This is a genomic window from Aeromicrobium sp. CF3.5 (genome assembly GCF_051262695.1).
Classification (GTDB): Bacteria; Actinomycetota; Actinomycetes; order Propionibacteriales; family Nocardioidaceae; genus Aeromicrobium.
Genome location: NZ_JBIMEZ010000012.1, coordinates 1 through 55,720 on the forward strand (window position 1 = coordinate 1; position 55,720 = coordinate 55,720).

Sequence of the window (55,720 nt, forward strand, 5' to 3'; positions counted from 1 at the left end):
CCGGATCTACCACGTCGACTGCAAGGACGCCAAGAAGCAGACCGGCAACGGCCGCAACGGTCGGCTCGGCTCGCACCTGCCGTGGGCCGATCCGCGACGTGGCTGGGACTTCGTGTCGACCGGACGCGGTGACGTGCCGTGGGAGGCGTGCTTCCGCATGCTCAACACCATCGGCTACACCGGACCGATCTCGATCGAGTGGGAGGACGCCGGCATGGACCGGCTCCTCGGTGCCCCCGAGGCCCTCGAGTTCGTCAAGCGCAACCTGTTCGACGCCCCCACCGCAGCCTTCGACGCCGCCTTCAGCGCAACCACATAGCCCGTCGACGAGTCACGCAGACCCGTCGACGAGTCACGCAGACCCGTCGACGAGTCACGCAGACCTGTTGACGAGTCACTCGTTGTCAGTATCTGCTGTGAGCATGGGACACAAGGACACGCTGCACGGGTACATGCACCACGCGCACGACGCGCTGCGCTGGAAGCTCGAGGGGCTCGACGAGTACGACCTGCGCCGACCTCTTGTCGCCACCGGAACCAATCTGCTCGGCTTGGTCAAGCACACTGCGGCCACGACCGTCGGGTACTTCGGCAACGCGTTCGACCGTCCCTTCGACGAACCGCTGGACTGGCTGTTCGCCGAGGACGCGGAGGACAACCTCGACATGTTCGCCACAGAGGACGAGTCGTCGACCGACATCCTGACGTTCGATGACCGGTGCTGGCGCCACGTCGACGCGACCGTCGCGGGGCTGGACCTCGACTCCCCCGGCCGGGTGCCGTGGTGGCCGGGCGAGCGCGGCGACGTCACGCTGCACACGATCATGGTGCACATCACCGCCGAGCTGAACCGTCACTGCGGGCATGCCGACATCGTGCGCGAACTGATCGACGGCTCGGTGGGGATGCGGGCCGACAACTCCAACCTGCCGCCCGGCGACTGGCAGGCGGCCCACCGCGAGCGGCTGGAGACGATCGCGCGCGCCTCGCGGTCGCACTGAGGACGATCAGCAGACCGAGTCCTGCGACTTCGGCACCCCGAGCCCGAAGTACGGCCGCAGCTTCAGCCCCACCCAGGTGCCGGCCAGGGCCGCGACGGCCCAGATCCAGCCCGAGATGCTGCCCGTCGAGATGCCCCCGAGGTAGGCGCCGATGTTGCAGCCGTTCGCAAGCCGCGCCCCCACGCCGAGCAGGATGCCGCCGAGCAGCGCGGCGGTCGTCTCCCGAGCCCGGAAGCGGTGCTTGAGCGTGTAGACGCCGCCGAGGGTGGCGGCAAAGGCCGCGCCGATGATGACGCCGAGATTGGTCAGCGTCGTCTTGTCGGCCAGCAGGGACGCCGACAGCGAACTGGCCTGTCCCGGTTGCTGCCAGTACGTCCAGGTCTCCGGGTTCGCGCCGAGCAGCTGCAGGAACTTCGCACCCCACAGCCCGAAGGCCGAGGTGACTCCCCAGATCCCGCCCGAGACCCACAGCACCGCGGCTGCGAGGACACCGATCACCACGGCGCCGACGATCATCGGCCACGAACCACGCAGGACCCGCACCAGACCGTGGGCCGTCGGCGGACGCCCAGTGGGTGGCGGGTTGCGGCGCGCCTGGACCACCTTCGAGACGACGACGATGGCCACCAGCACGAGGAGCGTGACCAGCCAGGCGCCGCCGAACCCGACGTGGTCCTGCAGCAGCACCGGATCCCAGGCCGGCAGGTTGTCGACGAGGTCGTACTGCCAGGTGTAGAGCACCGAGCCGACGATGAAGCCGAACAGGGTCACCAGGATGCTGGTCTGGCCCGAACCCACGGCGAACAGGGTTCCCGAGGCGCAGGCCCCGCCCAGCTGCATGCCGAGGCCGAACAGGAACGAGCCCGCGAGCAGACCCACGCCCAGGGGGCCTGCAGCCGGTGCTGGTGTCGATCCGAACAGTCCAGAGCTGGTCGCCAGGATCAGGAGGCCGAGGGTCGCGGCGACCCCGAGCAGCAGCGCGTGGGCTCGCACACCGGCTCCGTTGCCCACCGCGACCAGCTGGCGCCAGCCCGAGGTGAAGCCGAAGCGTGAATGGAACAGCGCGAGGCCCAGGCCGAGCCCCAGCCCGAGCAGCACGGCCTGGCGTCCACCGTGCTCGATCCCGACCCAGACGACGAGTGCCGCCGCGACGACGGCTGCGGCCATGGTCGGGCCGCGCTGGATGGGCGGCGCCTCGCCCTGCTCAGGAGCCGGCGTGGAGGTCTTGGCCTGGGTCAGAAGTGTGCTCACCACTCGACGGTACGGAGTCGGTGAGCGCGGACGACGCGTCTCTCACATGCCGGACGCTGCGTGCAGGCGTCCGCCCGATCGGTGACGCGCGGATCGATCAGGCCGAGCCCTCATTGTTGCGGCGCCAGCGGATGCCGGCCTCGACGAAGTCGTCGATCTCGCCGTCGAGGACGGCCTGGGTGTTGCCGGACTCGTGCTCGGTGCGCAGGTCCTTGACCATCTGGTACGGATTCAGCACGTAGTTGCGCATCTGGTCACCCCAGGAAGCCTGCACGTCGCCGCGCAGCTCGTCGAGGTGCGCACGCTCCTCAGCCTTCTTGAGGGCCAACAGCTTGGCCTTGAGGATGACCATCGCCGATGCCTTGTTCTGCAGCTGGCTCTTCTCGTTCTGGCAGCTGACCACCGTGCCGGTGGGGATGTGGGTCAGGCGGACTGCGGAGTCGGTGGTGTTGACGCTCTGCCCGCCGGGGCCCGAGGAGCGGTAGACGTCGACGCGCACCTCTTCGTCGGGCAGATCGATCTGGTCGGTCTCCTCCAGCACCGGCACGACCTCGACCGCGGCGAACGACGTCTGGCGGCGGCCCTGGTTGTCGAACGGCGAGATACGCACGAGTCGGTGGGTGCCGGCCTCGACCGACAGGGTGCCGTAGGCGTAGGGGGCCTTGACGGCGAAGGTCGTGGACTTGATGCCTGCCTCCTCGGCGTACGACACGTCGTAGACCTCGGTCGGGTAGCCGTGCCGCTCAGCCCAGCGCACGTACATGCGCTGCAGCATCTCGGCGAAGTCGGCGGCGTCGACGCCTCCGGCACCCGAGCGGATGGAGACCAGCGCCTCGCGCTCGTCGTACTCCCCCGACAGCAGGGTGCGGACCTCGAGCGACTCGATCTCGGTGCGCAGACGGCTCAGCTCGGTCTCGGCCTCGGCGATGGAGTCGGCGTCGGCCTCCTCTTGGCTCAGCTCGACGAGGACCTCGAGGTCCTCGATGCGGGCCCGCAGGTTGGCCACCCGCTCGGTGTCGTGCTGCAGGGTGTTGAGCCGCCCTGTCACGCGCTGGGCGTTGGCCTGGTCGTTCCACAGGTCGGGCGCACTGACCTGTTCTTGCAGGTCAGCGATCTCAGAGCGCATCGAGTCGACGTCGAGCACCTTCTCGATCGAGGACAAGGTGCCGTCGAGCGCCTTGATCTGTTCTGCGAAGTCGGTAGCCACTCGCATGAGATTACAGGTGTTCCTCAGATGCTCTTGCGGCGGAACTCTGCCTGCTCGATGGGCTTGTCCGCACCGTGCGACTTCTCGCTGCCGTCATGCTCGACGCCTTCGTCGCTGGGGTGGTGCTTCTCCTGCTTCTTGGCCAGCGCTTCGCGCATCTTGGCCTTGAGGTCGTCGTTGTGCCCACCGTTGTTTGCCATGGTGCACTCCATCACGATCTGCACGAGCCCACAACAGGCTTATCGTCAGGTACATGGCCCAACGCAAACGACCCGACTTCGGACCCGAGGTCGTTGAGCGACTCGCGCACGCCAAGGCCCGGCGCGACGACGCGGTCAGCGCCGCCACCCACGTGTACGAGGACGCCCTGCTCGACGCCTTCGACGCAGGCATGACCTACCGCGAGATCAACGACACCGTCGCCGGCTCACACACCACGCTCACCCAGCAGATCAAGAACGCCCGCGCCCGACGATCTGCGGAGGATCCCCGGAGCGACTGATCCGTTTCACGGATCGGCGACCCGCAGGCTGCCGCTCGCCTCGGCAACGACCGTGGTGCTCGAGGGCAGACCGGGCGGCCGCAGGGCCAGCCGGACCGACCGTTCGAGGCGCACCACGATGCTGTCCTGCGTGGTGGTGACGCTGACGATTCGTGCGTCCGATCCGGCCACGTAGTCGGCCACGAGTCGGCGCGCCCGCGCCGGGTCGACCGTCACCTCTCCCCCGGTGTAGAACGCCTCGGTGTCCAGACCATCGGCCGCTGCGAGCGCCGCACCATCGGCGAGGTTGTCGAGCTCTCGGCGTTCCAGGAAGGCGCCCGAAGCGTTGATGACGACCGCCACGAGCAGCCCGAGCACGGCGAAGAAGCCGATCGTCATGACCGTGATGGTGCCGCGTTCGCGGCTCGTCATCGCTGAACCTTCATCGCTGGGCCCGGAAGGTTCCGTAGGGCTGGGTGTGGGTGCTGTCGACGGTGATGGCTCCGAGCTGGTCGCCCAGGACCTCGGGTGTCAGGGGAAGCCGTTGCGAGACCTGCACGAAGACCCGGACGGATGAGCCGGGCTGCAGGCACTGTGACGGAGAGGGCAGGCAGGTGACGCGGACGGTCGCGCCGTCGACACCCTGGTCCTGCATCGCGATCAGCGCGGCCGACTCAGCCCGCCGCTGGGCGGTGGGGACGTCAGGCGACTGCAAGAAGATGCGAGCCGCGGACTGGCTCGCCGTCGAGGTCCCGTAGGCAGCTCGTTGGGTGTCGAAGACGGCGATCAGCACGTAGACCAGCGGGACCATCAGCAGGATCGACAACCAGATGAACTCGATCGTGGCGGTACCGCGCTCGGGCCGGTTCACGGCTCGAGCTCACGGACGGCGTGCCCACGGACCGTGAGAGGGACCGAGGGGCCGAACAGTCCGAGAGCCGGCACCCGGGTGCGGACCACCACCTCGGTAGTCGCGATGCCGCCCGTGATCGCGTATCCGGCCGTGACATCGTCCGCATAGCCGTCGGCGAGTGAATCGGTGATGATCTGTCGGGTACGACGCACCCCGTCGTCGACCGAGGCACCCAGCGGAGCAGCGGCGCGCGCACCCTCCGACGCAGCAGCCGTGGCGGTGTTGCGGACGTGCAGCACCAGCGCGACCTGCGCGATACCCAGCACCAGCGGCACGAGCAGCACCATCACCATGACGAACTCAGGAACCGCAGCGCCACGGTCGCCACCGAAGGTCGCCCGGACGTCACCACGGCGAGGCACGACGAGCTACCCGCCGACGGCGGACAACGCCTGGGTCAGCATCGACTGCAGCTGCGGGCCCGCTGCTGCGGCCAGCAGGGCGACCAGGCCGGCCGACATCACGGTGATCATGACCCAGCCGGGCACGTCACCGCGTTCGTCGTGACGGTCGAGTCGTTGGATCCCCTTCATGTTTCCTTCTGCTGGGTCGAGCATGTTTCCCCCTGTTGGGTCGGGTTGGTCAGGCTGGATGAATCACGATCCGGAGGTCAGGTGCAAACCGACCAGTCCCGGGTAGAAGGCGAAGACGACCGTCACCGGGAGCACGAGGAAGACAACGGGGATCATCATCGCGACCTCCTTGCGCCCTCCGGTCTCCATGAGCTCGCGTCGAGCGGACTCGCGCACATCGGCCGCCTGCGCGTGCAGGACATCGACAAGAGGGGTGCCCCGGTCGAGAGCGACCGCCAGACCTTCGGCGAATCGCGAGATGCTGGTGACCGCAGTGCGCCGAGCGAGCTGGTCGAACGCCGCGGCCATCGAGGTGCCCGTGCGAATCTCTGCCATCACCCGGGTCAGCTCGTCGGACAGACTCCCGTGGCTGACCTGGAGCACACGCTCGAGTCCGGCCACCGGGCTCTCGCCCGCGGCGACGGCCAGCGCGAGCAGCTCGGCAACCACCGGAAACTCGGCCTCCATCTCCTTCTCGCGCCGGCGCACCCTGTCGGTGAGGCGGTTGTCGCACCACATGACCCCGGCGATGAAGCCGAATGCGCACGCGACCAGGAGGATCGGAGCGGGGGTGCGCTGGGAGACCCACAGCACGAGGGACGTCGCGATCGCAAGTCCGAGACCCGATACGCCCCATAGAGCTTGCCGGACTCTGAAGTCGTCGGGGCCGCGCGGGTCACCCAGCCGGTCGAGACGTGAGCGGACCGATGAGGAGCTGCCCACCCATTCGCCGACGGTCGCGCCTGCGCGCCGCACCGAGGGACCGAACACGGCCCCCACGACCCCGGCTGATCCTGCCGGGCCGTCGATGTAGGGGTGGACGTCGCGCACGTACGGCAGCACACGTTGATCGACCGATGGTCGACGGTTGCGCCACCAGCCCGAGGCCATCAACCAGAGGCCGGCTGACAGGCTGAACCCGATCAGTGCGCCGCTCATGCGAGGATCCGCTTCTCCGACGGCAACCGACCGATCGCGATCATCAGCCGATACGCCACCACACACGCGACCGCTCCACCGCCGAGCACGATCAGGCCGGTGGTCGTGGCGTATCGACGCACCACATCACTCTGGAAGCACATGAGCAGCAGCACGATCCACGGCGCTGCAACCGCAAGACGAGCTCCGGTGACGGTCCAGGACTGTCGCGCCTCGACCTCGCCGCGGGTGCGTTGGTCGTCGCGCAGGAAGCCAGCCAGGGAGCGCAGGACTCGCCCCAGATCTCCACCGCCGACGTCTCGGGCAATCCGTAAGGCCTCCACGACCCGGTCGCCGGTGGGATCGGCCAATCTGTCCTTGAGCAGGTCGAGCGCCTGGTGGAAACGGCCCGAGGACTGGTAGTCGCGCCCGAACTGGGAGAAGGGCTCGCGGAGCCCCTCGGGGCCGCGCTCGCCGAGCTGGATCAGCGCGTCGGGGAGCGACAACCCCGCCCGCACCGCGGACGTGAGGTGGTCCACCACATCGGGCCACAGCGCACCGTGCTCCCTGCGTCGGCGAGCTGCACGTCCTCGCAGAACTGCGATCGGAACGGAGCCCGCCATGAGACCGAACAGCACCCCGATGGCTGGCACCCCGGAGGCTGCCAGCAAGACCAAGGAGCCGAGAGCGAACGCAGCGGCGCACAGGAGGACCACCTGCCAGGCAGCGACTCCCGTGACTCCCGCTGATGCGAGCAGCTCGTCGATCCGATTGCGGCGCTGCCGCCGCGCTCGCGGACGAGGGCGCCAGCCCGGCTCGAGCCAGCGCCACGCGAGCAGCACACATCCCAGCCCGAACATCGCTCCGATCAGGGCGCCCATGCCGACACCCCCAGCAGACGATCCAGGTCGATGCCCGCTCGCTCGAACACGTCTCGCCGCGCGGGGATCCCGTGATCGCGCTGCAGAATGCCGCCTCGTCGGGTGAAGACCGGTTCGGACTCGATCATGGCGTTCTCGACGCGCCCCGTCACTGCCACGATCTCGCGGACACCTCGAGAGCCGTCGGGCCCCATGGCCGTGTGCACGACGAGGTCCACCGAGGACGCGACCGTGGGCACCACGAAGCGCGACCCGATGTTCTCGCCGGCCAGGAGCGGGAGCGTGCACATCTTGACCAGCGCCTGCCGCGCCGAGTTGGCATGGATGGACGCCATGCCCGGCAACCCGGCGTTCAACGCCAGCAGCAGGTCGAGGCACTCGGCTGCACGGACCTCGCCGACGATGATGCGTGACGGCCTCATCCGCAGGGCTTCCTTCATGAGCGTGCGCAGCCCGATCTCGCCGGTGCCCTCGAGGCCCGCCTGTCGGGTCTGCATCGCGACCCAGTCGGGATGCCCGCACTTGAGCTCGAAGACCTCCTCGACCGACACCAGCCGTTGCGTGCCCGGAATCGATGCCGCCAAGCAGTTCAGCAGGGTGGTCTTTCCCGCCTGCGTACCCCCGGAGACCACCACGTTGAGGCCAGCTCTCACCGAAGCATCGAGAAAGTCCGCCGGTCCACGATCAAGCGTGCCGAGCGTGACGAGATCGGCCAGCGAGTGCGCCTTCGCGATGAACTTGCGGATGTTGACGGCGGCGAATCCCCGCGTGATGCCGTCGAGCACGACGTGCAGACGATGACCTCCGGGCAGCATGGCGTCGACGAACGGCTGGCTGATGTCGAGACGACGCCCGCTGCTGGACAACATCCGCTCGACCAGCTCGCGCACGTGGTCGGCGGTGAGGACGACCGTGGTGAGCTCGTGGACCCCGTCGCGGGCGATGAAGACCCGATCAGGCTGGTTGATCCAGATCTCCTCGACGGTGTCGTCGTCGAGGAACTGCTGCAGCGGACCGAAACCCGACACGTCGGCCAGGATCTGACCGATGACCGCTTCTGCCTGCTCGACGGGTCGGACTGCTCCGGTGAGGCTGCGACGGTCGTGCTCGGCGATGACATCGACCGCGGCACGCCGGACCGCGTCGGTGTCGGTGCGCGGATCGATGCGGCGTTCGCGGACGAGATCGCGCACACGATCGGCCAGTGCCGGCGCCAGGTGCTCCATCGCGATTCCCCCGAATCGTTCGCTTTTGGCCATCCTGCCGGACCAAAGGCCCAGTGTGAAGGCCTCTCTGCTCGATCCTGTGGACGACTGCGCTCCATGAGCCCGTATGACGCAGGATCTGAGCATCGTCGCGGGTGAGCGATGCGACCCCGGTGCCCTGACCTCGACGGATCCCCGGAGTCGCCCAACAGCTCGGCCGAGCGGCTCACATACGTGACCGTCGTCGAGGCCGAGACGGTGCGGAGTTCCGCTGACAGTAGCGAATCAGTGCCCTAGGTTCAGTCTGAACTTTCCCATCGGAGTGACCATCATGAAGAAGCCATCCTGGCTCTGGCCAGCGCTCGGAGTCGGGACGGCTGTCGTCACGGTCGTTGCCTCCTACCTCATCGTGCGATTCGCACCCTCTCCCATCGAGTTCGCAACGCTGGTGCTGACCGTGCTGCTGGCAATTCTTGCGACGTTCGGCTACCTCGGAACCAAGCGAGGACACGCGGCCACGTTCGTGGCCCTCGCCCTCGTCCTGCCCTATCTGTTGATCGGTACCTTGGCGTACGCATCGCTGGAGCGAGGTGCATCAGAAGTCGAGTCAATCTTCGAGGACGACGATGCGTTCGCGCCCGACGACGAGTTCTTCGAGGACGACGACGAATTCCTCGGAGATGGGACGTACGGCTCAGACCCCGAGCTCGACGCACTGCAGGACGAGTGCATCGCGGGCGATGAGCAGGCGTGCACCGACCTGTTCTTGGAGTCTCCCAGTGGCAGTGAGTACGAGTCGACCGCGCAGGAGTACGGCGGAGACTTCTAAGTGGCAGTCAGTCGGGCATTGACACCGATCGACGACCGGCAGAGGGTGAGGCATGACCCGTGAGCTGAGGACCATCGTCGCCGATCTGCACTTCTCCGAATGCCCTCGCTGGCACGAGGACCGGCTGTGGTTCTCGGACTTCTACCTGCACCGCGTGCAGTCGTGCGCCGAGGACGGATCGGACCTGCGGGTCGAGGCCGAGGTGCCCCAGCAGCCGTCGGGTCTGGGCTGGTTGCCCGACGGGCGCCTGCTGATCGTGTCGCAGCACGACGCCCGCCTGCTGCGCCGCGAGCACGACGGCACGCTGGTCACCCACGCCGAACTGGCCGACCACGTGACCGGAGACCCCAACGACATGGTGGTCGACGACCAGGGCCGGGCCTACCTGGGCAACTTCGGCTTCGACCTGATGGGTGGCGCGGCCACGGCGACCGCAGCCCTGCTGCGTGTGGACCCCGACGGCAGTGTCACCCAGGTCGCCGACGGCCTGCACTTTCCCAACGGCAGCGTCATCACCCCCGACGGCACGACCCTGCTCGTCGACGAGACGTTCGGCAACCGGGTCTCGGCGTTCACGATCGCCGACGACGGGTCGCTGACCGACCATCGCATCTGGGCCGAGCTGGGGCCTCTGCCCACCACCACCGACGTCGGTGAGGTGATCGCGACAGCCGCCGCCGGCCCCGACGGCTGTGGACTCGACGCCGAGGGCATGCTGTGGATCGCCGACGCGGTCCACGGACGGGTCATCCGGGTGCGCGAGGGCGGCGAGATCGTCGACCAGATCGACACCCCCATGGGCGTGTACGCCTGCATGCTGGGCGGAGCTGACGGCCGCACCCTCTTCATGTGCTGCGCACCGGACTTCCTGGCCGACAACCGTCGCGCCGCGGCCGAGGCAGTCATCCTGACCACGTCGGTCGAGGTGCCGCACGCCGGTCGACCGTGACGCCACACCCGTCACTGTCGCCACACCGGCACCTCGCCGGGTGATGATGGTGACGTGAAACGTTCTGTGATCGCCCTGGCCGCGCTGGCCCTCCTCATCACTGGCTGCGGTCGCGGCGACGATGGCACCGACACCGCGCCGGAGCCCACCTTCTCGACTCCGTCCGCCACCGCCACCCCCTCAGCATCGGGATCACCGACGCCGACCCCGACGGAGGAGACCCCGGCCCCGGACGCTCCCCCGGTCGACTACAGCGCGGAGGGCGGCGCGCTCGTGACCGGTTCTGGAGACTCCAGCGCCCTCGCTGGTGCCCCCGCGGACTTCAGCACCTTCGTGACCGGCGAGCTGTCGCGCCTGCGCACCGAAGGGATCGACGGGTGCAGCAACGACCCCCAGATCCGCGTCGACACCGTGCAGGGCGCTGGCTGGGCCTCCGGCGGCGTGACGGCACCGGAGTGCGGCGGCTATGCCGTGCTGTGGGCCAAGACCAGCAACCGGTGGGCGCAGGTGTGGAGCGGGCAGGAGCTCGTCGACTGCGGAACCCTGAAGCGCTACGACTTCCCGGTCTCGGTGGTCGGCACCCAGTGCCTCGGTCCGGGCGGCACCGCGTCCGCGTACAGCAGCTAGGAGGCAGCGCGCGGTTCGAGTCGGGTGAAGCGTGCGTGGCGTCGCGGCACCTGGTCGGGGTCGACGCGTCGGGGTGGGACGACGTCGACGATGCCGTCGTGAGCGCGGGCGAGCGTCCAGCCGGTGCCGTCGTGGATGAGGTGGTGGTGGAAGAAGCAGAGCAGCACACCGTTGTCGAGAGTGGTGGGACCACCGTCGGACCAGGCGCGGAGGTGGTGCGCCTCGCAGTGCGAGGGCGGGCGGTCGCACCCGGCCCACACGCAGCCCTGGTCGTGCGCTGCCAGGGCGATGCGTTGGGGCCTGGAGTACAGGCGACCCGGGCTGGAGGTGCAGCTGATCTTGCCGTCGGGGTCGAGGTAGAGGGCCACGAGGTGGGCGTTGCAGGCCATCCGCTGCGCCTGGGCGGCCGACATGGTGCCACCGCTGGTGGTGGTCGCGGTTCCGGTGCCCGCCCGCATGACGTCGACATCGACGGTGACCGCGACGGTCGCGGCCAGTCCCCCGGCCTGCGGCAGAGCGCCCTGGGGCAGATGCTCGATCAGCTCGAGGAACGCGAGTCCGAGCCTCTGGTCGTGCGGCAGCGCCATGATGTCGTCGATGCCGAGTGCGTGCCGGTTGGCGGTGAACCGCTTGCGGCGCGGTGCGGCCAGCGCCTCGAGCGCGGCCAGCAGGTGGTCGGCCTGGGCGTCGGGGATCGTGAAGTCGCCCCGGGTGGTGCCGTTGCCACGGCGACGCATCGAGAACCGGGTCGCGTCCCAGGCACGCGCCTCTTCGGCGGCGAGCTTGTCACCGAGGATCTCGTCGGCACCGTCGGGATCGACGACCTCGACGATCCGGTTCGCCAGACGCTTGAGGTCGTCGAGAGCGAACTTCTGGGCGTAGGAGACCAGCTCGGCCGCGGCATCGTGGCGCTCCTGGTCGCCGAACCACTCGGGCAGCTGGTCGACGGCCTCGGCCATCACCTGGACCTGCTCGGCCGAGACCAGACCCATCGACCACGCCGTGCTGATCGGACCGTCCTGGCACAGTCGGGCCGTCTTGACGACCCGCGCGGCCGCGGGCCTGGACACCCGGGTCGTCGAGGCCAACCACGCCGTGGTGGAGGAAGCGCCGTCGGACCGGGGAAGCTGCCGCTCCTCGGCGGCCCGGACCAGACCCGCACGCATCGCCTCCAGCGCACACATCGCCGTCTGGACGTCGACCACCGTCGCGGTCACCTGCTCGTCGGTCAACGCCCACATCGGCGCCTGCGCCACACCCACCACGGCATCGACCGCAGCCTGAGCTGCGGCGACGAATGCTGGCGATGCGGCCATCGGATCCCCCTGGACCAGAACTAGAACGTATGTTCGAGTGTATCCCATCGCGTCACGTCGCGCAAGTCTTTTGCACTGCAACAACAGTGCATTTCGCTTATCACAAGCCACCGACACAGCACTCGAACGTACGATGAGCCGATGCGATCCGTCGGGCTTCCCCTCGTCTGGGGAGCCACTCCCGACGAGGCGCGGCGCCGATACCCCGCCGACGACGCCGTGACCGGCACACCCGTGCTGATGACTCGAGCGATCGATGTCGCCGCTCCGGTCGAGTCCACGTGGCGGTGGTTGTGCCAGCTGTCCGAGGCGCCGTACTCCTACGACTGGCTCGACAACCTCGGCCGACGCAGCCCCCGCACACTCACCCCAGGGGCCGAGACGATTGAGCTGGGCCAGGCCATGGCCACCGTGCTGCGCGTGACGTCGGTCGATTCCCCGCACCAGTGGACGGGCGTCACCACGCCCCGCGGCCAACGGCTCGCCGGCGGCTTCGCCATGACCTATGCCGCCGAGCCGGCCGGGTCGCACTCGCGGATCGTGGTGCGGATCGCCGCAGCGTCGTCCTCGCGACTGACCCGGTGGCGCGCCGAGGCCCTCGCCTGGGGCGACCTGGTGATGATCCGCAAGCAGCTGCGCACCCTCAAGCAGCTGGCCGAGTCGCACGCCTGAGCGACTACCGCGGGTCGACGAGTGCCTGGATGGCGGCACCGTACAGCTCGATGATCGATGCACGAGGTGCGCCGATGATTCCCTCCTCCTCGACGACCGCCCAGGCCTGGAACAGACCGCCCAGCTGGGCGGAGACGAGATGAGCGCGCAACATCGCATCATCCCCCTCCAGGACCGCAGCGAGTCGGTCGACGAAGACCCGACGCGACGCATCGCGTAGGCCCTCCCGCACGACCTCTCTGTCACTGGCGCGCACCATGGCTGCGAGGTGACTGCGGAAGTCGGCGCGCTCGGGATCCACCGAGTGTGCGACGAGTCGCTCGCCGAGCTCCTCGATCGGCCCATCGATCGGCGTCTCGCCGAAACCGTCCAGTCCGACGACCTCGAGGAACAGCGCCTCCTTGGAGCCGAAGTGGCGGATGACCATCGCCGGATCGACCCCGGCGGCGCTCGCGATGCGCCGCACCGTGGTGGACGCGTACCCCTCGGTCTCGAACAGGTGGACCGCCTGCTCGGCGATCAGATCCTTGGACGACATGCGGCCAGTATCGCGCACGCACCGTCACCGACATCACACGTCAACTAAGTTGACCCGCGAGGCATCCCCCGGCACAGTTGGTTGCACCGAACAACTGTGCCCTGCCCTGGAAGGACCCCATGACGACCACCACCGACAGCTCCACGACTCCTGTCCAGAACCCACCCACCGGCCGGTGGCTGCTGTTCGTCGGCCTGGGAGCACTGGTCGTGCCGCTGTCCCAGACCATCCTCGTCCCGGTCCTGGCGACCCTCCCGACGACGCTGGATCAATCCGTCGACACGGTGCAGTGGCTGCTCACCTCCACGCTGCTCGTCGCTGCCGTGGCCGTTCCGGTGATGGGCCGCCTGGGCGACATGTTCGGCAAGCGTCGTCTGCTCCTGGTCGCCGTCGCCGCTCTCGTGGTCGGCTGCGTGCTGACCGCGATGACCAGCAACATCGTGCTGCTGATCATCGGCCGCGCGATCCAGGGCGTCTCGGCCGGAGCGATCCCGCTCGGCATCAGCCTGCTCAGCTCGCTGCTCCCCCGCGAGCGCGCCGGCTCGGCCATCGCCACGGTCAGCGCGATGCTGGGCGTCGGAGGTGCACTCGGTGTGCCGCTGGCTGGCTACGTCTCGCAGGAGTACGACTTCCACGCCCTGTTCTGGCTGTCCGCGGCCATCGGCGTCATCGCCTTCGCCGGCATCGCTCTGGGCGTGCCCGAATCTCCCACCCGTTCAGGCGGCCGCGTCGACGTCCGGGGCGCCGCGCTGCTGACCGCCACCCTGCTCGCCCTGCTGCTGCCGTTGTCGCAGGGCAGCCGGTGGGGCTGGTCATCGCCCCTGGTCATCGGCCTGCTGATCGCGTCGGCCGTGCTGCTGGGCCTGTTCCTGACCAGCCAACGACGCACGACCGAACCCCTGGTCGATCTCGCCACCCAGACCCGCCGACCGATCCTGCTGACCAACATCGCGTCCATGTTCTTCGGCTTCGCCCTGTTCGCGTCACTGATCGGCACCGCGTCGTTCGTGCAGTCGCCGCCCGAGGCGGGCTACGGATTCGGCAGCTCGATGCTGGTGGGCGGCCTGACGCTGCTGCCCGGTGGCCTGATGATGCTGTTCCTCGCGCCGCTGACCGCCGTCCTCGCTCGCCGGATCGGCGCGAGCCGCGTCCTCGCGCTGGGCGCGATCATCCTCGCGGCCGGTTGGGGCATGCGCATCGTGGCCGTCGGCTCCCTGACCGAGGTGATCATCGGCGCGACGATCGTCGGCGCTGGCTCGGGCATCGGATACGCCGCCATGCCGGCGATCATCAACGCCCATGCTCCCCGCGACGAGCTGGCCTCCGCGAACGGCGTCAACGCCCTCCTCCGGTCCCTCGGCAGCTCCCTGGCCAGTGCGATCGGCGGGGCCGTGCTTGCCGGACAGACCCTGAACCTCGGACCGGCCGTGCTGCCGACCCTCGGCGCCTATCAGGTGCTGTTCGCCCTGTGCGCCGGAGCATCGGTCATCGCAGCCGTGGTCGCGTTCACGATTCCTCGCGAGCCGGCCGAGGTCACGCTGACCACCGCACAGCCGACGAGCCCGTGACTGGTTACATGGCCCCATGACCCGCAGGAGCGAGCGCATCGGTGAGCAGGCCTGCGTCGCCCCGTCCGGGAGTCATCTCACCAACAAGCCCGCAGGAGCCTGATGTCAGTCATCGCACGCCGCGTCCACCTTGCCCAGCGCCCCATCGACCTGCCCGATGGCTCCACGTGGTCGGTTCGAGACAGCGAGCTCGAATCGCCCGTCGACGGTGAGGTCCTGGTCAAGGTCACCCACCTGTCGCTCGACCCGGCCATGCGCGGCTGGCTCAACGACGTGCGTTCCTACGTTCCGCCCGTCGCGATCGACGCCGTCATGCGCGCCTCGGGCGTCGGCACCGTGCTCGAGTCGCGCCACCCCGACTTCAACGTGGGTGACAGCGTCACAGGTCTGACGGGGATCGCCGACCACGCCGTGCTGAGGGGCGAGCACCTCACTCACATCGACCTGTCGGTGGCCGAGCCCGCAACGTGGCTGGGTGCTCTGGGCATGCCCGGCATGACTGCATGGTTCGGACTGTTCGACGTGGCGGCAGCGAAAGCGGGCGAGACCGTGGTCGTGTCCGGCGCAGCCGGCGCCGTCGGCAGCGTCGTCGGCCAGCTGGCCAAGGCCCGTGGCTGCCACGTGATCGGCATCGCGGGAGGACCGGACAAGTGCGCGTGGCTCACCGACGAGCTGGGCTTCGACGCCGCGATCGACTACAAGCAGGGCCCCGTGCACCGCGGCCTGCGCGACATGGCCCCTGACGGCATCGACGTCTACTTCGACAACGTCGGCGGCGAGATGCTCGACTCGGCCCTGCGCGCCCTGCGTCTCGGCGCGAGGATCGCCATCTGTGGAGCCATCTCCACCTACAATGCCACCGAGCCGGTTCCTGGGCCCGCGCACTACATGTCGCTGCTGGTCAACCGGGCCACGATGTCCGGCTTCCTCGTCTTCGACTACGAGGACCGCTACGCAGAAGCAGTCGACGGCATCACCGCGCTGATGGCAGACGGATCGCTCGTCGCACGCGAGCAGGTCGTGCAGGGACATGTCGACGACTTCGGCGACACCCTCCTCATGCTCTTCTCCGGAGCCAACACCGGCAAGCTGGTGCTCGCGCTCCAGTGAGCTCTCAGTCGGCGAGATCGTCGCGCGTCAGTCGCGAACGGTCGACCAGGCCCACCCGGTAGGCCGCCCGGCCCACCATGTGCGAGGCCACGGGTGCGGTCAGCAGCTGGAACACGATGACCACCAGCACGGTCATCGTGGCCGTGATCGTCTGCAGCCGCAGCGCGAGCCCGATCAGGACACAGATCAGTCCGAGACTCTGCGGCTTGGTGGCTGCGTGCATCCGCGTGAACACGTCAGGGAACCGGACGAGGGCGACGGCCGCCACGAAGGCGAAGAACGCGCCAGCGATCAGGAAGAATCCAGCCAGCACGTCGATCATCGGTTGTCCTCCGTCCCGGGGTAGGAGCCGTCGTCGTCAGCCATCTCGTCGCGTGCGGCGAAGCGCGCGATGCTGACCGACCCGAGGAAGCCGACGAACGCCAGCACCACCAGGATCGGCAGCGTCGTGGTGTGCCGACCGACAGCCGCCTCGATGGCGATGGAACCAGCCATCGCCGAGACGAAGACATCAGCGGCGACCGTGCGATCGAGCGTGGCCGGTCCGCGAATGATCCGCACCAGGCACAGGACGCCGGTGATCGCCATCAGGATGAGGCACACGATGCCGACGGCGATCACGAGGCCACCTCCGAGGTGCAGTAGGCCGCGCGCTCGGCATCCGAGCCCAGAGCATCGATGACCCGGCGCTCCTGGACCAGGGCACGCTCGATCACGGAGTCGAGATCGCGGCCCGCGTCGAGCACGTGCAGCCAGACCTTGCCCTGCTCGGCGTCGAGCTCGATCAGCAGGGAGCCCGGTACCAGCGAGATCAGCTCACTGGTCAGCACCATCAGCAGCTCCGATCGCGTGTGCAGCTGCACCTCGACGACAGCACTGGGGCCCAACGGCTGCGGTCGAAGGGCGAGCCACGCGACCTGCAGACTGGCGCTCACCAGGTCGACGACGAACCGACCCAGCAGCACGGCGAACTGCCACGGCCTGAACACGCCCTGCCACTGCCCCTGCGGGAAGGGAAAGACCACGACCACCGCGGTGGCCACCAGCAGACCACCGACCAGCAGCAGCGCGGTGATGTCGCCCCACAGCAGCATCCAGAGGGCCGTCAGGCCGAGGATCGGTCCGAGCCGCCTCACTGGTCGTCCCCCAGCACGGCCTGGACATAAGGAGTGCGCTCGACCAGCTCGTCGGCGGCACGGTCGGTGATGCCGAGCAACGGACCTGCCACGATGGTGAGGGCGACCGAGAATCCCACCAGGGCCAGGGTCGGGACGGCCATCCCGCGCGGCAATCGCAGCTCTGTAGCCTGCGCGACGGTGGTCCCCTCCTCGTTGACCGTGGTCGTGCGGCCATGGTGCAGCGATCCGGATCCGGCTGGTCCAGCCGCGCCCTCAGCGTCCTCCGACGGCTGCCAGAACGCTCGGTTCCACGCCTTGGCGACGGCGTAGAGCGTCAACAGGCTGGTCGCCACGGCCGCGCCGACACCCACGTACGCCAGGGCGTCCTGCGGGGCGCTGCCGGCCTGCAGCAGCGCCAGCTTTCCGAGGAATCCGGAGAAGGGTGGGATGCCCGCCAGATTCATCGCTGGCACGAAGAACAGCATGGCCAGCACCGGTGAGGACCGAGCCAGACCACCCAGACGGCTCAGCGAGGTGGTCCCGGTGCGGTACTCGATCAGGCCAGCCACGAGGAACAGGGCCGTCTGCACCGTGATGTGGTGGATGACGTAGAAGATGGCACCGGAGTAGCCCAGCTCGCTGCCCAGGGCGATGCCGAAGAGCATGTACCCGATGTGGCTGACCAGCGTGAAGGACAGCAGACGCTTGATGTCGGACTGGGCGACGGCACCCAGGATGCCGATGACCATCGTCAAGATGGCGGCGACGAGCAGCAGGGTACGCAACGAGTCACCGGGAAACACGAGGGTCTGCGTGCGGATCATCGCGTAGATGCCGACCTTGGTCAGCAGTCCGGCGAACACGGCCGTGACCGGGGCCGGTGCAGTCGGGTAGGAGTCGGGCAGCCAGGCCGACAGCGGAAACACGGCGGCCTTGATCGCAAAGGTGAGCAGCAGCAGGAGCTGCAGCGCGAGTCGCACCGAGGCGGGCAGGTCGCCCATGCGCTCGGACATCTCCGCCAGATTGACAGTGCCGACAGCGGCGTAGATGCAGGCGATCGACACCAGGAACAGCATCGAGGAGATCAGGCCCACGATGATGTAGATCGTGCCGGCTCGGACCCGGGCCTCGGTGGCTCCCAGGGTGATGAGCACGTAGCTCGAGGCCAGCAGCACCTCGAAGCCGACGAACAGGTTGAACAGGTCGGCTGACAAGAACGCCGCCGAGACTCCGCCGCTCAGCACGAGGAACGTCGGGTGGAACACCGACAGCGGGGTGTCACGACCGAACTCGATGATGCCCTGGCCGAAGGAGTACAGCAGGACGCACAGGGTGACGATCGTCGACACCAGCAGCAGCAGGGCCGACAACCGATCGGCCACCAGACTGATGCCGATCTGCGCCGGCCAGCCACCGACGCCCACCGCCTGCGGTCCATAGGTGTCGGCCCGGTACAACAACGTGGCAGCGACGCCCACGACCGTGACCAGCACCGCGACGCTGATGATGCGCTGGGCCCGCGCGGAACGCCCGAACGCCAAGCACAGGCCCGCCCCCAGCAGGGGCAGGATGACCGGAAGCAGCACCAGCTGAGTCATGGTCGCTCCTCCTCCTGAGTCGATGGGGGCGCATCCTGCGCCGACGGGGACACGTCCGCGCCCTCCTCGTCGGGCAGGTCGGTGTCGACCTCGTCGAAGCTGTCGGAGGCGAGGTCACGTTCGGCGCGTCGCATCACGAGTGCGTCCTCGAAGTCGTCCTGCACGTCGTCGTTGCCATCGATCTGCCACGTGCGGTAGGCCAGCGCCAGCCCGAACGCGGTGACGCCCATCGTGATGACGATGGCGGTCAGCGCCATCGCCTGAGGCAGCGGGTCGGCCGTCCGCTCGCCGACCACGTCGATGATCGGCGCCGGCCCGGGCTTGCCGGATGAGACCAGGAACATCAGGTTGATGCCGTTGCCCAGCAGCACGAAACCCAGCAGGATGCGGGTCAGGCTGCGTTCCAGGATCAGGGTGACACCGCAGGCCACGAGAACGCCGATCGTGACGATCAGGACGACGTCGACACTCATGCCGTGGCACCTCCCCCGCCGACCTGGGCGGCTTCACCCGCCTCCTCGGCGTGCTGGTCGATGCCACCACCGAGGCTGCGCAGGACGTCGAGCGCCAACCCCACCACCACGAGGAACACCCCAATGTCGAAGAACACCGACGTGACGAGGTGCAGCTCGCCGAGCGGTCCGAGCGGGATGTCGACGATGGCGCTCTGCAGCACTCCACCACCGAGCAGGGTCGGCACCAGCCCGGCCGTGGCGGCCGTGGCCAGACCGACACCGAGCACGAGTCCGGCGTCCACGGGTGCGGCGGCGTTGAGCTCCTGGCGACCGCCGACGAGATATCGAATCATCAGGGCAAGCCCCGCGATCAGACCGCCCGCGAAGCCACCGCCAGGTTCGTTGTGGCCGACCAGCGTGATGTAGATGGCATAGACGATCAACGAGTGGAAGATCAACCGAGTGATCACCTCGAAGACCACGGAGCGGCGTTCACGCCGCACAGCCGACTCGCGGCCCAACCACCGTTGCGCGCCACTGGTGGCGGGCGATCGGGTGATGCGACTCGAACGATCCTGCAGCAGGTGGATCAGGCTCGCGATGCCGGTGGCGGCCACCACGAGCACCGACAGCTCGCCGAGGGTGTCCCAGGCGCGGATGTCGACGAGGGTGACATTGACGATGTTGCGACCTCCGCCGAAGTCGTAGGCAGGCCCGGCGAAATCCAGACCGACCGGGTCAGCGACCCGTGACGATGCCGCGAGCGCGGCGATGCCCGCCATCACGGTGCCGGTGACGACTCCCGCCGCGACCCGGATCCAACGGTCCGACGTGAAGGGCCGGGTGGAGAAGAAGGGCGGCAGGCGGCGCAGCACCAGGACGAAGGTGACCAGCAGGAAGGTCTCGACCAGCACCTGGGTGAGGGCGAGGTCGGGCGCCCCGTGTGCCACGAACAGCAGAGCCATGCCATACCCGGTCAGGCCCACCAGCAGCACCGCGCGCAGTCGGCGCCGTGATCGAACAGCCGCGATGGCCGACACGATCACGATGACGGACACCACGGCCTGCAGCGGACGGTCGGGGCCCGCGAGCTTGAGGTCGGTGGCACCGTCGAGCAGCGAGCGCACGAGCATCGATCCGGGCACCAGCGCCACCACGACGAGGATCGTGCCCAGGTAGAACGGCAGGGAACCACGCTGGGTGCGGCCGGTGACCTCGATCGAGAAGCGATCTATGCCGCGCACGACGGCGTGGTACGACCGTTCTGCGTCCGGCAGACGAACTCGGTCGGTGACCGCGATCTGGGCGGCCGCGACTCCGGGTCGCGCCACGAACATCAGTCCGCCGAGCACGAGCGTCACGACGGTGAGGCCCAGCGGGAGCGTGAATCCGTGCCACAGCACCAGCTCAGGCTCGTGAGCACCCGCTCCGTAGAAGTCTCCGGCGCCGAGGAACAAGGTGGTCAGGGGCCCGGTGGCGAACATGGTGGCCAGGGTCGCCACGGACAGCACCACAGGGGCCGCGATGAATCCGGCCGACGGCGCGGACACGGTGCAGGTCTCGACCCCGGGCTTGGTGCCGAAGGTGCCCCACAGGAATCGGGCGGTGTACGCGACGGTCAGGATCGAACCGATCACGACCCCCACGAGCGCGACCACTCCCCACCCGGACCCGGTGTCGGAGTCGAGGTCGACGATCGCCGCCAGCACGGCCTCCTTGGCCAGGAAGCCGAAGGTCGGCGGCACACCGGCCATCGACGCCCCCGCCACGACGGCGGCTGCGAACAGCCACGGCATCTGGCGCGCCAGTCCGGAGAGCTCGCGCAGGTCTCGGGTCCCGGTGCTGCGATCGACGACACCGACGACCAGGAACAGGGTCGCCTTGAACATCGCGTGCGAGGCCACCAGCGCCAGCCCCGCCATGGCTGCGGACCGAGTTCCCAGACCCACGACCGTCATCAGGAATCCGAGCTGGCTGACCGTGCCGTAGGCGAGCAGCAGCTTGACGTCGTGCTGCCGAAGCGCGCGCAGCCCGCCGATGACCATCGTCGTCAGACCCAGCAGGATCAGGGTGGGACGCCACCACGCGAGGTCGGAGAAGGGTGGGGCGAGCACCGCCACCAGGAACACGCCCGCCTTCACCATCGCCGCGGCGTGCAGGTAGGCGCTGACCGGGGTGGGTGCTGCCATGGCGCCGGGAAGCCAGAAGTGGAAGGGCACGAGAGCTGACTTGGACAGCGCGCCCACCAGCACGAGCGCGACGGCCACCTGCACCGTGGCGGTCGCCTCGGGTGGCTGCGCCACGATCTCGCTGATGCGGACAGTTCCGGAGGCGATGTCGAGCATGACGAAGCCGACCAGCATCGCCAGACCACCGAAGGTGGTGACGATCAGCGCGGTCATGGCCGCTCGGCGGTTGGCCCGGCGTTCGGGGTTGTGCCCGACCAGCAGGAACGACAGAAGCGTCGTGAGCTCCCAGAACACGTAGAGCAGGTAGATGTTGTCGCTGAGCACCAACCCGAGCATCGAGCCGGCGAACGCCACGAACACAGCACCGAACCGCCACAGCTCGGTGTCGCCCTCCTTGAAGTACCAGGCGCAGTACACGAGCACCAGGGCTCCCACCCCGGTGACCAGCAGCGAGATCGGGCCGCTGACCGGATTGATCATCAGGTCGAGGTCGAGCCCGATGCGGCCCGCCCACGAGTACTGCTCGACGCTGCTGGTGCCGGTCGACGCGTCCACGACACGTGGCAGCAGCCAGATCGCGGAGCCCGCCGGGACCAGCGCGAGCAGCAGGAATGCCCGGCGTCCGAGCCATTGGACGAGAACGGGCCACCCCGCCGCGGCGACGAAGTGCGCGGCAATCACGGTGACCATTACGAGGCGCAGTCTACCGGAGGGTGGAACACCCAGCACCATCGACAGAGGGTGGGACGGCGGCCATCGACATGCTCAGACTGTGCGCACTTTCTCGGCCCGGACGTATCGTGGCGCCAACCGATCGACACTGCCTAAAGGGATCGCCGTGTACTTCATCGTCGTCAAGTTCAAGACCAAGCCCGAGTGGACCGACCGCTGGCTCGATCTCACCCGCGAGTTCACCGAAGCCACCCGGGCCGAGCCCGGCAACCTGTGGTTCGAGTGGTCACGCAGCGTCGAGGATCCGTCCGAGTTCGTGCTGGTCGAGGGATTCTCCGACGACGGCGCCGAGCCGCACGTGACCAGCGGTCACTTCAAGAAGGCGACCGCCGAGATGGGTCAGGCGCTCGTCAGCACTCCGGAGATCATCAGCCGCCAGGTCGAGGGCGATGCGTGGGGGACGATGGGCGAGGTCACGGTCGAGGGGCAGTGATCGTCGTCTCGCCTCTCAGACACTTGTCCCTCAGACCCCGGGGATGATGCGCAGATCCCGATCCACACCGTCGCCCAGCGCCTCGAGGGCCGCGGTGTAGTCGGCGCTGTCGTGCGCGGCCATCGCCGCCTCGACCGACTCGAACGAGATGACGACCGAACGCGCGTCGCGACCCTGCTCGTAGTGGGCGGCAGGCATCCCGCGCGCCAGGAACGTGCCCCCGGCAGCGATCAGAGCGGGGCCGGCCAGCTCGGCGTAGGCGGCGAGCTTGTCCTCGTCGTGAATGGCGAGATACGTGGAGATCCAGTACGCAGTCATGCACGCCAGTGTGCCCCCGTCTCCCCCAGACCACACCGGGCCTGACGTTCCGACGGCGACACGCCAGCGTGTCGGAGTCAGAACGTCAGGCCCAGCGGGACTCAGTCTTGGGGAGATCAGGCCAGGTCGTACCGGTCCAGGTTCATGACCTTGTCCCAGGCGGCGACGAAGTCGGTGACGAACTTGGCCTGCGCGTCATCGGAGGCGTAGACCTCCGACACGGCGCGCAGCTCGGAGTTCGAGCCGAAGACCAGGTCGACCCGGCTCGCGGTGAAGGCAACCTCGCCGCTGTCCGCGTGCGAGATCTCGAACTGCTCCTCGTCGTCGTTCAGCGCCGTCCAGGTCATGCCCGGGGCCGTGATGTTGACGAAGAAGTCGTTCGTGAGGGTGCCGGGACGATCGGTGAGCACGCCGGCGGTCGACCCGCCCTGGTTGGCGCCCAGGACACGCAGACCGCCCACGAGCACGGTCATCTCCGGAGCCGTCAGCGTCAACAGGTTGGCCCGGTCGACGAGCCGGTACTCGGCCGGAAGCGGATCACCCTTGCCGGCGAAGTTGCGGAATCCGTCGGAGGCAGGCTCCAGAGCCGCGAACGAGTGGGTGTCCGTCTGCTCCTGCGACGCATCGGTGCGGCCCGGCGTGAAGGGAACCGTGATGTCGTGCCCCGCGTCCTTGGCTGCCTTCTCGACACCGGCGCAACCGGCCAGCACGATCAGGTCGGCCATCGACACCGCGATGCCGGAGTCGGCCTGCACGCCCTCGAGGGTGGTCAGCACCGTCGCGAGCTGGGTCGGGTCGTTGACCTCCCAGCCGCGCTGCGGCTCCAGCCGGAGTCGGCCACCGTTGGCGCCGCCGCGCTTGTCACTGCTGCGGAACGACGAAGCCGCGGCCCAGGAGGTCGAGACCAGCTGCGACACGCTCAGGCCCGAGTCGAGAACCTTGGTCTTCAGCGTCGCGATGTCGTCGGCACCCAGGGGTGCACCCTCGGCCGCGGGGACGGGGTCCTGCCAGAGCAGCTCCTCGGACGGAACCTCCGGTCCGAGGTAGCGCTGGATCGGACCCATGTCACGGTGCGTCAGCTTGAACCAGGCCCGCGCGTACGCATCGGCGAACTCGGCGGGGTTCTCGTGGAAGCGGCGCGCGATCGGCTCGTAGATCGGGTCGAAGCGCAGCGCGAGGTCGGTCGTGAGCATGGTCGGCACGCGCGCCTCGGAGCCCTCGGCCGGTCCGGGAACGGTGCCGGCTCCGGCGCCGTCCTTGGGCTGCCACTGGTGCGCACCGGCGGGGCTCTGGGTGAGCTCCCACTCATGGCCGAAGAGGTTGTCGAAGAACCCGTTGCCCCACTGGGTGGGCGTGGAGGTCCAGGTGACCTCGAGGCCGCTGGTGATGGCGTGCTCGCCCTTGCCGGACTCGAACGACTGCTTCCAGCCCAGACCCTGCTCGGTCAGACCGGCGCCCTCGGGCTCGGCACCGACGTACTGCGCGGGATCGGCCGCGCCGTGCGTCTTTCCGAACGTGTGGCCACCGGCGATCAGCGCGAGGGTCTCCTCGTCGTCCATGGCCATGCGCGCGAAGGTCTCGCGGATGTCGCGGGCCGCGGCGAGCGGATCGGGCACACCCTCAGGTCCCTCGGGATTGACGTAGATGAGGCCCATCTGCACGGCTGCGAGCGGGTTCTCGAGATCGCGATCACCGGAGTAGCGCTGCGAGCCACCCTCCTCACCGCCCAGCCACTCGGTCTCGGGGCCCCAGTAGACGTCCTCGTCGGGCTCCCAGACGTCCTCACGACCGCCGGCGAACCCGAACATCGGAAGGCCCATGGACTCCATGGCCACGTTGCCGGTCAGCACGATCAGGTCGGCCCAGGAGATGGCGGAGCCGTACTTCTTCTTGATCGGCCACAGGAGGCGGCGCGCCTTGTCGAGGTTGCCGTTGTCGGGCCAGCTGTTGAGCGGCGCGAACCGCTGCATGCCCTGCCCGGCGCCGCCGCGTCCGTCCTGGATGCGGTACGTGCCGGCGCTGTGCCACGCCATGCGGATGAAGAAGGGTCCGTAGTGGCCGAAGTCGGCCGGCCACCAGTCCTGCGAGTCGGTCATCAGTGCGGTGAGGTCGGCCTTGACCGCAGCGAGGTCGAGGGAGTTGAAGGCCTCGGCGTAGTCGAAGTCCTCGCCCATCGGATTGGAGTGCGCGGTGTGCTTGCGCAGGATCTTGAGGTTGAGCTGGTTGGGCCACCACTCGCGGTTGCTGTGGCCCTCGACCGGGTACTGCGGGTGCATGACGGGGCAGCGGCCCTCGTTCTCCGCTGCGTTCATGTCGCCGACTTCGGCATTGTGCTCGGCCATGTCATTCCTTCCGGTGGATGTTCGTCAAGAGAGTGAGGCTCAGGGCGTGCAGCTGGGGCAGGTGCCCCAGTAGATGACCTCGGCCTCATCGATCGAGAAGCCGTGGTCGTTCGATGCCGTCAGGCACGGTGTCTGACCACTGGAGCAGTCGACGTCAGCGATGCCTCCGCACGTACGACACACGACGTGGTGGTGGTTGTCGCCAACCCGGGTCTCGTAGCGCGCCACCGATCCCGACGGCTGGATCCGGCGCAGCAGACCCGATTGCGTGAGGGCTCGCAGCACGTCGTAGACCGCCTGGTGCGAGACCTCGCCGTGGCTCGCACGCACGAGCTCGATGATCGAGTCGGTGTCGGCGTGCGGGTGATGACTCACGGCGTCGAGGACGGCCAGACGCGGGCGCGTGACGCGCAGGTCGACCGAGCGCAGCTGCTGCTCGAGTCCCGGGGCCGGCGCCATGACTCAAGCGTGTCCCATTTTCTGGAGTCAGTCAAGATCAGCACGACTGAAGTCAGTCAAGACCAGCGCGGCGTGTGTCGCGACGCACGGAATCATCGGAGCACGCAACTAGTTGACGATCACATGACTTCTTTGTTCGAGACCTTGTCGATGGGTCCGTGGACCTTGCCCAACCGCGTCGTGATGGCGCCCCTGACACGCAACCGCGCCGAGCCCGGCGGCGTGCCCGGCGACCTGGCCGTGCAGTACTACGCCCAGCGCGCCAGTGCTGGCCTGATCGTCACCGAGGGCTCGCAGCCCAGCGCCACCGGCCAGGGCTACCTGAACACCCCGGGCTTCCACACCGCCGAGCAGCTCGCCGGCTGGACTCGAGTCGCTGAGGCCGTGCACGCCAAGGGCGGTCACATCGTGGCCCAGCTGATGCACGTCGGACGCTTGTCGCACCCCGACAACACCGGCGGCCAGGACATCGTGTCCGCGAGCGCCGTCGCTGCGCCCGACCAGATGTTCACCGCCACCGGCCCCCAGGACTACCCGACTCCTCGTGCCCTGGACCTGTCCGAGATCCCCGGGGTCGTCGAGGAGTACGTCACAGCAGCTCGCAACGCCGTCGACGCCGGACTCGACGGCGTCGAGATCCACGGGGCCAACGGCTACCTGATCCACCAGTTCCTCGCACCCAACACCAACGAGCGCACCGACACCTACGGCGGATCGCCGGAGAACCGGGCCCGCTTCGCCATCGAGGTCACCCGCGCCGTGGTCGACGCGATCGGCGCCGACAAGGTCGGCATCCGCATCTCACCGTCCCACAACGTGCAGGGCACGATGGAGACCGATCCCACTGATGTGGAGGCGACCTACACCGCCCTGATCGAGGGCATCTCGGATCTCGGCCTGCAGTACCTGAGCATCCTGGCCGATCCGACCCTCGACCTGATCCAGGCACTTCGTCGCCGGTTCGACGGCGTCGTGGTGCTCAACGACGGTTTCGGCACCGTGACGACCAAGGACGATGCCCAGTCGATCCTGGACCGCGATCTCGCCGACGCCGTGGCCGTGGGCCGCCCGCTGCTGGCCAACCCCGATCTCGTGGAGCGATGGAAGTCCGACGCCGATCTCAACGCGCCGAACCCCGACACGTTCTACGGCGGAGGGGCCGAGGGATACGTGGACTACCCGTTCCTCGACGGGTCGACCGCCGCCTGACGTCGTTCTGCTCGACCCACCGAACCGGCGTCTCGCATGATGGACGCCGGTTCGGTGCGTCCGCGCACCGGCGACGATGGAGGTTCTTACTCGAGAGGACTCCCCCATGGTCAAGCAAGTTGTTCCGTTCGTCGTCGATGGCACCGGAACCGGCGTCGCCCAGCAGGTCACGGTCGCTGGCGACAACGCACACGTCTTCCAGGCTGACACCTATCCGGCCTTCGGTGGAGCCGATGCAGCGCCCAGCCCGCTGGCGTACTCCCTCGGCGCGCTGACCGCCTGCCAGCAGATCACCGCGCAGATCGTCGCGAAGGATCTCGGCGTGACCCTGGGCGAGTTCACGTTCTCGGCGCAGGGCGAGCTCGACCCCTCGGTGATGGTGGCCGGCGTGGAGGGCAACTCGAACTTCGATGCCGTGACCGTGACGGTGTCGGTCACGACCGACGCCGACGACGCCACCTTCGACAAGCTCGTCAGCGAGCTGGAACGTCGGTGCCCCGTGACCCAGCTGTTCAAGCGCAGTGGCCTCGACTTCACCTCGACGTGGACCGCCAAGGAGCTCGAGCCGACCGGCTGACGCGGGGCGCCCCTCAGTCGTAGTGCTGCATCTTCGGCCACACGGCGACCCATCCGCCGATGGGGTCCTCGCAGATCGAGATCGGTCGGTTCTGCTCCTCGTTGTCCACGCCGATCGTGTTGTCGAGCCTGCCCGCCAGGCGGCAGGTCGAGAACAGACCCTGGATGCTTGCGAGGGGTGCGCCGATGACGATGGCCGTGTCCGCGACCTCGGGTGGTCGGTCGAGGTAGTAGAGCTCGTTCTGGGCGCTGAAGACCTCGGTGATGCCGTACTGCGGGCCGTACCGTGCCACGGCGCCGGCCTGCCCGTAGTTGTCGGCGATGACCACGGTCCGAGATCGTTGGCTCGGCGCCAGCGTCGCCCGCACTCGCGCGACGTCGCGCACGTACTCGGGCCAGCCGATCTGGTCCTGGGCGATCTGGTTGAAGGCCGGGATCGGGGTGAACTGCAGGTACTGCGCCGGGACCACGGGCAGGGCTATCACCACCGAGATCGCCGCGTTGACGGCGACGCCAGCGACCACCCACCGCCGCCGACTGACCGACCCGTGGCCCATCCACGCGCCCACGGTGACGCATCCGGCCGCGAGGATCGCGCTCATCAGGCCGAGCGAGTAGTAGAACTGCGTGCCGCCGACGAACACGAGCAGCAGCACGACTGGCAGAGCGACTGCGACGAAGCGGACCGGCCGCCACTCCGGTCTGCGCACCAGCGCGACCAGGCCCGCACCCCAGATGGGCACGAGCGGCAGCCCGAGCATCACCAGCAGGATCGGCACGGTCAGCAGTCGGACCTGATCACCGTTGTGCCGCGCCAGAGCATCACCCATGGCCAGCTGCGGCCAGTCGTGCGTCGCCTGGTAGATCAGGTTCGGCGCACCGATGATCAGCGCGACGCCGGCTCCGGCCCACACCCACCGCGAGACGAAGAGCCGCCGAGGTCCCACCATGGCGACCGCGGCGGCCAGACCGAGGACCAGCAGCGCGATCAGCAGCTTGTTGTACATGCTCAGGCCCACGACCAGCCCGACGGCCAACCACCACTGCGGGCGGTGACGGAGCACCGCACGGAGCACGAACAAGATCACCAACGGCCAGACCACCAGGTCGAGAGTCGCCGTCAGGAGCACGCGGGCGAACTCCAGCGGCAGCAGCGAGGTGCCGTAGGCCCACGCGGACAAGGTCTGAGCGGCTCGCCCACCGCCGAGCTCCCGGGCGATCAGGCTCACCACCATGATGGAGACCACCATGAACAGGGTGGCGGGAACGTGCAGCGCCCAGGTCTCGTCCGCGATGGCGCTGAAGGTGCGCGCGATCAGCGGCGTCAGCGGCGGTTGGTCGACATAGCCCCACTGCAGCGGCAGCATCCGAAAGTACAGCTCGTCGCGGTGGTAGCCGTAGGCAGGAGTGGCGATCGTCAGAGCGGCCCCCACGGTGACCATGGCCGCGAGCACCGGGCCGCGCGCCACCGGTGGCAGATCACTCGGGACGTGTGCCTGCCCGCGATCGCGGTCAGAGCGAACGAACACACTCATCCGATCACCAACCACGGCCATCGGTGCCATGCATCGGCGTCTGCGCACCACGGTGGAACCAGCACGACAAGATCGTACGAGAGGCGACCGAGCGTCACCGGCGCAGGTGAGCGGCCCGCGAGGACCCGCCGATAGGCTCGCCCCATGGCCACAGTGATCCTCATCCGCCACGGCCGCACCACCGCGAACGCCAGCGGTGTCCTGGCCGGCCGCACGGCCGGGGTCAAGCTCGACCACCTCGGACGCGACCAGGCCAGGCGTGCGGGCGAACGCCTCGCCTCCGTGCCGTTGGCTGCGATCGTGTCGAGCCCGCTGGAGCGGTGCCGTCAGACGTCGCGCGCCATCGCACGCGAGCAGGTCGAGGATGCACCACCGCTGTCGATCGACAAGGGCATCGTGGAGTGCGACTACGGCGACTGGCAGGGCGGCAAGCTCGCCGACCTCGGCAAGAAGGACCTGTGGAAGGTGGTGCAGTCCCAACCGTCGGCCGTCACGTTCCCCGGCGGTGAGTCGCTGCCAGGCATGCAGGCGCGCTCCGTCGCCGCCATCCGACGCCACGATGCCGCGATCGAGGCCGAGCACGGCTCCCAGGCGGTCTGGGCCGCGGTCAGCCACGGCGACATCATCAAGTCGATCCTGGCCGATGCCCTCGGCATGCACCTCGACCTGTTCCAGCGCATTCACGTCGACCCGGCGTCGATCTCGATCGTCCGGTACGCAGCGGGGCGCACCACCGTCCTGGCCTCCAACACGCACGCGGGCGACCTGTCGTGGCTCAGGCCCAACCGCGACGAGGAATCCGCCTCCGGAGGTGCCCCGATCGGCGGCGGAGCGGGCCCCGGAGCGGAGCCACCGCATCACTCCTAGCATGGATGACATGTCTCCCACCGTCCACGGATTCGACTGGCCCGACCGGTTCGTCATCGACACCGTCGGCGAGCCCGGCGCCCGCACCTTCTTCCTGCAGGCGCGTGCCGGGTCCGACGTCGTCAGCGTCGCCCTCGAGAAGCAGCAGTCGGCCGTGCTCGCCGACAAGATCGAGGAGATCCTCGACCAGCTGATGGCCGAGGACGGCAACCCGTACAGCATCCCGGCGATCGCTCCCGACGCCCTGATCGACCACGACCCGCTCGACGAGCCGGTCCTCGAGCAGTTTCGCGCTGGCGCCATGAGCCTGGGCTGGGACCCGTCCACGGCCCAGATCGTGATCGAGGCCTATCCGGTCAGCGAAGCCGACGCCGAGGCGATGGAGTCGTTCGACCCGGTCGACCTGGAGCCCGAGGAGGTGCTGCAGGTGCGCATCCCGGTCGGGACCGCCCGCGCCTTCGCCAAGCGCACCCGCGAGATCATCGGCTCCGGGCGCCCCACCTGCTCACTGTGCGGTGAGCCCATGGACTCAGCGGTCGACCACGTCTGCACCCTGCCCGACGGCTTCCGGTGACCTCAGCTCCGCTCGAGGGCGAGCTGGAGATCACCGGCCGGATCATGCCGGCCTCCAACGCCACCTTCCTCGGTTCCCTCGCGGGTGAGAGCGTGGTCTACAAGCCGATGTCGGGCGAGCAACCGTTGTGGGACTTTCCCGAGGGTCAGCTGGCCCGCCGCGAGGTGGCTGCCTATGCCGTCTCCGAAACTCTCGGATGGGACACCGTTCCCACGACCTGGATGGGACACGGCCCCCACGGGCCGGGAATGATCCAGCGTTGGTGCGACATCGACCCGTCCCAGGATGCTGTCGACCTCGTGCCGGCCGGCCAGGTCCTCGACGGCTGGCGGCATGTCTTCGACGGCTACGACGGGAGGGACCGCCCCGTCTCCCTGCTGCACGAGGACTCCCCCCAGCTGCGCCACATGGCGGTGTTCGACCTGATCGTCAACAACGCCGATCGCAAGGGCGGACACGTCCTCGCGATGGTCTCGGGCCACCGGTACGGCATCGACCACGGCCTGACCTTTCACCACGAGCACAAGCTGCGCACCATCTTGTGGGGGTGGATGGACGAGCTCCTGACCGACGACGAGATCGACGGTGTGCAGCGGGTGCGCGACCAGATGGCGGGCGATCTCGGCCAGACCCTCGACGACCTGCTGACGGTTCGAGACATCGGCGCTCTCGCGGCCCGGTGCGACCGCATCCTGCGCGATCCACGCTTCCCCGCGCCCCGAGGCGACATGCCACCCATTCCCTGGCCCCCGTTCTGATGCGCCCTTCTGACAGCCTGCTCATCGGCTGTGGCCGGCTCGGATCGGCCGTGGGTCTGCGGCTGGCCGAGCTCGGTCACGACGTGGCAGCGATCCGTCGATCGGCCGATCAGGTTCCCGCTCCCCTGACCCCGGTGGCCGCCGACCTCACCGCGGAATCTCCTGCCCTTCCGCCTCTCGACCTCGGATTCCTCGTCGTGGCCCTGACAGCGCGGCCCCGCACCGAGGAGTCCTACCGAGCCACCTACGTCGATGGGATGCTCCGAGCGCTCGACGCCGTCGAGGCGGCCGGACAGCGGCCCACGCGAGCCGTGCTGGTGTCTTCGACCGGCGTCTTCGGCGACCTCCCTACCGATCCGGTCGCTGATGAGGACACGAGGCCCGGTCCGGTCGACGGGCCGGGCCAGGTGCTCGGCGAGGCCGAACGAGCCTTCATCGATCGGCTCCCGCACGGCACCGTGCTGCGGATGTCAGGTCTGTACGACGGAACAGGGACCCGGTTGCTCGACCAGGTACGCACGGGCCAGGTCAGCGATCCCCATCGCTGGACCAACCGGATTCATCGCCACGATGCGGCCGCTGCCGTCGTGCACCTGTTGACGATGGCCGATACACCCGCATCGCTGTACCTCGGCACCGATGACGAACCCATCCAGCTCGGCGAGGTCCTCACGGCCCTCGCCGCAGCCCACGGCCTTCCCGTTCCCCCCGCCGCCGACCCCACACGCGGCACCGGCAAGCGGTTGTCGAATGCTCGACTCCGCGCCACGGGATGGACCCCGACGTACCCAACCTTTCGCGAAGGATTTGTTCTCTGATGCCTGGCTCCATGTGCACCTTCTCCAACAACCGCGGGCACGAGCTCGCGGCCCGTCTGGAGACCCCCGAAGGGCCCACCGTCGCAGCGGCGATCTTCGCGCACTGCTTCACGTGCTCCAAGGACCTGCGGGTCGAACGACAGCTGATCCGGGCACTGACCGATCAGGGCTTCGCCGTGCTGTCCTTCGACTTTGCCGGCCTGGGCGGCAGCGAGGGCGAGTTCGTGAACTCGACCTTCTCGGCGAATGTCGACGACCTGCGCGCCGCGGCCGACTACCTGACCGACGCTGTCACCGCGCCAGCCCTCCTGGTGGGGCACTCGCTCGGCGGGGCCGCCGTGCTCAGCGTCGCCCCCGACCTGCCCAGCGTGCGAGCCGTGGCCACGATCGGCGCACCGGCTGACCCCGCACACGTCACGCACCTGCTCGAGGGTGATCTCGACCAGATCCACCGAGACGGATCGGCACCGGTGACCATCGGCGGACGTCAGATCACGGTCGGACGTGCCTTCGTCGCGGATCTCGAACGTCACGAGCCAGCCGCGCGGTCCGCCGCATTCCGCGGCGCGACACTGATCATGCACTCGCCGTTCGACGAGCTGGTCGGCATCGACAACGCGGAGATGATCTACGACGCGACGCGGCACCCCAAGAGCTTCGTCTCGCTCGACGACGCCGACCACCTGCTGACCGACGAGGCCGACGCCACCTACGCGGCCACGGTCATCGCGGCCTGGTCCGGACGGTACGTCCGCGCCCGGTAGCCATCTCGCGCCTGCGACCGCTCACCCTGCGGCATTTGGTTGAACTCGCAAGGATGATGGTGTGCCGCGCCGATCCCGCCTCGCCATCGCGGCGACGTGCGCCCTCGCGGCGAGCCTCACCGCCGCCGCTCTCACCGACGTCGGGGGCGACGTGGTCGAACAGGTCACAGCGTTGGGCGAGTCCCCCGCCATGCCGATCTCGAACAGGCCAGCGATCACCCTCGCGTTCGGGGGCGACGTGCACTTCGCGGGCCGCCTCGACGGGGTTCCCGAGCAGAGCGACTCCACTCTCGGGCCGATCTCCGACGTCCTGCGATCGGCCGATCTGGCCATGGTCAATCTGGAGAGCGCCATCACCGACCGCGACCGCACGACCCGCAAGGAGCTGGAGGACCAGGACAACCGCTACTGGTTCAAGACAGGCCCCGAAGCACTCGACGTGATCGACCGATCGGGCGTCGACGTCGTGTCCATGGCCAACAACCACGGGGCTGACTACGGTCTGGCCGGGCTGCGCGACAGCCTTCAGGTGGCCGAGGAAGCCCCCGTCGGGGTCGTCGGCATCGGCCGCGACGACCGCGACGCCTACGCCCCCTTCCGCACCAGCATCGATGGCACCGACATCTCGATCCTGGCCGGGGACGCGTCGCCGCGCGAGAGCGCCTCGGAGATCTGGAGCGCTCGTGCGGGCTCGGGGCCGGGAATCGCCTCGGCTCGAAACGAGCATGCTGCGATGCTGGCAACTGCCGTGCGCCAGGCGCAGGCCGTCGACGACCTGGTGGTCGTGTACCTGCACTGGGGCGATGAGGGAGACGCCTGCTCCACCGAGCCGCAGCACGACCTCGCAGAGCTGCTGACCGAGGCCGGCGCCGACATCATCGTGGGGTCTCACGCCCACACCCCGCTGGGTGCGGGCACCAACGGCGCGGCCTACGTCAGCTATGGCCTGGGCAACTTCTACTGGTACCACGGTCGCGAGTCCGAGACCGGCGTCCTCAAGCTGACCGTGCAGGGCAACCAGGTCGTCGGCGACGAATGGGTGCCGGCGCGGTTCCGCCCCACGGGCGGCGGTCCGCGGCCGCTGCGGGGCGACGCGGCCGAGGAAGCCGTCGATCAGTGGGAGGAGCTCCGCGACTGCACCGATCTGGACGCCGGACCAGGACCCGTCGAGCAGGCGCCCGTCTCGCCCGTCGAGCAGGCAGCCGACCTCCCCGACTTCGTCTCCTCGGTGCGGCGCATCGATGAGTCGGTGCGCGCCAGCATGACCAGCCACGACGAGGGCGTGTGCCCGGTCTCGCTCGCCGACCTCCGCCACGTCCAGGTCAGCTACGTCGGCTTCGACGGGGCGTTGCACCGCGGCGAGCTGGTGCTCGCCGCCGAGGTGGCCGACGACGTCGTCAGCGTGTTCTCCACGCTGTACGAGCAGCGCTTCCCCATCGAGCGCATGCGTCTGGTCGATGAGTACGGCGGCGATGACGACCGATCCATGGCTGCCAACAACACGTCGGGCTACAACTGCCGTCTCGTGGCTGGCACCGACCGGTACTCCAACCATGCCTACGGTCGTGCCGTCGACCTCAATCCCGTGCAGAATCCCTATGTCGTCGGAGGCGACGTGCGCCCACCCGCGGCCGAGGACTTCGTCGACGTCGCCCGCGAGCCCGGTGCCGAACCGCGCCCGGGCGTCATCACCGCCGATGGCATCGTGCGCAGCGAGTTCGACCGCATCGGATGGGCGTGGGGCGGTCTGTTCACCGAGCCGGACTACCAGCACTTCGCCCGCGACTGATCCGGTCCCTGGCATTTTCTCCTCGCCGGCCGTCCTGAGCGCAGTGAAAATTGTTGACGGGGTGGCACATCGTGGGCGTCTGGCGGCACCTCACCTCTGGCGGCATCCTGAGAATTGGTGAAGACTGTGCCCCACTTCACGTCCCACGGGGGGACGCCGGGCTACCGCCCGGACGTAGAGAGGACGCATCACCACATGCGAACACCCAGAACACGCATGCTCCGGAACGGAGCAGTCTCATCCATCGCGCTCGCGCTGGCCGTCGCCACCGCGGCACCTGCCAACGCGGCCGACGAGCCGCAGGCCGAAACGGCCCAGTCGAACATCGAGAAGGCGCCAGAACGCTCCACCCAGAACGACCAGGCGAAGAAAGCCCCCAAGGCCGAGAAGTCCGACAAGCTCGGTCAGGCCGATCGCGTTCTGCTCGCCGACGCGCAGAACGACGGCACCAAACGGGTCACCGTCATGGTCGCCACGCAGCGCAAGCAGACCGCTGCTGTCATCGACTCGCTGGAGTCTGCCGGCGGGTACATCGGCCGCGTCGACGACAAGCTCGGCTACGTGCGTGCGTCGGTGCCGACCGGCAGCGTCGAGAAGGTCGCGAAGATCTCTCGGGTCGAGGCGATCGACCTCGACGAGACCATCCCGATCGACGACCCTCAGCCCGGCAAGGCCTCGAACGGCGGCTCGTCGCCCTCGAAGGCCCCGGGCAAGAAGACACCCGACGCCAACCCGTACCTGCCCACACAGGATCTCGGATCGGTCGACTTCAAGAAGGCGAACAAGAAGTACGACGGCCGCGGCGTGACGATCGGCATCGTCGACTCCGGCGTCGACCTGGACCACCCGTCGCTGCAGAAGACCAGCACCGGTGAGACCAAGATCGTCGACTGGGTCACCGGAACCGACCCGGTCCTCGACGGCGACCCGACCTGGCGGCCCATGCTGACCGAGGTCTCGGCCTCGCCACGGTTCTCCTACTCCTCGCAGAACTGGCGCGCACCCCGCCAGGGCGACTTCACGGTCAGCACGTTCAGCGAGAACATCACCGCGGCCAGCGAGCCGGGCGGCGACATCAACCGTGACGGCGACACCACCGACAAGTTCGGCGTCCTCTACGACACCGAGACCAACGACATCTGGGTCGACTCGAACCAGGACCGTCGCTTCACCCAGGCCGAGCTGATGCGCCCGTACAAGGAGAAGCAGCAGGTCGGCCACTTCGGCAAGGACAAGAAGAACACCGACATCGTCGAGCAGAGCCCGTTCGTCGTGGAGTTCCGCGAAGACGTCAGCCTGGCGCCGTACGGCCTGCCCGGCACCGCCGACTTCGTCAACATCGGCATCGTCGAGAGCGCGCACGGCAGCCACGTCGCCGGCATCGCCGCAGGTAGCTCGCTGTTCGGCGGCGCCATGGACGGTCAGGCGCCCGGCGCGCAGATCGTCTCCTCGCGCGCCTGCACCTGGGGCGGTGGATGCACCGCGGCGGCCCTGCTCGACGGCATGGTCGACCTGGTCACCAACCGTGGCGTCGACGTCGTCAACATGTCGATCGGCGGCCTCCCGGCGCTCAACGATGCCAACAATGCGCGTGCGGAGATCTACGACCGACTGATCGACGACTACGGCGTCCAGCTGTTCATCTCGGCCGGCAACAGCGGCCCGGGCCTGAACACCATCGGCGATCCGTCGGTGGCCGGCCAGGTCGTCAGCGTCGCCTCCTCGATCTCCAAGGAGACCTGGAAGTCCAACTACGGCTCGGTCGTGTCCGCGGCGCAGGCCTTGCATCCGTTCTCCTCGCGCGGTCCGACCGAGTCCGGCGACTTCAAGCCGAACATCTCGGCGCCGGGTTCGGCGATCTCCACGGTCCCGCAGTGGCTCAAGCAGGCCGATCTGGCTGAAGCCGGCTACGAGCTGCCCATCGGTTACGCCATGTTCAACGGCACCTCGATGGCCTCCCCGCAGGCTGCCGGCGCCGCAGCCGTGCTGCTGTCGGGCACCTTCGACCAGGAGATCCCGGTCACGCCCCAGCGTCTGCGCGATGCGCTGTACACCTCGGCGGACCTGTTCGAGGGCGAGTCGGTGGCCGGTCAGGGCACGGGTCTCATGGACGTGCCCGGCGCTTGGGAGCTGCTCCAGAAGAAGGCGGACGTGGCCGACTACACGACCAACGCGCCCGTCTGCACCCCACTGTCGGGCTTCCTCAAGACGCCCAACCGCGGAACGGGTCTGTACAACCGTTGTGCCGCCGGCGACGGCGGACAGGTGATCGGCCGGGCCAAGTCCTACGGCCTGCAGATCACCCGCACGTCCGGCATCGACGCGTCCGTGCGTCACGACGTCCGGGTCGTCGGCGATGACGGCACCTTCCAGGTGCCGCGCACCATCACGCTCGACAAGGGCAAGCGCAGCGTCCTGTCGGTGACCGCCACCACCCAGGAGCAGGGCGCCCACTCGGCCCTCGTCGAGATCGACGATCCGAAGACGCCCGTCGTCGATCACCGCGTCATGGTGACGGTGGTCCAGTCCGATGCTCTCAAGCGTCCGACGTTCTCCACCGAGAACCGAGGCACGGTCGAGCGCAACCGGACGACGTCGTACTTCGTCACGGTTCCCGAGGGCGCCAAGGCGCTGCAGATGAATCTGTCCGGCATCGCGACGCGCAGCCAGACCCGGTTCGTCGCGATCAACCCGTACGGCGTCCCGGTCGACTCGACCGCCTCGACGGCCTGTTACACCAACTACTCCAGCACCTCGGGCTGCAACCCGGTCTCGCGCAACTATGCGGACCCGTTGCCCGGCGTGTGGGAGATCGAGGTCGAGTCGCGCCGCACGTCACCGCTGCTGGAGAATCCGTTCCAGCTGACGGCGACGGCGCAGGGCGTCACCGTCGATCCCGCCACGCAGGACGTCGCCCCGGCAGCCGACGGCGAGGCCATCGATCTGGAGTGGCAGCTGGAGAACGCCTTCGGCCCGGTCACCGTCGAGCCCCGGGGCGGCGACCTCGGCAGTGCGCTGTCCGAGCGCAAGAGCATCGACAACGGCCAGCAGCAGACGTTCGAGGTCGAGGTGCCCGAGGGCGCGTCGACGTTCACCTCGACGATCGGCAGCACGTCCGATGCCGGAGCAGATCTCGACCTGACGGTCCTTGGACCCGATGGCGGGCAGGCAGGTCAGTCCGCCGACGGCGACTCCGAGGAGTCCGTGACGTTGGATGCGCCAGCAGCTGGCACCTACACGGTCGTGATCGACGGATACGCGGTGCCTGCGGGCACCACGGAGTACGACTACCTCGACGTGTTCTACTCCCCCGGCCTCGGATCGCTCGACGTCGACGACACCGCGATCGACCTGGGCCGCGGCGACACCGCCACGGTCTCCGGCTCGCTCACGGCCACCGCGGCACCGTCGGACGGCCGGGTGCTGTTCGGAGAGATGCAGGTCATCTCCTCCGAAGGCGCCGTGCTCGGCAGCGGATCGGTCCGTGTGATCGGTTCGGCACCCGCCGAGCCGACTCCGGAACCGTCGGCGAGCCCCACCCCGGAGCCCACGCCGACGGAGTCGGCCACGCCGTCGGCGCCGGCCTCGGCCCAGCCGCTGGAGGAGGGCGTCAGGACCGAGTGACGCCGATCAGCCGTCGACGATCTCGGTGACCTCGAACACGGGCCCCTGCTGGCACGTGGTCGCGGCGCCGGGATCGGACCGGCCCTTCACGGTGACACGGTCGCCGGGCTCCAGCCCGGCGACCGTTCCTGTCAGCACGTAGGACTGCCCGCTGCTGACCGACAGCACCAGGCAGCGTGCCTCGACCCCGCGCTCGATGCTTCCGGCGAGCTCTTGGGCTCCCGACGGGGGCTTGGCCGTCAGGGTGGGGTCGGGGGCGGTCGGCACGTCCGTGCTCGGCGTGTCCGTGGTGGGGGCCGGGGCCTGCGGCTGCTCAGGATCAGTCGATCCCCCGCAGGCTCCCAGAGCCAGACAGGCCGTGACCACGATTCCCCCGACGAGTGACCTCATGGGCTCAGTGTCTCAGCCGTCGTGCTGAGTCGTCCATGCCCGAGACGTGCGGTCAGGGCGAGGTCGATGATGCGCCGGCCCGGCCGGGCTCCACGGGCTGGCGCCAGGTCCAGTCCGTCGGCAGGGTGATGCCGTCGAGGCCGATGCCCCGGAAGATCAGCCGGTACGCGTCGGGGCTGTGCTGACGTTGCTGCTCGAGACCGCGGCGCAGGTTGCCCCACAGGGGGGTGCTGTTCGGCGAGCCGAGATACTCACCCGGGCTGGTGCCCGGAAGCGGGTGCGTGCTGATGTCGAGTGAGTTCACGAGCTCGCGCACGTGGGAGTCCATGATCATGACGAAGTAGTCGACCTCGTTGACGTACGCGCCGTAGATGATGCCGTGGTACAGCGCCGCGGCGCACAGACCTCCGCGGCCCGATCCCCGCCTCACCGCGATGGTCGAGACGTCCCACGTTCGCGCCGGATCGACGCCGGCGGCCCGGGCGGAACGGAGTCCGTCGACCTCCCAGGGCGGTCGAGCCACGTCATTGAGGGTCTTCAGACCCGCAGGGCCGGGGGTGATGATGCGAGCCGCCGCGGCCGCTTCGCCGTTGCTCTCCAGCACGGCCAGGAACGTGGTGTTGTCCTGGTACGGTCCGTACTCGAACTCGAACTGCTCTACGGTGTTGCCGTAGGTGGCCAGGAACACGTCGGCCTCGCACTCACGTGCAGCGGCCAGCTCCTCGCCCACAGGATTGATCACGAGTCGTAGCGGAGTGTCGGTCATCGTCAGTTTCCCCTGGGGTGCTGGTCGGTCCACGTGGTCATCCATGCCGCGATCTGCCACGCTGGCATGGGCCGCGCAAAATGGTATCCCTGAACGGTGTCAACCTCCATGGCAACCAGAGCATCCAGGTCGGCCACGTCCTCGACGCCCTCCGCCACGATCCGTAGGTCGAGGGCGTGCGCCAGCCCGATCGTCGAGGCCACGATCATCCGGCTGCGCTCGTCCTGGGCAACGTTGCCGATCAAGGTTCGATCGATCTTGAGCTCCTGGACCGGAAGGTTGCGCAGGTAGGTCAAGGAGGAGAATCCCGTCCCGTAGTCGTCGATCGAGATCTGCACCTGGTGGCCCCGCAGCTCGGTCAGCACCTCGCGCGTGCGCTCCGGATCGACCAGGAAGGAGTCCTCGGTCACCTCCAGCACCAGACTGTCCGGCGGCAGGGCCGCTCTCTCGATCGCGGCGTACAGCGAGGGCAGGACGGTGGGCCCCAGCAGTTCTGGCGGAGCACAGTTGATCGCCACGCGGACGTCGAGACCGTCACGCAGGAACCCCGCCAGGTCCTCCACCGCCCGGTCGCAGACGATCTGCGACAGCTGGGCCATCAGACCGGCTCGCCGGGCGGCCGGCAGGAACGAGACCGGACTGATCAGCCCCTCCAAGGGGTGCTGCCACCGCACCAGCGCCTCGAGGCCGGACACCGTCATCGAGGCGATCTCGACCTGCGGTTGGTACCAGACCTCGATCTGTCCGTCCGCGAAGGCACGTCTCAGGTCCTCGGCCATCTGCAGGCGGGACCGCGAGAACTCGTCGAGCTCTCCGTCGTAGAGCGCGACGCCGAGCCCGGAGGACTTGGCCTGGTACATCGCGACGTCGGCCCGGCGCAGCACCTCTCCGTCGCCGGTGTCGGTGGCAGCCGCGACGGTCACTCCGATCGAGCCCGACGGGCTGATCTCGATCCCCTCGATGACGATCGGCTTGGCGAGCTCGACCAGCACGCCGCGGGCCGTCTCGACCAGCTCGATCTCGTTGGTGTTCGTCAGGACGATCGCGAACTCGTCACCGCCCATGCGAGCGATCCGAGCTCGGCCGCCGACCGCCTCGCGCATGCGGATCGCCACCATCTTCAGGACGGTGTCGCCCACGGTGTGTCCCAGGGCGTCGTTGATCTCCTTGAACCCGTCGAGATCGAGCAGCATCAGCGCCATCGGTGCCCGCTCGGCCAGACCCTCCGACAGCCACGCACGCACGGCACGACGATTGGGCAGCTGGGTGAGGTCGTCGGTCTGCGACAGTGCGAAGGCCTCGTTGGCGCGGTTCGCGTCGCGCAGGGCCAGGGCCAGTCGAGCAGATGCTGCAGCGAGGGTGAGCACCGCCGGTGGCTTGACGAACACCGCGAGCGTCGCATCGGTGGGGACCAGCAGGACCAGCAGGGCAAGCAGGCCGGCCCCGACCAGTCCGACCGTGCCGCCCGACCGCGGCACCGCATGGATCGTGGACTGCAGAGGTCGACAGGCCGCTGCCGTCAGAAGGGTGAACGCGGCACCCCACAGGGCGTAGCTGACACTGCCGAAGTCATAGGTCGTGGCGGAAACCACCGCCGCAAAGGCCGAGTCCGCGCCGGCCAGGAGCAGAAAGCTCACGCCCAGCATCGCCGACGTGATCCGATCGGTCCGCAGCTGCAAGATTGCCTGCCCCAGCACCACCAACGCCAGGATCACGTCGGCCAGTGGGTAGGTGAACGCCAGCAGCAGCGACGTGCGCTCCTGGCCGGAGACTGACAGCAGAGGTGTAACCAGCAGCAGCGAGGCGAGGCAGACTATTCCGCCACAGATGATCACCAGGTCCAGCCAGACGCGGGCCGGACGGGAGGCACGTCGTTCCAGGTCGAGCAGGAGGAACCCGACCAGGCCGAGGTAGGACACCAGGAACAACCACTCTCCTGAGGCAGGGAACTCCTCCGCGCCACCGACACCCCCCGAAGAGTTGACCGAGATCGATCCCATCGCCCAGGTCACCACCGCGAACATCAGGACGAGCATCGGCACACGACGCCCCGCAGTGGCGATCGCAACACACGCCAGTCGGCCCAGCACCGACACGAAGAACACGGTCAGGACGATCAACAGTGCAATCGTTCGCAGGCCAGTTCCCATGGGGACGAAGTGGTTGACGACCAGCCCCACCGCGATCACGACCCACGGGATCGGCGCCAGCACCGCCTGGACCCTTCCGAGAAGGGCGCGGTCCTGCTCAGTCGCGGGCATCGGACCAGAGACTGTCCAGGACGAGGTCCACGTCGTCGACCGACGTCAGGGGGTTGACGAAGCACAGACGCAGCACCGTCTCGTCGTCGAAGGTCGTCGGCGTCACCAGGGCCAGACCTCTGGCCTGGGCAGCCGCGGACCACCGCGCATAGTCCTGCGCGTTCCAACCGTGGCGCCGGAACAGCACGACGGACAGACACGGATCAGTCACCACGTCGAGGTGAGCGGCCGCGTCGATCTCCTTCGCCGCGTAGGCGGCGACATCGATGCACCGCTCGACGGCCGCCGCGTACGCATCGGTGCCGTTGGCCACCAACGAGAACCACATCGGCAGACCTCGAGCGCGCCGCGTGAGGTGCGCCGCGTAGTCGGACGGATTGTCAAAGTCCAGCACTGCGTCGAGATAGGCAGCGCTCTGCCGGTGCGCGGCACGGGCATGGACCGGATCTCGGTAGAGCACCGCAGCGCAGTCGAAGGGCGTGAAGAGCCACTTGTGCGGATCGATGGTGATCGAGTCGGCACGCGCGATGCCGTCGAAGGTGTGTCGCTGCCCTGGCACCAGCAGCGCCGCTCCGCCGTAGGCGGCGTCGACGTGCAGCCAGATCCCGAGCACCTCGCAGCAGTCGGCGATCTCATCCAGCGCGTCGACCGCACCGGTGTTCGTGGCGCCTGCGTTGGCCACGACGGCGACCACGTCCCGGTCGTCGAGGGTGTCCAGCACGTCCATCAGCTCATCGCCGCCCAGGGGCCGGTCGACCCGACCGGCCTGAACCACCGTGCACCCCATGATGGCGGCGGCTGCCTGGATCGAGGAGTGGGCCGAGGCACTGGCCACGATCACCTTCGGGATCGCACTCTCCTGCGCCACCCAACCGTGCCGGGCTGCGACGAGGGCGCTGAGATTGGCCAGCGAACCACCACTGACGAACACCCCGTGCGCGGACTCCGGATAACCGAAGATGTCACACAACCACCTCATCGCGGCCCGCTCCGCCGCCACGACGTCACCCGCCTCGAGCTCGCTCCCCCCGTAGACGGCGGCAGCCGACAGGGCGACATCAGCGATGATGGCAGCCGGCGTCGGCGCTCCCCCGACAAAGGCCAGATAGCGCGGGTGGTCGGTCGGGAAGCTGGTTGGGAGCAGCCGATCGCGCAGCGCGGCCCACGTCGACCTGATGCCCAGACCCAGCCTGGTCACCTCCGGCAGAGGCGTGACCCGCCCAGGTCGCACCGGAATCGGCTCGGTGCGACGGTCCACCACCCAGTGCGCGACGTCGTTCAGGACCACACGATCCTGCAACGCGAAATCGTGCACTCCCGGCCCATCGATCGTCGAAACAGAGTAGATAACGAACTCCACCGGTGCTGCATGACGCAGTCCGTGTGGCGCCCCCCGGTCGCTGCACCATGTTAACCCGGGCCGATGGCCCGATCGCGGAGCGCTACCGGGCCCGTCGCTACTGATCTCGACCGGGCCCGTCGCTACTGATCTCGACCGTCGCTATCCCGGTACTCCCCCTCGACGCGCGCTGCCGAGATCTCGATCTCGCGCTCGCGCAGCTCGACGCGTCGGATCTTGCCCGAGATGGTCTTGGGCAGATCCGCGAACTCGAGGCGACGCACGCGCAGGTAGGGCGGCAGGTGCTCGCGCGCGTAGGACAGGATCGAGGCGGCCGTCTCGGCGTTGGCCTCGTACCCGGGCGCCACCACGACGTACGCCTTCGGGACCGCCAGTCGAACCTCGTCGGGCGCCGGCACGATCGCGGCCTCCGCGACGGCCGGGTGCTCGATCAGCACCGACTCGAGCTCGAACGGGCTCACCTTGTAGTCACTGGCCTTGAAGACGTCATCGGTCCGACCGACGTAGGTGATGTAGCCCTCGACATCGCGTTCCGCGACGTCCCCAGTGTGGTAGAAACCACCAGCCATCGCTGCTGCGTTGCGTTCGTCATCGCCCCGGTAACCGGTCATCAGGGTGTACGGACGATGGTCGAGATCCAAGCAGATCTCTCCCTCGCCGGGACCATCGATCACGACGCCTGACACCGGATCGACCAGGACGACCGGAACCCCCGGCAGAGGCCGACCCATCGATCCGGCCTTGACCGGTTGCCCCGGGCAGTTCGCGACGGCGGCCGTCATCTCGGTCTGGCCGAATCCATCACGGATGGTCAGCCCCCACGCCCGCTCGACCTGGCTGATCACCTCGGGATTGAGGGGTTCCCCAGCACCGATCGCCTCCCGCAGAGCGGTCGGCCTGGCACCGAGGTCGGACGTGATCAGCATGCGCCAGACCGTTGGCGGTCCACAGAACGTGGTGACGGACTCGCGCTCGAGCTGCTCGACCAACGCGGCCGGGTCGAAGCGCGTGTAGTTGTAGACGAACACCGTGGCCTCGGCCAACCACGGAGCGAAGAAGTTCGACCAGGCGTGCTTGGCCCATCCCGGGCTCGAGATGTTCAGGTGGACATCGCCCGGCTGCAGTCCCAGCCAGTACATCGTCGACAAGTGGCCCACGGGGTAGGTCGTGTGAGTGTGCTCGACCAGCTTGGGCCGGTTCGTCGTGCCGCTGGTGAAGTACAGCAGGACCCGGTCGTCGCTGGCGTTGTGCGGATGAGGAACCGGCACCGCCTCGGCGTCGAATGCGTCCTCGTAGCGCACCCAACTGTCCGGTGCGGCGGCATCGGTCGCGACGCAGATGCGCGCGTATGCCCCGGGCACCGCGTCGAACTTGTCCGTGTCAGCGGCCGCGCAGACCACGGCACCAGCCGCCCCACGCTCCATGCGGTCGATCAGGTCGGCCGTGCCCACGGCGGTCGTGGTGGGCATCACCACGGCACCCAGCTTGATCACCGCGAGCATCGTGTCCCACAGCTCCACCTGGTTGCCCAGCATCACGATGACGCTCGTTCCGGCCTCGACGCCCTGCTCGGCGAGCAGCTTCGCGACCTGGTCAGAACGTGTCGCCATGTCGTCGAAGGTGAACGAGCTGCGTGTGCCGTCGGTCTCGCTGATCACCAGTGCCGACTGGTCGTTGCCTCGGGCGAACGGATCGAACCAGTCGTGCGCAAAGTTGAACCGGTCCCCCACGTCGGGCCATCGGAAGGTTCGGACGGCCTCCTCGTAGGAGGTGCGCAGGTCCAGCAGAAGGTCACGCGCGTCGCGCAGCGCATCGGTTGCGGCAGTCATCGATCCATCATGGACCCCGGACCTGTGGACAGCCAGCAGCGACGCAGTTCACATCGGCCGAGGCTGACGTCATGCAGACACCCCTGAAACCCATCCGAACCCTCGAGGACCTCACCGCGGCCTGGACCGTCATCGACGGTGGCTTCGGCTACAGCGCCCCGCAGATCTTCATCCTCGTCATCGAAGTTGACGGCACCATCACACCCACCATCATCCAGATCTACGACGCCGAGATCGGCGGTGAGCCCGAGGGCGCGCTGCTGGCCAGCATGGTGGAGCGGCTCGCCGAGGTCATAGACCTCCAGGCGCCCGACGGCTCGGTGGCCGTCATGAAGGCTCGCCCCGGTCCGGCGACCCTCACCCGCCTCGACCAGCGATGGCTGCGCGAACTGCACGCACACCTGGTGTCCGCGCCGTTCTCCAGCCACCGTCTGTTCTTCGCCTGCGACGTCGGCGTCGGTCCGGTTCCACCCGACGAGCTGCTGGGAGCGACGGCGTAGGACGTCACCCGGGACTCGTGCAGCGATCTCCTACCGGTCGAGCTTGAGCTCGCTGGCCAGCGCAGCATCCAGCTCGGACTCGCGCGGGGCCTGCGGTGACGCCGCGAGCCTGGTGTCCGGATTGACCACCAGGACGGGGCACTGCGCGTGTCGGACGACCTGATCGCTGACCGATCCGAGCACCAGCTGCGCGAACCCGCCCCGGCCACGACGACCCACCACGATCAGGTCCGCGGACTCCGAGGCCGCGATCAGCTGCTCCGCCGCATTGCCATGGGTCACCGCGGTGTCGATCCGCACCTGTGGGTGGGCCGCACGCAGGTCGGCGACGTCCGCGTCGAGCGCCTCGAGCGTCGATGCGGCGAAGTCCTCCAACGGCGGGACGTAGCCGGGAGACGCCGTGCGCGGCCGCGGTGCGGTGGCAATCGCCCAGGCACGCACGACCGTCACATGGGTCTGGAGCGCGGCGGCGAGGCGTACTGCATCGTCGAGCGCCCGCTGGGCGTTCGCGGATCCGTCGTGCGCCGCGAGAACGCCGCCGTCGAGCTCGATCATGGGTGACTCCATTCGGTGTCCAGCAAGAAGTCGCCGGCTCTCCTCCACACTAGGCCACGCAGCGGATCGCCTCGGCGGCCAGACGTCCCGATGATCGCTCCCGAAGGTCCCGGCACACGCTGTGCGAGGCTGGCCCGGTGCCGCATCAGTACGTCGATCTCGAGCTGACCGTCAAGCAGGTGCGGGCCGAGACGCCCCAGCACCTCAGCGTGATCTACGAGCGGCCGCGCGGATTCGACTACGAGCCCGGTGACTGGGTCGACCTGGCGTTGGGGGTCGAGCTGCGCGGCGGCCGGACGTACTCGCTGTCCTCCGCGCCCACCGAGCCTGACCTGATGATCACGTTCAAGGAGGGTCTCAGCGAGTTCAAGCGTGCCCTGGCCGGGTCCGCTCCGGGCGACACCGCCCGCATCACTGCCTACGGCAATGACTACGAGTTCCACCTCGCCGAGCACCGCGACAGCGTCCTTATCGCTGGCGGCGTGGGCGTGGCGCCCTTTCGCAGCATGATCAAGCAGATGCGGGACACCAACGGCTCGGGATCGGTGCAGCTGGTCTACCTGAACCAGACCGACGCCTTCTTGTTCGCCGAGGAGCTCGACGCGTGGCAGCGCGAGCTCGATGATGTCGTGGTCCACCACCTGGTGACCAAGGGGCTGTCACGCAAGAAACGGGAGGCCGCGCTGCGCGACATCATCTCCGTCGACGCGCACCACTACTTCATCGCCGGACCCGAGGGGATGATCGAGTCCACCGAGGCCCTGCTGGACACGATGGGCGTGGATCACGACGACATTCGCATCGACATCTTCGACGGTTACTGACCCGACAGGGTCGGGTTTGGATACCCCCCAGGGGTAACGTACAGTGGTCACATGAGCACTCACACCGATCCCGTGTGCGGCATGACCGTGGACCCGTCCGGACCCCTGCACGCTGAACATGACGGCACGACCCATCACTTCTGCTCCGAGCACTGTCAGGCGAAGTTCGCGACAGATCCCGAGCAGTACGTCGGGGAACCGACGAGTCGTCCCGACGAGATGGACCCGTCCGACATCGCCGAGTACACCTGCCCGATGCACCCGGAGATCCGCCAGGCCGGTGCCGGATCGTGTCCGATCTGCGGCATGGCGCTCGAGCCGGTCCTCATCACCGCGGACGCCGGCCCCAATGCCGAGCTCGTCGACATGACGCGCCGGTTCTGGTTCGGCCTGGCGCTGACGCTTCCCGTGTTCCTCCTGGAGATGGGGGGGCATCTCTTCTCCTGGGTGCACGACCTGGTTCCGTCCTCGACCTCGGTGTGGATCCAGCTCGTGCTGGCCACCCCGGTGGTGCTGTGGGCCGGATGGCCGTTCTTCGTTCGCGGATGGGCCTCGGTCCGAACCCGCAACCTGAACATGTTCACGCTCATCGCGCTCGGCACCGGTGTCGCCTGGGTCTACAGCGTCATCGCCACCGTGGCCCCGGGCATCTTCCCGGACTCCTTCCGCGAGAGCGACGGCATGGCGAGCGGGACGGTCGACGTCTACTTCGAGGCCGCCGCCGTGATCACCGTGCTGGTGCTCCTAGGACAGGTGCTGGAGCTGCGCGCCCGTGACCAGACCTCAGGTGCCATCCGCGCGCTGCTCGACCTGACCCCCAAGACGGCCATTCGCGTGAACGCCGACGGCACGGACGAGGAGATCGGCCTGGAGGACGTGCAGATCGACGACCGACTGCGGGTCCGACCCGGCGAGCGAGTCCCGGTCGACGGCACCGTCGAGGACGGGCGCTCGACCGTCGACGAGTCCTTGGTCACCGGCGAGTCGATGCCCGTCACCAAGACGACCGGCGACGCTGTCATCGGCGGCACCATCAACTCCAGCGGCGGACTGGTCATGCGCGCCGAGAAGATCGGCCGCGACACGATGCTGGCCCAGATCGTGGCCATGGTCGCCGACGCCCAGCGCTCCCGCGCACCGATCCAGCGCGTGGCCGACCGCGTCGCCGGCCTCTTCGTCCCCATCGTCCTGGCCGTCGCTGTCGTCGCGTTCGTGGTCTGGGCGCTGGCCGGGCCCGAGCCGCGGCTGCCCCATGCCCTCATCGCGGCCGTGGCCGTGCTGATCATCGCCTGCCCGTGCGCACTCGGGCTCGCCACGCCCATGTCGATCATGGTCGGCGTCGGGCGCGGCGCCGACCTCGGTGTGCTCGTCAAGAACGCCGAGTCGCTCGAGGTCATGGAGAAGGTCGACACCCTCGTCGTCGACAAGACCGGCACCCTGACCGAGGGCCGGCCCTCGGTCACCAGCACGGTGCCAGCCGCAGGCTTCGACGCGACGGAGAACCTGCGCCTTGCGGCCGGAGTCGAACGTGCCTCCGAGCATCCTTTGGGACTCGCCATCGTCGAGGCCGCGCACGCCGAGGCGATCGCCATCCCCGACGTGCAGGACTTCGACTCCCCCGTGGGCCGTGGTGCACAGGGAACCGTCGAGGGCCACGACGTCGTCCTGGGCAGCGCGAACTTCTTGGCCTCCCACGGAATCGACACCGCTGATCTCGACGTGGAGGCCGATCAGCTGCGCACCGACGGCGCAACTGTCATCCATCTCGGCATCGACGGCCACCTGGGCGGCATCTTCGCCATCGCCGATCCACTCAAGGCGACCACCGCAGACGCCCTGGCCGCGCTGCGCGCCGAGGGCGTCGAGGTCGTCATGCTCACCGGCGACAACCGCGTCACGGCCGAGGCGATCGGACGTCAGCTCGGCATCGATCGCGTCGAGGCGCAGGTGCTCCCGGACCACAAGAGCGACATCGTCACGGCGCTGCGCAGCGAGGGCCGCGTCGTGGCCATGGCGGGCGACGGAGTCAACGATGCGCCGGCCCTCGCCGCGGCCGACGTCGGCCTGGCCATGGGATCGGGCACGGACGTGGCGATGGAGAGCGCTGGCATCACCCTGCTCGGGGGCGACCTGATGGGCATCGTGCGCGCCCGACAGCTCTCCGAGAAGACGATGAGCAACATCCGCCAGAACCTGGTCTTCGCGTTCGTCTACAACGCCGCGGGCATCCCGATCGCGGCCGGCGTGCTGTACCCGACGTTCGGGCTGCTGCTCTCCCCCATGATCTCGGCGGCCGCCATGGCACTGTCGTCGGTCAGCGTCATCGGCAACGCCCTGCGCCTGCGCCACCAACACCTCTGACCCTCTACCCGAGATGACATCATCTGCTCATGGCTGACACCGTGCCCGGCTACATCGACCACAAGACCGCCCATCTCAAGCGCCTGCGTCGCGTCGAGGGCCAGGTGCGCGGACTGCACCGCATGGTCGAGGAGGAGACCTACTGCATCGACGTGCTCACCCAGATCTCCGCGGCGACCCGAGCCCTCGAGGCGGTCGCGCTCGCGCTCCTGGAGGAGCACCTGCAGCACTGCGTCACCGACGCGGTGCGCGCGGGCGGCGACGAGGCCGACGCCAAGATCAAGGAGGCCTCGGCGGCCATCGCCCGACTCGTCCGCTCCTAGAGCTTCGGTCACACGGTCAGGACGAGCCCCACGGCAAAGGCCACGTAGAAGCCGCCGGCAACCAGCAGCTTGCTTGCCGTGAAGGTGTGCCGCCGCAGGACCCACCACAGGTAGGTGACGGAGGCCAGCGTCGCGATGCCGGCCAGCAGAAGTGGGGTGTCGAACCTCCACGGCGTCAAGCCGATGCCGATCGCCGAGGGGACGGTCGCCTGGATCATCATCGCGCCGGAGATGTTGCCCAGCGCCAGGTTCGCCTTGCCCTGCCGCACCCAGATGATCGCGTTCATCACCTCGGGCAGCTCGGTCGCGATGGGAGACAGCAGCAGCGCGACCACGACGGCCGGCAGACCGAGCGCCGGACCAGCCCACTCGAGCTGACGGACGAACACCTGCGATGCCCCGAAGATCACGACCAGCGCACCAATCGTCTGGGCCCAGACGGCCACCGCCGACGGGTTGGCGCTCCGCGGGGTCAGCTTGAGTGGATCGAGTCCCTCGGCCGAGGCATCCTCGCCGTCGCCGGACATCTCGCGGTAGAAGTAGATGCCGTACACGACGAGGAAGATCAGACCGAGCCACGGCTTGATCGCGAAGGCGACGAGTCCGAGGGCAACCTTGAACACGAAGGCACTCAGGAACCACACCTGGTCGCGCGCCAGGCGCGCGGTGTCGATCCCGTCGGTGATGCGAAGGTCCCGGCTGGGCGACGCCGAGCCGGTCGATTCTGCGTCGGTGGACTGCGCGTCGTAGGTGCCGGCGGCGATCGCCTGCTTGGTCCTGGCGCGGTGGCGCACCAGGAGCATCGCGCCTGTCACGGCGTAGGCGATGGTGCCGACCACCAGCGGTCCGCCCATCGCGGCGCCGACGGCGATGTCGTCGCCGCTCTCCTCGCTGCCGAACAGGACAGCCATGAGAGTGACGACCGATTCGGGCAGCGCAGTGCCTGCCGCCGCGAGGATCGTGCCGACGGCCACGCCGCCGACCTTCAGGCGCACGCCGAGCCACTCGATGGCGTTGACGAACCACTCGCACGAGAAGTAGATCGCCACGGCGCAGACGACGAGCAAGATGATGTGAACCACCCGCACGACGCTAGGCAGTGGCGATTAGATGGCCAAGACAGCGCCGCCAACACCAGAGTTCGGTCATCGGAACTTTCGACCAGCGGAACCTGCGGCTAGAGCTAGGCAGTCGATCCCGGGCCGAGGTGTTGGCAGGTGGCGTACCGGCACACGAACGGGTCGTCGACACCGGGCAGCGGAGCATCGTCGGCGATCCACAACGAGCTGGCAGCCTGGATGCCCAGGTCCACGGCCTGGTCGCCCTCACCCAGCCGCACCGCGAGCGCACCACCGAAGGGTCGGTGTCCCTCGACCACCAGACGCACGTCGAGCGCCACTCCCATGTCGTCGAACCATCGCAGCAGCGCCGGGTCCTCGTCGAGGATGCGGGCGACGAAACCGCCCTCACCCGGCTCCATACCGGCCAGGGGCCGCGCGGCCGGAAGGTGCAGGACACCGTCGGGGGTCGGGATCGCGTCACCGTGTGGATCGCGCCACGGGTGGCCCAGGGTGGAGTCAATCCGCCGCAGCATCAGGTCCGACACCGCGTGCTCGAGGACCTCGGCCTCGTCGTGGACCTCGTCCCACGAGTAGCCGAGTCCGGTGACCAGGTAGGTCTCCAGGAGCCGGTGACGGCGCACCATCTGCAGCGCCTGCGCCAGTCCGGCATCGGTCAGCTGGACCGGGCCGTACGGCTCGTGATCAACGAGACCGTCCGCCACCAGCTGTCGGACCAGCTCCGATGTCGTCGACGCGGACACTCCGAGTCTCGCGGCCACGTCGCCGTTGGTCCGGGCCCGGGGGTCCCACTCGCCGACCGAGAAGATCGCCTTCAGGCAGTCCTCGATGAGGACGACGTTGCGCTGGCCCGCCATGCGGCGAGAATACGGGACCGCGGTCGAGTCGGGAGCGCTGGCAGCCTCGGTGGAGCGGGACGTGCCGCTCTACCTCGCCAGTGCGGCATCGATGGCGTCGGTGAACTCCTCGGTGGTGTCGGGTTGAAGGATCTCTCCGTCCAGGAAGAACGTCGGGGTGCCCGAGACCCCCAGCGCCAGACCGTCGTCGACGTCCCGCTGCACCCGTTCGGCCACCTCTGGACTGTCCACGTCGGCATTGAACTGAGCCATGTCGAGGCCCAGATCCTGGGCGAAACCGCGGAACAGTACGGCCTGGGATTCCTGGCGCTCGCCCCACTGGGCCTGCGTCTCGTACATCTGGGCGTACATGCCCTCGAACCTGCCCTGACGCGACGCCGCCTCGACCGCGTGCGCCGCGTTGCGGGCGTTGACGTGGCTGTCGATCGGGAAGTACCGCACCACGAAGGTGACCTGGCCGTCGTAGGTCTCGCGCAGGTCCTCCACGAACGGGTAGGCGGCCCGGCAGGCCTCGCACTCGAAGTCCAAGAACTCCACGAGCGTGACGTTGTCGTCCTCGGCCTCGCCGAGGCGGTGGCTGTCGGCGCGCACGAGAGCGCCGGTCGGCGCAGCACTGGACGGCTCGGGCTGCTTGAGCACCTCGTAGACGACGATGCTCGCGAGGACGGCCACCGCTGCGAGGACGACGACGAGGGTGATGCGATGCTGCGGACTGATGCGGTGCGACATGACGTCAGGACTCCTGGTGGTGCTGGATGGAACGCCACGGTCATCGTAGCGAGGCCTCCCCTCAGGACAGGTCCGGCGCATACCGCTGCTGGCAGAAGATCCTGAGCCGGTCGGCCACCTCGGCCAGGGTCTCGTGCGCGTGGTGGCCCCGGTCCCAGGCCGCGAAGAGCTGGATCCGGACCGGACCGCGATCGTCCTCCAGATGCAGGGGCACGAGACCGAACCGCGGATCGTCCGACACGATCGCGACCCCTCGCCCCGCTGCGGCGAGGGCCTGGGCCACCTGGGCATCGGCGCTCTCCATCAGGTGAGGGATCGACAGGCCGGCCTCGGCGAGTGCACCGTCGAGGATCTTGCGCGGCTTGAACTGAGGCGTCATGGCGATGACGTCCACGTCGACCAGGTCCTGCACGCGCACCGAGCGCCGCTCAGCCCAGGGGTGGTCGGCTCGGACGTAGACCCAGATCGGCAGCTCGGCGATCGCGATCCAGACCTCGCCGGTACCGGGCTCCTCGGTCACGATGGCCAGGTCCGCCCCGGCCAGCAGGGCCGACGAGGCGTCCGACGTGGCGGGCTCCACGACGGTGGGGATGGGGTCGTCCGGCCCCCAGGTCGCGAGGAACGGTGCGACCACGTCACTGAGCGTGGTCGCCGGGGCCGAGATCGCCACGGTCTGCAGCGCCCCGGCCGCGAAGCTCGCAGCAGCCTCGCGCGCCTTGTCGGCCCGGACCAGCAGGTCGCGGGCGATGGGCAGGAACTGTCGCCCCGCTGCCGTCAGGGTCGATCGGGCGCCGCGGGTGTCGAACAGGGCAACGCCCAGCTCGGCCTGCAGCTGGGCCAGCTGGCGCGAGATGGCCGGTTGCGTCACGTGCACCAGAGGCGCTGCCGCATTGACCGAGCCGGCATCGGCGGCGGCGACGAAGTAGCGCAGGGTCCGCAGCTCCACAACTATGCCTCCTGTGCATATGTACAGTTCGAAACTAGCATTGGACAGCATAGGTCGTGGAGCGGAGCATGGTGACACACCACCAAGGAGCCCCACCGTGTCCGCAGACCTCCCCCAGCACCGCGAGCTCGTGACCGCCATCCCCGGACCGCGGTCCATCGAGCTGATGGAGCGCAAGACCGCGGCCGTGGCCCAAGGGGTCGGCACGACCATGCCGGTCTTCGCGGCAGAGGCCGGTGGCGGCATCGTCAAGGACATCGACGGCAACTCGTTGATCGACTTCGGGTCCGGGATCGCCGTGACCTCGATCGGCAACAGCGCGCCCCGCGTCGTCGAGGCCGTGCGCGCCCAGGTCGAGGCGTTCACCCACACGTGCTTCATGGTCACGCCGTACGAGGGCTACGTCGCCGTCGCCGAGGCGCTCAACGCCATCACCCCCGGCGACCACCTGAAGCGGTCGGTGCTGTTCAACTCCGGCGCCGAGGCGGTTGAGAACGCCGTCAAGATCGCGCGGGCGTACACCAAGAAGGACGCCGTCGTCGCCTTCGACCACGCCTATCACGGTCGGACCAACCTCACGATGGCCCTGACGGCCAAGAACATGCCCTACAAGGACGGCTTCGGCCCCTTTGCTCCCGAGGTCTACCGCGCCCCGATGTCGTACCCGTACCGCGACGACAAGGCCATGGACGGCGAGCAGGCTGCCGCGCGGGCGATTGACCAGATCGAGAAGCAGGTCGGCGCCAGCAACCTCGCAGCCCTCGTCATCGAGCCGATCCAGGGCGAGGGCGGCTTCGTCGTTCCCGCACCCGGCTTCCTGCCCGCACTTGTCGAGTGGTGCACCGCGAACAACGTCGTGTTCATCGCCGACGAGGTGCAGACCGGTTTCGCCCGCACCGGCGCCCTGTTCGCCTGCGAGCACGAGGACGTCGTCCCCGACCTGATCGTCACCGCCAAGGGCATCGCCGGCGGACTCCCCCTCGCTGCCGTCACCGGGCGCGCCGAGATGGTCGACGCCCCACATGCAGGCGGACTCGGCGGCACGTACGGCGGAAACCCGCTCGCGTGCGCCGCTGCCCTCGCCACGCTGGAGACCATCCGCGCCGAGAACCTCATCGAGCGTGCCCAGGACATCGGCACCCTCATGCTCGATCGGCTCCACCGGCTCCAGGCCGACGACAGCCGCATCGGGGACGTCCGCGGTCGAGGCGCCATGATCGCCGTCGAGCTGGTCAAGAAGGGCACGACCGACCCCGATCCCGACCTCACCAAGGCCGTGGCCACCGCCGCTCACCAGCAGGGGCTGATCGTGCTGACCTGCGGCACGTACGGCAACGTCCTGCGCTTCCTGCCCCCGCTCGCGATCAGCGACGAGCTGCTGACCGAGGGGCTCGACCTCCTCGCGGAGACGCTGGCCGCCACTGGGCGATCCTGAGCAACCCGGCTCAGGCCAGCGGACCGAGCAGCCTGGCCACACCTACGTCGCCGGGATCCAGCCGCTCGAGCACTCCACGCAACTGTCGCTCCTCGTAGCCGAAGTGCGTCTGCATGACCGCTTCGATGCCATCGAGGTGCCGGTGCAGCTGGTCGGCCGACTCGTGGCGTTGCAGTGCCTGTTGCATCGCACCGATCAGGTGATTCAACATGCTGTGGTCGCGTTTGAGAGTGGCCACGACCTCGGCCAGGCCCGGGTCGATGTCGAGCAACATGGGGAACAGCGCAGTGTCCTCACTGCGATGGTGCCCGTCGAGGGCCTGGCAGAACCCCCAGCAGTACAACAAGAGGTCGCGACCCAGTTCGATGTCGTGAGGATCGTCGTCGATCGCGTCTCGTGCGATGCCAACGCTCGTCCTGAGACGTTCGTGCACTTGGCTCAACTCGCGATGCCAAGCGGTGATCCGGTGATGATCTGAGGTGGCCATGGCCGTCCTTCAGGTCTGGCACCTCCATGCCTGACGCTGTCCGCCACCGACACGCGATGCTGACCAGAAGCCTAGCCAACGCCGGGCATCACGGTGAACGCCCCGCCCGAGCCAGATGATCAACGACGCGTCAACCAGGCCCTCGACCGAGGACATGCGAAATGCCCCTGACCGGCATCTCTGCTGGTCAGGGGCCTTCATTTGGTAGTGCTGACCAGGGTCAATCTCAACACCCGAAGCTCGGCAGATTCACATTCCGCTCGCTCAACGAGGCACCCAGCGTCGAGCAGGCGACGCATCACCGAGAAGCTTCGTCAGCAGATCATCAGTCGCTACGAACAAGGCAATGTCAGCGCTCTTCAAACCGCCGAGGAGTTCGGCACCGGCAAGAGCACCGTGCTCAGCATATTGAAGCAAGCGGACATACCGGTTCGCAAGCACGGACAAAGACTCACGTAGCTCAACCTGGATTAGTCAAGACTGAGTAGCTTGCGAACTGAGTCGGTTAGGTCAACCACGTCCCCGACTGCAACTGACAGTTCGCCGGCGTAGATCTCATTGTGGTCTCGAGCAGTGATTTCCCACGTGCCGCGCACGTCCTGGGTGTCATCGCCCGGGAGCACAAGGACAAGCTCATCGTCATCAAAGTTGTAGACCTGTTTAGGTCTGAGTTCCCCAACTTCGAGGGTCATATCGATGGAGCCGGAGTTGTCCCAATCGAGTGGCGACCGATAAGCACTGAAGTTCGCGGAATCAAGTCGACTTGCGCCCGCCAGCACCGGACTGACCGAGTATGAACGTGCTCGTGGGCCCCATTCGCGT

The 55,720-nt window shown here is 68.4% G+C and carries 58 protein-coding genes (1 of these 58 cut by a window edge); 24 read left to right on the plus strand and 34 right to left on the minus strand.

Features of this window, described 5'->3' with window-relative positions:
• Together ACHAA3_RS15795 and ACHAA3_RS15800 are read left to right on the plus strand one after the other, a co-directional pair.
• A partial coding sequence (locus tag ACHAA3_RS15795; protein ID WP_435710042.1) for a sugar phosphate isomerase/epimerase family protein occupies positions 1-319 on the plus strand: 319 nt, incomplete at its 5' end.
• A 103-nt stretch (positions 320-422) separates the two neighbouring features.
• On the plus strand, positions 423-1,001 hold the full coding sequence (locus tag ACHAA3_RS15800) for a DinB family protein (RefSeq protein WP_435710044.1): 579 nt from the start codon (positions 423-425) through the stop codon (positions 999-1,001).
• 6 nt (positions 1,002-1,007) lie between these two features.
• Here the strand turns inward: ACHAA3_RS15800 and ACHAA3_RS15805 are convergent, their stop codons facing one another.
• From ACHAA3_RS15805 to ACHAA3_RS15815, 3 genes are all read right to left on the minus strand, one after another.
• The gene (locus ACHAA3_RS15805) at positions 1,008-2,252 is read right to left on the minus strand and encodes a YeeE/YedE family protein (RefSeq protein ID WP_435710045.1); all 1,245 of its coding nucleotides are present in this window, start codon (positions 2,250-2,252) and stop codon (positions 1,008-1,010) included.
• A 97-nt stretch (positions 2,253-2,349) separates the two neighbouring features.
• Positions 2,350-3,465: a peptide chain release factor 2 gene (gene prfB, locus ACHAA3_RS15810; RefSeq protein WP_435710047.1), complete on the minus strand. Its 1,116-nt coding sequence runs from the start codon at positions 3,463-3,465 to the stop codon at positions 2,350-2,352.
• Positions 3,466-3,482: 17 nt separating this feature from the next.
• Entirely contained in the window at positions 3,483-3,659 is a 177-nt protein-coding gene (locus ACHAA3_RS15815) for a DUF5302 domain-containing protein (RefSeq protein ID WP_435710048.1), read from the minus strand.
• 53 nt (positions 3,660-3,712) lie between these two features.
• Between ACHAA3_RS15815 and ACHAA3_RS15820 the strand changes: the two genes are divergently transcribed.
• A complete protein-coding gene (locus ACHAA3_RS15820; protein ID WP_435710049.1) occupies positions 3,713-3,961 on the plus strand; it encodes a hypothetical protein in 249 nt (82 codons plus the stop codon).
• A 6-nt stretch (positions 3,962-3,967) separates the two neighbouring features.
• On the opposite strand, the gene ACHAA3_RS15825 is transcribed toward ACHAA3_RS15820, so the two are convergent.
• From ACHAA3_RS15825 to ACHAA3_RS15855, 7 genes are all read right to left on the minus strand, one after another.
• Entirely contained in the window at positions 3,968-4,372 is a 405-nt protein-coding gene (locus tag ACHAA3_RS15825) for a pilus assembly protein TadG-related protein (RefSeq protein ID WP_435710050.1), read from the minus strand.
• Between the two features lie 10 nt (positions 4,373-4,382).
• Positions 4,383-4,811 carry a hypothetical protein gene (locus ACHAA3_RS15830; protein WP_435710052.1) on the minus strand — a complete coding sequence of 143 codons (429 nt, stop codon included), beginning with the start codon at positions 4,809-4,811 and terminating at the stop codon, positions 4,383-4,385.
• A complete protein-coding gene (locus ACHAA3_RS15835; RefSeq protein WP_435710053.1) occupies positions 4,808-5,215 on the minus strand; it encodes a TadE/TadG family type IV pilus assembly protein in 408 nt (135 codons plus the stop codon). The genes ACHAA3_RS15830 and ACHAA3_RS15835 overlap by 4 nt, the downstream gene beginning before the upstream one ends.
• 6 nt (positions 5,216-5,221) lie before the next feature.
• On the minus strand, positions 5,222-5,386 hold the full coding sequence (locus ACHAA3_RS15840) for a hypothetical protein (RefSeq protein WP_435710054.1): 165 nt from the start codon (positions 5,384-5,386) through the stop codon (positions 5,222-5,224).
• Between the two features lie 63 nt (positions 5,387-5,449).
• Positions 5,450-6,364, minus strand: a complete 915-nt coding sequence (locus tag ACHAA3_RS15845; RefSeq protein WP_435710055.1) for a type II secretion system F family protein — start codon at positions 6,362-6,364, stop codon at positions 5,450-5,452.
• A complete protein-coding gene (locus tag ACHAA3_RS15850) occupies positions 6,361-7,224 on the minus strand; it encodes a type II secretion system F family protein (protein ID WP_435710056.1) in 864 nt (287 codons plus the stop codon). Before ACHAA3_RS15850 ends, ACHAA3_RS15845 begins: the two co-directional genes overlap by 4 nt.
• A complete protein-coding gene (locus tag ACHAA3_RS15855; protein WP_435710057.1) occupies positions 7,212-8,483 on the minus strand; it encodes a CpaF family protein in 1,272 nt (423 codons plus the stop codon). Before ACHAA3_RS15855 ends, ACHAA3_RS15850 begins: the two co-directional genes overlap by 13 nt.
• 277 nt (positions 8,484-8,760) lie before the next feature.
• On the opposite strand from ACHAA3_RS15855, the gene ACHAA3_RS15860 reads away from it, so the two are divergent.
• The 3 genes from ACHAA3_RS15860 to ACHAA3_RS15870 are packed head-to-tail and all read left to right on the plus strand — an operon-like array spanning position 8,761 to position 10,834.
• A complete protein-coding gene (locus ACHAA3_RS15860) occupies positions 8,761-9,258 on the plus strand; it encodes a hypothetical protein (RefSeq protein ID WP_435710058.1) in 498 nt (165 codons plus the stop codon).
• 52 nt (positions 9,259-9,310) lie between these two features.
• Complete coding sequence (locus ACHAA3_RS15865) at positions 9,311-10,207, plus strand: SMP-30/gluconolactonase/LRE family protein (RefSeq protein ID WP_435710059.1); 897 nt, start codon at positions 9,311-9,313, stop codon at positions 10,205-10,207.
• Between the two features lie 54 nt (positions 10,208-10,261).
• Entirely contained in the window at positions 10,262-10,834 is a 573-nt protein-coding gene (locus ACHAA3_RS15870; protein ID WP_435710060.1) for a hypothetical protein, read from the plus strand.
• Here the strand turns inward: ACHAA3_RS15870 and ACHAA3_RS15875 are convergent.
• Positions 10,831-12,150: a DUF222 domain-containing protein gene (locus tag ACHAA3_RS15875; RefSeq protein WP_435710061.1), complete on the minus strand. Its 1,320-nt coding sequence runs from the start codon at positions 12,148-12,150 to the stop codon at positions 10,831-10,833. The two genes, ACHAA3_RS15870 and ACHAA3_RS15875, sit on opposite strands and share 4 nt — an antisense overlap.
• Before the next feature lie 141 nt (positions 12,151-12,291).
• Between ACHAA3_RS15875 and ACHAA3_RS15880 the strand changes: the two genes are divergently transcribed.
• Positions 12,292-12,822 (plus strand): hypothetical protein, encoded by a 531-nt coding sequence (locus ACHAA3_RS15880; RefSeq protein ID WP_435710062.1) that lies wholly within the window; start codon positions 12,292-12,294, stop codon positions 12,820-12,822.
• 4 nt (positions 12,823-12,826) lie between these two features.
• Here ACHAA3_RS15880 and ACHAA3_RS15885 read toward each other — a convergent pair whose 3' ends face one another.
• Entirely contained in the window at positions 12,827-13,360 is a 534-nt protein-coding gene (locus ACHAA3_RS15885; RefSeq protein WP_435710063.1) for a TetR family transcriptional regulator, read from the minus strand.
• A gap of 119 nt (positions 13,361-13,479) precedes the next feature.
• Between ACHAA3_RS15885 and ACHAA3_RS15890 the strand changes: the two genes are divergently transcribed.
• Entirely contained in the window at positions 13,480-14,928 is a 1,449-nt protein-coding gene (locus ACHAA3_RS15890) for an MFS transporter (protein WP_435710064.1), read from the plus strand.
• A gap of 102 nt (positions 14,929-15,030) precedes the next feature.
• Positions 15,031-16,038 carry an NADP-dependent oxidoreductase gene (locus tag ACHAA3_RS15895; RefSeq protein ID WP_435710065.1) on the plus strand — a complete coding sequence of 336 codons (1,008 nt, stop codon included), beginning with the start codon at positions 15,031-15,033 and terminating at the stop codon, positions 16,036-16,038.
• A gap of 4 nt (positions 16,039-16,042) precedes the next feature.
• Here the strand turns inward: ACHAA3_RS15895 and mnhG are convergent, their stop codons facing one another.
• Genes mnhG through ACHAA3_RS15925 form a run of 6 tightly spaced genes read right to left on the minus strand, consistent with a single transcriptional unit; the run spans position 16,043 to position 22,088 of the window.
• The gene (gene mnhG / locus ACHAA3_RS15900) at positions 16,043-16,360 is read right to left on the minus strand and encodes a monovalent cation/H(+) antiporter subunit G (RefSeq protein ID WP_435710066.1); all 318 of its coding nucleotides are present in this window, start codon (positions 16,358-16,360) and stop codon (positions 16,043-16,045) included.
• A complete protein-coding gene (locus tag ACHAA3_RS15905; protein WP_435710067.1) occupies positions 16,357-16,659 on the minus strand; it encodes a monovalent cation/H+ antiporter complex subunit F in 303 nt (100 codons plus the stop codon). The genes mnhG and ACHAA3_RS15905 overlap by 4 nt, the downstream gene beginning before the upstream one ends.
• A complete protein-coding gene (locus ACHAA3_RS15910; RefSeq protein WP_435710068.1) occupies positions 16,656-17,174 on the minus strand; it encodes a Na+/H+ antiporter subunit E in 519 nt (172 codons plus the stop codon). The genes ACHAA3_RS15905 and ACHAA3_RS15910 overlap by 4 nt, the downstream gene beginning before the upstream one ends.
• A complete protein-coding gene (locus tag ACHAA3_RS15915; protein WP_435710069.1) occupies positions 17,171-18,754 on the minus strand; it encodes a Na+/H+ antiporter subunit D in 1,584 nt (527 codons plus the stop codon). The genes ACHAA3_RS15910 and ACHAA3_RS15915 overlap by 4 nt, the downstream gene beginning before the upstream one ends.
• On the minus strand, positions 18,751-19,227 hold the full coding sequence (locus ACHAA3_RS15920; protein ID WP_435710070.1) for a Na(+)/H(+) antiporter subunit C: 477 nt from the start codon (positions 19,225-19,227) through the stop codon (positions 18,751-18,753). Before ACHAA3_RS15920 ends, ACHAA3_RS15915 begins: the two co-directional genes overlap by 4 nt.
• Positions 19,224-22,088: a Na+/H+ antiporter subunit A gene (locus ACHAA3_RS15925; protein WP_435710071.1), complete on the minus strand. Its 2,865-nt coding sequence runs from the start codon at positions 22,086-22,088 to the stop codon at positions 19,224-19,226. The genes ACHAA3_RS15920 and ACHAA3_RS15925 overlap by 4 nt, the downstream gene beginning before the upstream one ends.
• Before the next feature lie 148 nt (positions 22,089-22,236).
• On the opposite strand from ACHAA3_RS15925, the gene ACHAA3_RS15930 reads away from it, so the two are divergent.
• A complete protein-coding gene (locus ACHAA3_RS15930) occupies positions 22,237-22,563 on the plus strand; it encodes a putative quinol monooxygenase (protein ID WP_435710072.1) in 327 nt (108 codons plus the stop codon).
• A 30-nt stretch (positions 22,564-22,593) separates the two neighbouring features.
• Here the strand turns inward: ACHAA3_RS15930 and ACHAA3_RS15935 are convergent, their stop codons facing one another.
• The 3 genes from ACHAA3_RS15935 to ACHAA3_RS15945 form a co-directional block, all read right to left on the minus strand.
• Positions 22,594-22,881, minus strand: coding sequence for a DUF1330 domain-containing protein (locus ACHAA3_RS15935; RefSeq protein WP_435710073.1), 288 nt, complete (start codon positions 22,879-22,881; stop codon positions 22,594-22,596).
• A gap of 116 nt (positions 22,882-22,997) precedes the next feature.
• Complete coding sequence (katG, locus tag ACHAA3_RS15940; RefSeq protein WP_435710074.1) at positions 22,998-25,223, minus strand: catalase/peroxidase HPI; 2,226 nt, start codon at positions 25,221-25,223, stop codon at positions 22,998-23,000.
• Positions 25,224-25,262: 39 nt separating this feature from the next.
• On the minus strand, positions 25,263-25,682 hold the full coding sequence (locus tag ACHAA3_RS15945; protein WP_435710075.1) for a Fur family transcriptional regulator: 420 nt from the start codon (positions 25,680-25,682) through the stop codon (positions 25,263-25,265).
• Positions 25,683-25,805: 123 nt separating this feature from the next.
• Here ACHAA3_RS15945 and ACHAA3_RS15950 point away from each other — a divergent pair, with 123 nt between their 5' ends.
• Complete coding sequence (locus tag ACHAA3_RS15950) at positions 25,806-26,891, plus strand: alkene reductase (RefSeq protein ID WP_435710076.1); 1,086 nt, start codon at positions 25,806-25,808, stop codon at positions 26,889-26,891.
• Positions 26,892-26,997: 106 nt separating this feature from the next.
• Complete coding sequence (locus ACHAA3_RS15955; protein WP_435710077.1) at positions 26,998-27,468, plus strand: OsmC family protein; 471 nt, start codon at positions 26,998-27,000, stop codon at positions 27,466-27,468.
• Positions 27,469-27,481: 13 nt separating this feature from the next.
• Here ACHAA3_RS15955 and ACHAA3_RS15960 read toward each other — a convergent pair whose 3' ends face one another.
• Complete coding sequence (locus ACHAA3_RS15960; RefSeq protein ID WP_435710078.1) at positions 27,482-29,002, minus strand: glycosyltransferase family 39 protein; 1,521 nt, start codon at positions 29,000-29,002, stop codon at positions 27,482-27,484.
• 144 nt (positions 29,003-29,146) lie between these two features.
• Between ACHAA3_RS15960 and ACHAA3_RS15965 the strand changes: the two genes are divergently transcribed.
• The 7 genes from ACHAA3_RS15965 (at position 29,147) to ACHAA3_RS15995 (ending at position 38,196) form a co-directional block, all read left to right on the plus strand.
• Positions 29,147-29,869, plus strand: a complete 723-nt coding sequence (locus ACHAA3_RS15965; protein WP_435710079.1) for a histidine phosphatase family protein — start codon at positions 29,147-29,149, stop codon at positions 29,867-29,869.
• 10 nt (positions 29,870-29,879) lie between these two features.
• Entirely contained in the window at positions 29,880-30,443 is a 564-nt protein-coding gene (locus ACHAA3_RS15970; protein ID WP_435710080.1) for a DUF3090 domain-containing protein, read from the plus strand.
• Positions 30,440-31,201, plus strand: coding sequence for an SCO1664 family protein (locus tag ACHAA3_RS15975; protein WP_435710081.1), 762 nt, complete (start codon positions 30,440-30,442; stop codon positions 31,199-31,201). Before ACHAA3_RS15970 ends, ACHAA3_RS15975 begins: the two co-directional genes overlap by 4 nt.
• The gene (locus tag ACHAA3_RS15980; protein WP_435710082.1) at positions 31,201-32,019 is read left to right on the plus strand and encodes an NAD(P)H-binding protein; all 819 of its coding nucleotides are present in this window, start codon (positions 31,201-31,203) and stop codon (positions 32,017-32,019) included. The genes ACHAA3_RS15975 and ACHAA3_RS15980 overlap by 1 nt, the downstream gene beginning before the upstream one ends.
• Positions 32,019-32,783, plus strand: a complete 765-nt coding sequence (locus ACHAA3_RS15985; RefSeq protein ID WP_435710083.1) for an alpha/beta hydrolase family protein — start codon at positions 32,019-32,021, stop codon at positions 32,781-32,783. The genes ACHAA3_RS15980 and ACHAA3_RS15985 overlap by 1 nt, the downstream gene beginning before the upstream one ends.
• A gap of 61 nt (positions 32,784-32,844) precedes the next feature.
• Positions 32,845-34,572 (plus strand): CapA family protein, encoded by a 1,728-nt coding sequence (locus ACHAA3_RS15990; protein ID WP_435710084.1) that lies wholly within the window; start codon positions 32,845-32,847, stop codon positions 34,570-34,572.
• A 216-nt stretch (positions 34,573-34,788) separates the two neighbouring features.
• Positions 34,789-38,196, plus strand: a complete 3,408-nt coding sequence (locus tag ACHAA3_RS15995) for a S8 family serine peptidase (RefSeq protein ID WP_435710085.1) — start codon at positions 34,789-34,791, stop codon at positions 38,194-38,196.
• Between the two features lie 6 nt (positions 38,197-38,202).
• Here ACHAA3_RS15995 and ACHAA3_RS16000 read toward each other — a convergent pair whose 3' ends face one another.
• The 5 genes from ACHAA3_RS16000 to ACHAA3_RS16020 all read right to left on the minus strand — a co-directional run bounded on the left by ACHAA3_RS16000 (position 38,203) and on the right by ACHAA3_RS16020 (position 44,802).
• Positions 38,203-38,586, minus strand: coding sequence for a hypothetical protein (locus tag ACHAA3_RS16000; protein ID WP_435710086.1), 384 nt, complete (start codon positions 38,584-38,586; stop codon positions 38,203-38,205).
• Between the two features lie 52 nt (positions 38,587-38,638).
• Positions 38,639-39,352 carry a hypothetical protein gene (locus tag ACHAA3_RS16005; RefSeq protein ID WP_435710087.1) on the minus strand — a complete coding sequence of 238 codons (714 nt, stop codon included), beginning with the start codon at positions 39,350-39,352 and terminating at the stop codon, positions 38,639-38,641.
• Positions 39,353-39,354: 2 nt separating this feature from the next.
• Positions 39,355-41,613 carry a putative bifunctional diguanylate cyclase/phosphodiesterase gene (locus ACHAA3_RS16010; RefSeq protein WP_435710088.1) on the minus strand — a complete coding sequence of 753 codons (2,259 nt, stop codon included), beginning with the start codon at positions 41,611-41,613 and terminating at the stop codon, positions 39,355-39,357.
• Positions 41,600-42,913 (minus strand): pyridoxal phosphate-dependent decarboxylase family protein, encoded by a 1,314-nt coding sequence (locus ACHAA3_RS16015; protein WP_435710089.1) that lies wholly within the window; start codon positions 42,911-42,913, stop codon positions 41,600-41,602. Before ACHAA3_RS16015 ends, ACHAA3_RS16010 begins: the two co-directional genes overlap by 14 nt.
• A gap of 182 nt (positions 42,914-43,095) precedes the next feature.
• Positions 43,096-44,802: an AMP-binding protein gene (locus ACHAA3_RS16020; protein WP_435710090.1), complete on the minus strand. Its 1,707-nt coding sequence runs from the start codon at positions 44,800-44,802 to the stop codon at positions 43,096-43,098.
• A gap of 71 nt (positions 44,803-44,873) precedes the next feature.
• Here ACHAA3_RS16020 and ACHAA3_RS16025 point away from each other — a divergent pair, with 71 nt between their 5' ends.
• Complete coding sequence (locus ACHAA3_RS16025; protein ID WP_435710091.1) at positions 44,874-45,302, plus strand: hypothetical protein; 429 nt, start codon at positions 44,874-44,876, stop codon at positions 45,300-45,302.
• A gap of 30 nt (positions 45,303-45,332) precedes the next feature.
• Here ACHAA3_RS16025 and ACHAA3_RS16030 read toward each other — a convergent pair whose 3' ends face one another.
• The gene (locus tag ACHAA3_RS16030; RefSeq protein ID WP_435710092.1) at positions 45,333-45,857 is read right to left on the minus strand and encodes a universal stress protein; all 525 of its coding nucleotides are present in this window, start codon (positions 45,855-45,857) and stop codon (positions 45,333-45,335) included.
• Positions 45,858-45,994: 137 nt separating this feature from the next.
• On the opposite strand from ACHAA3_RS16030, the gene ACHAA3_RS16035 reads away from it, so the two are divergent.
• From ACHAA3_RS16035 to ACHAA3_RS16045, 3 genes are read left to right on the plus strand one after another with little or no spacing between them, the layout of a single operon-like run.
• On the plus strand, positions 45,995-46,681 hold the full coding sequence (locus ACHAA3_RS16035; protein WP_435710093.1) for a ferredoxin--NADP reductase: 687 nt from the start codon (positions 45,995-45,997) through the stop codon (positions 46,679-46,681).
• A gap of 51 nt (positions 46,682-46,732) precedes the next feature.
• Positions 46,733-49,042 carry a heavy metal translocating P-type ATPase gene (locus ACHAA3_RS16040; protein ID WP_435710094.1) on the plus strand — a complete coding sequence of 770 codons (2,310 nt, stop codon included), beginning with the start codon at positions 46,733-46,735 and terminating at the stop codon, positions 49,040-49,042.
• A 29-nt stretch (positions 49,043-49,071) separates the two neighbouring features.
• Entirely contained in the window at positions 49,072-49,365 is a 294-nt protein-coding gene (locus ACHAA3_RS16045) for a metal-sensitive transcriptional regulator (protein WP_435710095.1), read from the plus strand.
• Between the two features lie 8 nt (positions 49,366-49,373).
• Here the strand turns inward: ACHAA3_RS16045 and ACHAA3_RS16050 are convergent, their stop codons facing one another.
• From ACHAA3_RS16050 to ACHAA3_RS16065, 4 genes are all read right to left on the minus strand, one after another.
• Positions 49,374-50,447, minus strand: a complete 1,074-nt coding sequence (locus tag ACHAA3_RS16050) for a sodium:calcium antiporter (protein ID WP_435710096.1) — start codon at positions 50,445-50,447, stop codon at positions 49,374-49,376.
• Positions 50,448-50,548: 101 nt separating this feature from the next.
• Positions 50,549-51,301 carry a metal-dependent transcriptional regulator gene (locus tag ACHAA3_RS16055; protein ID WP_435710097.1) on the minus strand — a complete coding sequence of 251 codons (753 nt, stop codon included), beginning with the start codon at positions 51,299-51,301 and terminating at the stop codon, positions 50,549-50,551.
• A gap of 69 nt (positions 51,302-51,370) precedes the next feature.
• Positions 51,371-52,030, minus strand: a complete 660-nt coding sequence (locus ACHAA3_RS16060) for a DsbA family protein (RefSeq protein WP_435710098.1) — start codon at positions 52,028-52,030, stop codon at positions 51,371-51,373.
• 61 nt (positions 52,031-52,091) lie between these two features.
• Positions 52,092-52,976 (minus strand): LysR family transcriptional regulator, encoded by an 885-nt coding sequence (locus tag ACHAA3_RS16065; protein ID WP_435710099.1) that lies wholly within the window; start codon positions 52,974-52,976, stop codon positions 52,092-52,094.
• Positions 52,977-53,073: 97 nt separating this feature from the next.
• Between ACHAA3_RS16065 and gabT the strand changes: the two genes are divergently transcribed.
• Positions 53,074-54,411 (plus strand): 4-aminobutyrate--2-oxoglutarate transaminase, encoded by a 1,338-nt coding sequence (gene gabT / locus ACHAA3_RS16070; RefSeq protein WP_435710100.1) that lies wholly within the window; start codon positions 53,074-53,076, stop codon positions 54,409-54,411.
• A 10-nt stretch (positions 54,412-54,421) separates the two neighbouring features.
• Here the strand turns inward: gabT and ACHAA3_RS16075 are convergent, their stop codons facing one another.
• Both ACHAA3_RS16075 and ACHAA3_RS16080 read right to left on the minus strand, forming a co-directional pair.
• The gene (locus ACHAA3_RS16075) at positions 54,422-54,844 is read right to left on the minus strand and encodes a hemerythrin domain-containing protein (RefSeq protein WP_435710102.1); all 423 of its coding nucleotides are present in this window, start codon (positions 54,842-54,844) and stop codon (positions 54,422-54,424) included.
• A gap of 524 nt (positions 54,845-55,368) precedes the next feature.
• Positions 55,369-55,720 carry the final stretch of an ATP-binding protein gene (locus tag ACHAA3_RS16080; RefSeq protein WP_435710101.1) on the minus strand. The gene runs 1,067 nt beyond the window's last position, so only the last 352 of its 1,419 coding nucleotides appear in the window; its start codon lies beyond the right edge, outside the window; the stop codon is at positions 55,369-55,371.

What these genes read in the sequence shown, in the direction of transcription:
- ACHAA3_RS16045 (WP_435710095.1), top strand. Translation starts at nt 49,072, where the DNA reads ATGGCTGACACCGTGCCCGGCTACATCGACCACAAGACCGCCCATCTC.
- ACHAA3_RS15860 (WP_435710058.1), top strand. Translation starts at nt 8,761, where the DNA reads ATGAAGAAGCCATCCTGGCTCTGGCCAGCGCTCGGAGTCGGGACGGCT.
- ACHAA3_RS16060 (WP_435710098.1), bottom strand. Translation starts at nt 52,030, where the DNA reads ATGTCGCACCGCATCAGTCCGCAGCATCGCATCACCCTCGTCGTCGTC.
- ACHAA3_RS15915 (WP_435710069.1), bottom strand. Translation starts at nt 18,754, where the DNA reads ATGACTCAGCTGGTGCTGCTTCCGGTCATCCTGCCCCTGCTGGGGGCG.
- ACHAA3_RS15865 (WP_435710059.1), top strand. Translation starts at nt 9,311, where the DNA reads ATGACCCGTGAGCTGAGGACCATCGTCGCCGATCTGCACTTCTCCGAA.
- ACHAA3_RS15825 (WP_435710050.1), bottom strand. Translation starts at nt 4,372, where the DNA reads ATGACGAGCCGCGAACGCGGCACCATCACGGTCATGACGATCGGCTTC.
- ACHAA3_RS15980 (WP_435710082.1), top strand. Translation starts at nt 31,201, where the DNA reads ATGCGCCCTTCTGACAGCCTGCTCATCGGCTGTGGCCGGCTCGGATCG.
- ACHAA3_RS15880 (WP_435710062.1), top strand. Translation starts at nt 12,292, where the DNA reads ATGCGATCCGTCGGGCTTCCCCTCGTCTGGGGAGCCACTCCCGACGAG.
- ACHAA3_RS16000 (WP_435710086.1), bottom strand. Translation starts at nt 38,586, where the DNA reads ATGAGGTCACTCGTCGGGGGAATCGTGGTCACGGCCTGTCTGGCTCTG.
- katG (WP_435710074.1), bottom strand. Translation starts at nt 25,223, where the DNA reads ATGGCCGAGCACAATGCCGAAGTCGGCGACATGAACGCAGCGGAGAAC.
- ACHAA3_RS15945 (WP_435710075.1), bottom strand. Translation starts at nt 25,682, where the DNA reads ATGGCGCCGGCCCCGGGACTCGAGCAGCAGCTGCGCTCGGTCGACCTG.
- ACHAA3_RS15845 (WP_435710055.1), bottom strand. Translation starts at nt 6,364, where the DNA reads ATGAGCGGCGCACTGATCGGGTTCAGCCTGTCAGCCGGCCTCTGGTTG.
- ACHAA3_RS15885 (WP_435710063.1), bottom strand. Translation starts at nt 13,360, where the DNA reads ATGTCGTCCAAGGATCTGATCGCCGAGCAGGCGGTCCACCTGTTCGAG.
- ACHAA3_RS16030 (WP_435710092.1), bottom strand. Translation starts at nt 45,857, where the DNA reads ATGATCGAGCTCGACGGCGGCGTTCTCGCGGCGCACGACGGATCCGCG.
- ACHAA3_RS15935 (WP_435710073.1), bottom strand. Translation starts at nt 22,881, where the DNA reads ATGACTGCGTACTGGATCTCCACGTATCTCGCCATTCACGACGAGGAC.
- ACHAA3_RS16040 (WP_435710094.1), top strand. Translation starts at nt 46,733, where the DNA reads ATGAGCACTCACACCGATCCCGTGTGCGGCATGACCGTGGACCCGTCC.
- prfB (WP_435710047.1), bottom strand. Translation starts at nt 3,465, where the DNA reads ATGCGAGTGGCTACCGACTTCGCAGAACAGATCAAGGCGCTCGACGGC.
- ACHAA3_RS16020 (WP_435710090.1), bottom strand. Translation starts at nt 44,802, where the DNA reads ATGACTGCCGCAACCGATGCGCTGCGCGACGCGCGTGACCTTCTGCTG.
- ACHAA3_RS15820 (WP_435710049.1), top strand. Translation starts at nt 3,713, where the DNA reads ATGGCCCAACGCAAACGACCCGACTTCGGACCCGAGGTCGTTGAGCGA.
- ACHAA3_RS15875 (WP_435710061.1), bottom strand. Translation starts at nt 12,150, where the DNA reads ATGGCCGCATCGCCAGCATTCGTCGCCGCAGCTCAGGCTGCGGTCGAT.
- ACHAA3_RS15890 (WP_435710064.1), top strand. Translation starts at nt 13,480, where the DNA reads ATGACGACCACCACCGACAGCTCCACGACTCCTGTCCAGAACCCACCC.
- ACHAA3_RS16005 (WP_435710087.1), bottom strand. Translation starts at nt 39,352, where the DNA reads ATGACCGACACTCCGCTACGACTCGTGATCAATCCTGTGGGCGAGGAG.
- ACHAA3_RS15920 (WP_435710070.1), bottom strand. Translation starts at nt 19,227, where the DNA reads ATGAGTGTCGACGTCGTCCTGATCGTCACGATCGGCGTTCTCGTGGCC.
- ACHAA3_RS16010 (WP_435710088.1), bottom strand. Translation starts at nt 41,613, where the DNA reads ATGCCCGCGACTGAGCAGGACCGCGCCCTTCTCGGAAGGGTCCAGGCG.
- ACHAA3_RS15800 (WP_435710044.1), top strand. Translation starts at nt 423, where the DNA reads ATGGGACACAAGGACACGCTGCACGGGTACATGCACCACGCGCACGAC.
- ACHAA3_RS15815 (WP_435710048.1), bottom strand. Translation starts at nt 3,659, where the DNA reads ATGGCAAACAACGGTGGGCACAACGACGACCTCAAGGCCAAGATGCGC.
- ACHAA3_RS15960 (WP_435710078.1), bottom strand. Translation starts at nt 29,002, where the DNA reads ATGAGTGTGTTCGTTCGCTCTGACCGCGATCGCGGGCAGGCACACGTC.
- ACHAA3_RS16025 (WP_435710091.1), top strand. Translation starts at nt 44,874, where the DNA reads ATGCAGACACCCCTGAAACCCATCCGAACCCTCGAGGACCTCACCGCG.
- ACHAA3_RS15955 (WP_435710077.1), top strand. Translation starts at nt 26,998, where the DNA reads ATGGTCAAGCAAGTTGTTCCGTTCGTCGTCGATGGCACCGGAACCGGC.
- ACHAA3_RS15965 (WP_435710079.1), top strand. Translation starts at nt 29,147, where the DNA reads ATGGCCACAGTGATCCTCATCCGCCACGGCCGCACCACCGCGAACGCC.
- ACHAA3_RS15840 (WP_435710054.1), bottom strand. Translation starts at nt 5,386, where the DNA reads ATGAAGGGGATCCAACGACTCGACCGTCACGACGAACGCGGTGACGTG.
- ACHAA3_RS15895 (WP_435710065.1), top strand. Translation starts at nt 15,031, where the DNA reads ATGTCAGTCATCGCACGCCGCGTCCACCTTGCCCAGCGCCCCATCGAC.
- ACHAA3_RS15970 (WP_435710080.1), top strand. Translation starts at nt 29,880, where the DNA reads ATGTCTCCCACCGTCCACGGATTCGACTGGCCCGACCGGTTCGTCATC.
- ACHAA3_RS15850 (WP_435710056.1), bottom strand. Translation starts at nt 7,224, where the DNA reads ATGGGCGCCCTGATCGGAGCGATGTTCGGGCTGGGATGTGTGCTGCTC.
- mnhG (WP_435710066.1), bottom strand. Translation starts at nt 16,360, where the DNA reads ATGATCGACGTGCTGGCTGGATTCTTCCTGATCGCTGGCGCGTTCTTC.
- ACHAA3_RS15995 (WP_435710085.1), top strand. Translation starts at nt 34,789, where the DNA reads ATGCTCCGGAACGGAGCAGTCTCATCCATCGCGCTCGCGCTGGCCGTC.
- ACHAA3_RS15925 (WP_435710071.1), bottom strand. Translation starts at nt 22,088, where the DNA reads ATGGTCACCGTGATTGCCGCGCACTTCGTCGCCGCGGCGGGGTGGCCC.
- ACHAA3_RS15855 (WP_435710057.1), bottom strand. Translation starts at nt 8,483, where the DNA reads ATGGCCAAAAGCGAACGATTCGGGGGAATCGCGATGGAGCACCTGGCG.
- ACHAA3_RS15985 (WP_435710083.1), top strand. Translation starts at nt 32,019, where the DNA reads ATGCCTGGCTCCATGTGCACCTTCTCCAACAACCGCGGGCACGAGCTC.
- ACHAA3_RS15950 (WP_435710076.1), top strand. Translation starts at nt 25,806, where the DNA reads ATGACTTCTTTGTTCGAGACCTTGTCGATGGGTCCGTGGACCTTGCCC.
- ACHAA3_RS16055 (WP_435710097.1), bottom strand. Translation starts at nt 51,301, where the DNA reads ATGGCGGGCCAGCGCAACGTCGTCCTCATCGAGGACTGCCTGAAGGCG.